We start from the raw sequence: 57,089 nt of genomic DNA on the forward strand, positions 1-57,089 counted from the left end.
GTGCTGCTGCGGATCAGGGGTGAGGGTGGTGACGAGCTTGATCACGCTCGCGCGGAGCTCCGCGGGGTTAACCACGCCGTCGATCACCCCGTGGGTGGCGAGGTTCTCCCCAGTCTGCACCCCAGGCGGCATAGGCTTGCCGGTGGTCAGCTCCACCACCCGCGGGCCTAAGAAACCGAGGAGTGCCCCTGGCTCGGCGAAGGTGAGATTGCCGGCCGAACCCCAGGAGGCCATCACGCCGCCGGTGGTGGGGTTGCGCAGATACACCAAGAAGGGCAGGTGCTTGTCCTTGTGGCGATACACAGCGGTGGTGATGGAGACCATCAAAGAGAACGCGGGGGTGCCTTCCTGCATGCGGGTGCCACCGGAGGAGGGGGAGATCAGCAGCGGCAGATTCTCCGCGGTGGCGCGGTGAATGCCGTCGATGATGCGGCGTGCGGTGGCGGCGCCGATCGAGCCGCCGAGGAAGCGGAACTCTCCGAGCACGCAGGCTACGCGGTGGCCGGCGACCCTGCCCTCCCCGATGATCACGGCCTCGTCCACCCCAGATTTCTCGCGGGCCCGCGCTAGCGAATCCTTATAGGCATCGTCGATATCGCCGTAGTTCGGCATGGTGCCCCAATTCTGGAAAGAATCGGGGTCGAGTACTTCATCAATCAGCTGCTGCGCGCTCGTATGTCCCATACTGGGTGAGCTTATCCGCACGCACCCCAAAGCGGGGCCCAATGACACAAAAAATCCTGCACCGCGCCGCCGAGTTACACCCACGTGCGGGTGTGGTGGTAGCAGGCCGTGCGGGACTGCGGTGGCAGTATCGAGGCTGTGCAAGCAGTATCAGCGGGGCGCTGAGAGGGCCGTAGCGGGAGGCCACAATGATCACACCTCAAGGCGTGCCCGTCGAACGCGAATAACGCCGACCGCCACCGCGACGAGGCGGGGAGGTCGGCGTCGATAAGCGTGTGCCGGCTAAGCCGAACGCACGTTTTTGACTGCGCTGAGCCACGAGATGGCGCTGCCAGAGTGCAGTACCGAGTTGCGGTAGATACGGGAGGTGAGCCAGCTGACGGCGAAGGTGGTGAGCACCAGCACCAGGGCACTGGCCGCCAGCTGCAGCGCGGAAAGGTTACCCGCGGCGTATTGCAGCGGGGCAACGCCCACCGAGAAGGGCGGAATCCATGTCGCGATCTCCATGAACGTGCTGTCCAGCTTGGAAAAGCCGAACATGGGGGTGTACGTCATAGCCAAGGCCAGCAGCAGCGCGGGCAGCTGGGCCGACTGGTAGTCCTCCATGCTCGATACCAGTGATCCTGCGGCGGCGTAGACCAGGCCGAAGAAGATGAAACCGAGGATGAAGAAGAGCACGAGAATGGGAATGATCGAGAGGTCGAAGTCGAGGTCATCCGTCAGCCCCGCGGCCCACACGGCGCCGATACCTGCGGAAAAGAGCACCGTGACCATGCCTAAGGCGACGAGCCCGATACCCAGCACCTTGCCCCAGAGGAAATCGAGGGGGCGCACCGTGGCCAAAATGATCTCGATGACGCGCGAGCTTTTCTCCTCCATCACGGCGGTGCCGATCATGGCGGCAAACATCAAAATAGCGAGGACGAGAAGAAAAACGCCTACGAGCGCGACCACGCGGTTACCCAAGGTGTTGGGATCGCCGAAGAATCCCGCGTCGCCGTCGCCGACCTGCACCGGGATGAGCTGGGTGGCTGCCATGGCTGCGGGGTCGACGCCTTGGGATTCTAAAAACACCTCGGCGCGAGTGGCGTTGAGCTGTTCCAGCAGCTCGGTGGGAAGCTCCCCGGTGTAGAGCAGCTCCGAGCCGGACTCCGCGGGTACCACCACGGCATCAAGACGCGGGGCATTGTCCTCTTCATCGGAGGCCCGCAGCGCCTCCTCGGCGCTGGCGCGGTCGGGGATACTGGGATCTTCGCCCAGCACGGCAACCACCGGAGAATCAGAGGCGGTGTCCTCATCGTCGGAATTGATATAGCCCACAACTCCGCCCACCACCGAAATGGCGAGCATCACGCCGAGCATGACCCAGAGGCTCTTCGATTTCAGCAGCTTTGCGGCCTCGCGCCTGATCACGAGGCCGATCGTGGAGAAAGAGGAATAGGAATTCATTGCGACACAACCTCCTGGAAGAGCGTAGTGAGAGAGGGCAGGCGACGGCCAAAGTGGTGCACGGGGCCGGCGGCCAGCGCCGCCCGGAGCAGCTCCTGATCATCGAAGCCGCCAGGGCCGTGAGTGGCCTCCTCGGAGATCGACAGAACAACCGTTTCCTGGTGACGTTCCACGAGCTCCACACCGGCGAGCGCCTCCCACCATGCGGTGGTGGCCGGGCTGGTGATCTCATAGAGCACCGGCCCAGACTGCCGCAGCTCATCGACGCTACCTTGAGCCATCATGCGGCCGCCGCTAATGATGCCCACGCGATCGCACAAACGCTGCACCAGATCCAGCTGGTGCGAAGAAAACACCACCGGAATGCCCTGCTGGGCGCGTTCCCGCAGCGAGTTGGACATCACCTCAACGGCCACGGGGTCGAGGCCGCTAAAAGGCTCGTCGAGGATCAGCACCTGCGGATCAAAGACCAGCGCCGCGGCGAGCTGTACCCGCTGCTGATTACCCAAAGACAGCTGCTCCAATTTGTCCTTCGCGCGGTCACTGAGACCCAGCCGCTCGAGCAGCTCGGCGGTATTGCGCTTGGCAGCGGCAGCATCGAGCCCGTGCAGTCGTGCGAAATAGTGCAGCTGCTCTGCCACCTTTTGCTTGGGGTAGAGCCCGCGTTCCTCGGGCATGTAGCCAAAGCTGCGGCGCAGGGCGTCGTCGACTGCCCGTGAGCCCAAGCGCACCTCGCCAGAATCGGCGGTGAGCACGCCAAGCGCGATGCGCATCGTGGTGGTTTTGCCAGCGCCGTTGGAGCCAACAAAGCCGTAGATCTCGCCTGGGGCGACGGAAAAACTCATGTCCTGCAGCGCGACGACATCGCCATAGCGCTTGGTCAATCCATCTATGTGGAGTGTGGTGTCGTGCATACTCTGGTGTTCTTTCCTCATAGTCGTGGTGTGAACTCACACACGGACATATTTTCCAACAATCACGTAGGCCTACCTTAATAGACGGGTTGGACGCCTGCCACGGTGGACACCTAGGTACTGGCTATAGCCCTGAGCGCGGGGCAGGGGCACAATAGGAACTATGTCTACTTGCGTTCCCGCCATCACCCTCAACGACGCCACCCCTATTCCGCAGCTCGGTCTGGGCTTGTGGAAGATCGACCCGGATGAATGCGACACAGTCATCCGCACTGCCATCGAGGCAGGGTATCGCCATTTTGATTGTGCAGCGATCTATAAGAATGAGGAGGCCGTCGGCGCCGCCCTGCGCGCAGCGATTGCCGCCGGCGATGTGGAACGCGATGAGCTCTTCGTGGTGTCGAAGGTGTGGAATAACCAACAGGGCTTTGAGGAAACAGGGGAGGCCTTCAATCAGAGTCTGCAGCGACTCGGCCTCGACTATCTCGATATGTACATGGTGCACTGGCCCTGCCCGGATACAGACACCTACCGCGCCAGCTTCGAGGCGATTGCCCAGCTCCAAGGGCTGGGAAGGGTACAGACCGTGGGCGTCTGTAACTTCTATGAGGAGACTCTCGACAGCATCATCGCCGATACCGGCATCACTCCCGCGATCAATCAGATCGAGCTCCACCCCGGGTTCTCGCAGCGCCAGCTCGTGGACTATCACCACCACCACGGCATCGTTACTGAGTGCTGGTCGCCGCTGGGCCAGGGCGAAATCCTCAGCCATCACATCTTGGGAGAGATCGCCGAGCACCATGGGGTCAGCCCTGCCCAGGTGGCGCTGCGCTGGAGCCTGCAGCAGGATCGCATCGTGATTCCACGCTCGCGCACGCCCGAGCGGATTCGGGAGAATATCGATGTCTTCTCCTTCACCCTCAGCGAGGAGGAACTGCGGCGGATCACCGCCATGGATCAGGGCGAGGGTACTGGCCGTGTGGGGCCCGATCCCCGCGAGTTTAGCTAAGCGCCACGGCCCTGCCTCCAGCCGGGCGCAGCGCCGCTTCGCTGCTGGCAGGAGGGGGGGGCGACAAGGGCGCAGCTGGGAAAGCGCTGTGAATCCCCGTCTTGGGTGCTCACGCGGCTCAGTTACGCCGGACACAGGGGGTAGACTACGGAGCTCATGGAGGTAGACACCACACGGGCAATCACTCCCGCCGCAGGCTTGACCTCGGCGCAGGTGGTCGAGCGGCGCGAGCGCGGCCAGGTGAACGTGACGCTGCGGCGCACCGGTCGGCGAACCCGCGACATTATTTATTCCAATGTGTTCACTCGGATCAACGCCATCCTCGGCGTGCTCTTCATTATCGTGGCGACGACGGGCTCTTTTATTAATGGCGCCTTCGGTCTGCTCATTATCGCCAACTCGAGCATTGGCATCATTCAGGAACTGCGGGCCAAGCGCACCCTGGACCGGCTGACGATTCTCGGCGAAGAGGATCCGAAGGTGATCCGCGATGGGGCCACGGCCGAGATTCCGCGCGATTCTATTGTGCTCGACGATCTCATCGATATTGGCGCCGGCGACCAGCTGGTGGTGGACGGCGTGGTGCGCAGTTCCGAAGGGCTCGAGATCAATGAATCGATGCTCACCGGCGAGTCCGAGCCGATAAAGAAATCCGTGGGAGATCCGCTCTACTCCGGCTCCTTTGTGGCCGCGGGCTTTGGCACCTTCCAGGCCACCGGCATCGGTGAGGATGCCTATGCCGCCAAGCTGATACGCGATGCCGGGCGTTTCACCCTCACCGACTCCGAGCTGCAAAACGGGATCAACAAGATCTTGCGGATCATCACTTGGCTGCTTATTCCCACGGGGCTACTCGCGATCTACACCCAGCTGGTGCGCACCGGCAATCCATTACGCGAGTCCCTGCTGGCGATGGTGGCGGCGTTGGTACCGATGGTGCCCGAGGGGCTCGTGCTGATGACCTCGATTGCCTTTGCCGTCGGCGTGGTGCGCTTAGGCAAGCGCCAAGCGCTGGTGAATGAGCTTCCCTCCATCGAAGGTTTGGCGCGGGTGGATGTGGTGTGCACTGATAAAACCGGAACGCTCACGGAAAACCGCATGGGCTATACCGGCCTTGATGTGGTGGCGGATGCTGGACGTCGCCGCCCCGAGGCCGAGTATGAGGCCACGCTGCTCGCAATGGCCAAGGCCGATAAACGCCCCAATGACACTATGCAGGCCATCGCCGAGGCGCTGCAGCACTCCCGTGCTGACGCGCCGGGAGAGCCCAGCCCGCTGCCGCAGGTGAGTGAGCATATCGCTTTCGATTCCACCAAGAAGTACTCAGGTGTGGAGCTGGCCTCCGGCGAGTGCTGGCTGCTGGGAGCGCCCGATGTGCTGGCTCCCGAGTCGCGCGCAGCCGATGAGCATATGCAGCTCGGCCAGCGCGTGCTCTTGCTCGGGAGGAAAACAGAGACGGAGTTTGAGCCGCATGCCTTGGTGATTCTGGAGCAGGTGATCCGACCCGAGGCTCGTGCCACCCTCGATTACTTCGCCAAGGAAAAGGTACAGCTGAAGATCATCTCCGGCGATAATGCGGTATCGGTGGGGGCGGTGGCCCGGTCCCTTGGTATCTCGACCGAGGCCATCGATGCCCGCGAGCTTCCCACCGATCCCGAGGAGTTTCGAGCGGCCGTGGAGCGTGGCCGCGTGTTCGGCCGCGTGACTCCAGAGATGAAAAAGCAGATGGTGCTCGCGCTCAAGGAATCCGGGCACACGGTAGCGATGACGGGCGATGGCGTAAACGATGTGCTGGCTTTGAAGGAAGCCTCCATTGGTATCGCCATGGGGTCTGGATCGCCGGCGGCCCGTTCGGTGGCCCAGCTGGTGTTGCTGGATAATCGCTTTTCCACGCTGCCGCATGTGGTGGCCGAGGGCCGCCGGGTGATTGGCAATATTGAGCGCGTGGCCAATCTCTTCCTCACAAAGACGGTCTACTCCGTGATCTTGGCACTGGTCACCGGCATATTTGGCGTTGTGTACCCCTTCCAGCCGATCCATGTGACAATGATCGGCTGGTTCACCATTGGCATTCCCGCCTTCATCCTGTCCTTGGCTCCCAACCACGAGCGCGCTCGGCCCGGCTTCGCGAGCCGTGTGCTGCGTTTGGCCATGCCCTCCGGGGTGGTCATCGGGCTCGGAGTCTCCCTGTGGTGGATGGTGATTTCTTCTTCGCCACACGGCTCGGGGGTGAATCAGCACGAGGCCACCGCGGCGCTGGCCGCCCTGCTCATCATGGCCTGGTGGGTGCTCGTGGTGGTCTCACGCCCGCTGAACTGGTGGAAGATGCTGCTCATCGGGGTCTCCGGCTTGGCCTATGTGGCGCTTTTTGCCGTGCCCTTCAGCGCCCATATTTTGCTTCTCGACGCCCATCTCTCGCCACTATTCCTGCAATCCGTGGCGGTCGGCGTTGCCGGGGCCGTGCTGGTGGAGCTGCTGTGGCGGGTGAATCAGGCGGCCTCGCGGCGTGAGGCACAGCGTGATCGCGAGCGTCACCGACCTCCGGAACTCCAGAAAACCGGCTTAAGCTGAAGAAACATCACATTTACCTGAGGCTGTCGCGGCGCGGCAGCCTCTCTGTGTGCGCGTGAAAAGCTAGCGAAGCTCACAATCTAAAGGTTCGCAAACTTAACAGAAGGATCCTGTCTGCCTTGTCGGGGGTGGTGGTAGGACCTTTCTTGGTGCAGGTGATCCGGTAGTGGGGGCAGTGATTCGGCGCTCTGTAGATAAAAAATGCTTCGTAGATCACACATTGCAATGTGAGCTAGGTAATTTGTTTGCTAGGGCGTTCCAATCTGAGAGGGCGCTGAAAGAATGCACTGAGCTTCATCACCGCTTGCGCTAGGCGCTAGATAGGAAAAAGCATGACTAATACCGCACCACCACCAGAGGCCCAACAGCCTCGGAGAAAGCACGAACCCACCGCTCAAGAGTTCCGCGAGATGCAGAAGAACCCGGAGTTTCAAGAGCTGCGCTCTACCTTCCGGTCCTTCACCTTTCCCATGTCTGTGGCCTTCCTCGTGTGGTACGTCGCCTTTGTGCTGCTGGCCACCTATGCTCCCAGCCTCTTGGCTGTGAAGGTCTATGGAGCGGTGAATCTCGGCATCGTTCTCGGCGCACTTCAGTTCTTCACCACGTTCTTGATCACGTGGATCTATGTGCGCTACGCGAATAAGAACATCGAGCCGAAGGCCGCTCATATCCGTCAACTCATGGAAGGCTAAGGAGGCGAAGATTCTATGAACATCACTTATTTAGCGAGCGAGTCACATCTCGCAGCAGAAGCAACTAGTACTGGTAACCCGATTCTGAACATCGGCATCTTCGCACTCTTCATCGTGGTCACCATGACCGTGGTGGTGAAGGCGGGTCGAACCACGAAGGAAGCCAGCGACTTCTACACCGGTGGCGCTAGCTTCTCCGGTACGCAAAATGGTCTCGCCATCGCCGGCGACTACCTTTCCGCCGCATCCTTCCTCGGTATCGTGGGCGCGATCGCGATCTCCGGCTACGACGGCTTCTTGTACTCCATCGGCTTCTTCGTGGCATGGCTGATCGCCCTGCTGCTGGTGGCCGAGCCATTGCGTAACACCGGTCGTTTCACCATGGCCGATGTACTCTCTTTCCGTCTGCGTCAGCGCCCCGTGCGCCTCGCCGCAGCCTTCGGCACCATGTTCGTGTCGCTGTTTTATCTCATCGCTCAAATGGCAGGCGCCGGCTCTCTGGTGTCTGTTCTCCTCGATATCCATGACCCCACGGCCCAGGCCGTTGTGGTTGCCGTGGTGGGCGTCATCATGATCGCCTACGTGCTTATCGGCGGTATGAAGGGCACCACCTACGTGCAGATGATTAAGGCCGTGCTGCTGGTGAGTGGCGTGGGCATCATGACGGTGCTCATCTTCTTCAACATCAAGGGCGGTCTGTCCGACCTCTTCGATTCCGCTGTTGCGGCCCACGCCGGCTCGGATCTTCTCGCCTCGAAGGGCTATGAAGCCAGCGCGATCTTGGATCCGGGTCTGAAGTATGGTGGCTCCATCACCACCAAGCTGGACTTCCTCTCCTTGGGTCTGGCTCTGGTGCTGGGTACCGCTGGTCTGCCGCACGTGCTCATGCGCTTCTACACCGTGCCGACCGCACGGGAAGCTCGTAAGTCCGTGACCTGGGCTATCGTACTCATCGGTTCCTTCTACCTGATGACTCTGGTGCTCGGCTACGCCGCTGCCGCACTGGTGGGGCCGGACCGGATCCTCAGTGCCCCAGGTGGCGCCAACGCCGCAGCACCGCTGCTGGCACTGGAGTTGGCCGGCCCGCTGTTCATGGCCGCCATCGCCGCTGTGGCCTTCGCTACCGTGCTGGCCGTGGTCGCTGGTCTGGCTATTACCGCCTCCGCCTCGGTGGCGCACGATATCTATCACTCGGTGATCCGCAATGGTGAATCCACCGAGGCCGAGCAGGTGCGCGTCTCTCGTATCACCGTGGTGGCCATCGGTGTCCTGTCCATCGTGTTGGGTATCCTCGCGATGAACCAGAACGTGGCCTTCCTGGTCTCCCTGGCCTTCGCGGTGGCCGCCTCGGCGAACCTGCCGACTATCCTGTACTCGCTGTACTGGAAGCGCTTCAACACCGTTGGTGCCTGCGCCTCCATCTACACCGGTCTGATTGCCACGCTGGTGCTGATCTTCTTCTCCCCGGCGGTCTCCGGTGCCCCGAGTGCCATGTTCCCCGATGCAGACTGGTCGTGGTTCCCGCTGACAAGCCCAGGTCTAGTCTCCATCCCGGCTGCCTTCCTTGCCGGCATCATCGGCACCTACTTGGGTAAGTCGGACAATATGGAAGACCTCCAAGCAGAGATGGAAGTTCGTTCCCTCACCGGTGTGGGCGTCGAAGCCCCAGTGGATCACTAAGATTCCTACCGCAGCCTCGGTGACACGAGGCCTGCCGGCACACCGCTGATTTGCAGCCCCGCGCTGAGCACAGTCCGTGCTCGCGACGGGGCTGTCGTCGTGTCAGCAGTATTTGTAGGTATGCGCTGGGGTTTCTTAGAATGGCCCCCATGTCGTCGACTTCCCACGGCTCACGCCCCACATCGTGGTCTCGAGCGCTGGTGCTTCCACCAGCGTTTTTTCTCGTCGGCGCCCTATTCATACTTCCCTCGGTGGGGGCGGCACGCAGTCCAGAGCCGCTGCGTTATGCCACCGAGGTCACCGCTCCAGCTGCGCCGTCTGCGCCTATCTATCGCTACCCCGTGGAGCCGGCGCCACTGCCGCTGGACAACGATGTGTTTGGCACCCATGCAGCCGGTTCACAGGTGAGCTTCGTGCGGCTTTCTGACGGCGAGCACCATGGCACCGCCAATGAGCGCTTCGCACGCCCCGCGCTCAGCTTGATTAAGCTCTACATTGCCGATTATGTGCTCAACCACGGTAGCGCCACGGAACAAAAGAAGGCGCTCACCATGGTGCGAGATTCCAGCGATAGCATTGCCGCCTCGCTCTATGAGTCCTATCCGGAGGCCATCGACGCCACTGCCGCCCGCTATGGCTTGCAGTCCACCCGCGCAAACTCTAGGTGGGGCTACAGCGTGACCTCTACCTATGACGTGTGTTTCTTCCTCGCCCAGAAACTCGAGGAGGATCCGAACTCGCCGCTCCTGCACGCCATGCGCACAGCGAAGCCGGTGGCGGCGGATGGCTATAAGCAGAACTTCGGCACCAGCACTCTCCCCAGAGCCGAGGGATCTAAGTGGGGATGGTCGAATAGCCGCACGCTCCACTCCTCCGTCACCTTCGGTTCGGACTACGTGGCTGCCGCGGCCATCGCCGGCTCCCCTGAGGATCTCACCGACCTCGTGGAGCAGCAGCTCGCAGGGCTGGTACCGGAAGAATCTTTGGATACCTAGCGGAGTGGGGGAGGGGCAGGGGCAGAGCGTCGATAGGCGAAAAAACCTGTCGGTTGTATATCCTGTGACATTCGCATGCGGATACCGCAGCCTATAGCCTTAGAGCTGTCGGCACGTCCGCGCATCACCGTTGAAAAAACAATTCTGGAGTAAAGCCCATGACCACAGTCATTGTGTCGACGATGTGGATCACGCTCGCCGCACTGGCGTCGCAGTTCCTCGCGTTTATGACGAAGAACCACATCCCCGCCGTGGTGTTCATGCTGGGACTCGGCGTGATCATCGGTCCAGAGGTGCTGGAGTTCGCCGTCGATGACGGTGGTGTGAGCATGCTGCGTGAGCTCGGTCTCGGGCTGCTTTTCCTGCTCGCCGGCTGGGAGATCGATCCGAAGACGATGAAGGGGCGCACCGGTCGGTGGGCGCTGCGGACGTGGCTGATCAGCATCACAGTGGCGTTCGTGGTGGTCTACTTTATTGCCCAACCCGAGAACCCGCTGTGGGCGGTCACGATCGCGATTGCGGTGTCCTCGACGGCACTCGGCACGCTGCTGCCCATTCTCAAGTCCGTGGGCATGGACACCTCCAAGGTTGGCAAGACGGTATTCGTGCACGGCGCGGTGGGTGAGATGGCCCCCATCTTCGCTATGTCGCTGTTGCTTTCGGCGCGCTCGATGGGCCTGACCCTGATCATTCTCCTCATCTTCATGACGATCGCGCTGATCACCGCCTTTATCCCACGCACCGTGAAGGCCCTTGTGCCGCGGGTGGGATCGCTGATCCACGAGAGCGCTGGTAATACCTCGCAGACGGTGATGCGTTCGGTGATGGCCTTGTTGACGGTGCTCATGGCGGCGGCTGCGGTATTCGAGCTCGACGTGGTGCTTGGCGCCTTCTCCGCGGGTATTATCTTGCGCTCGCTGGTACCGGAGAAATTCCACAAGACCGTGGAAGCCCGCCTCAACGTGATGGGCTATGGCTTCTTCATTCCCGTGTTCTTCATTACCTCCGGCATGGCCATCAATATCTCCGCTGTGGCTGGCCGGTGGTGGCTGATCTTCCTCTTCGTCGCCGTGATCCTCGTCGCCCGCGGTATCCCGGTGTTCCTCACCGAGATGTTCACCGATACCGACTCCGGGTTGAAGGAGCCCCGCGACAAGGTGGAACTGGGGCTCTACGCTGCCACTGGTCTGCCCATCATTGTTGCTGTCACCGAGGTGGCCGCGCATCGCGATCTCATTGGCGAAGAGCTCGCATCCATTCTGGTCTGTGCTGGCGCGATCACGGTGCTCGCCTTCCCGCTCGCCGCCTATCTGGTGCACCAGTACTGGCCGGAGATGGATTCTCCGAAGGAACCGAAGGATCAAAAGACCAAGCGGGCCGCCGCCGAGGACGAGCACCGCGAATATCTTGAGTCCAAGAAGCAGCAGGAGGAAAAGGCCCGCCAGGGTGCCCCCGCCGCCCGCAAACCGCAGTCCCGCACGGTCGCCGAGGAGGAAGTGACCATCGACACCGACTAGCCGCCGCCCGCTTATCGACGTATCACTGCTGCATAACCCCAAATTTCACCGCTAGCCCGCGGCTACGGTAGCCTAATCACGACACGCCCCACATGCTGTGGCCACCCAGCCATAGAATGTGCGCGTCGTGTAGCAGCCCTAGTAGCTCAGTGGATAGAGCACGGCTCTCCTAAAGCCGGTGTCGGAGGTTCGATTCCTCTCTGGGGCACACAAAGCGATTTTACGTGTCTGCAGACCCAAAAAATATCCCCGATTCAAGTATGGATCGGGGATATTTTGCCGATATGCGGAGGTATCGAGCCGATGAGATAGGCTTCGGGAGGGTGATTTTGGGAGGTTCTTGAAAGTGTGGCACGACTTCTAGCCGATGTAACCTCTCGGATCCATCGACTAATTCTTCGAAAGATCCGTTCTGCTCACTTTGTCGATCCGATCGAGACTGGTGAAACGTTCGCCCCGCTTAAAGAAATGGCCTAATCGCGTAACTTTGCCTAGCGTAAGCAGGCTACTCACGAACGTGTTACCCAGGAGCGCATTCACCGCAACGACACCGAGCGCAACTGCCAAGACAGTATTAGCGAATCCTCGTATCCAAACCAGAGGCGCCATTCTTGAGAAGCGTATTGCGGTCCTCAATCGTGTTACGGCCTCAGTTGTTGATGTTCGACCAGGCTTGGCTGCCCTAGGTGGGATTCTGCTATGTGAACTTTGCGGAAGCAAAGACAGAACTGCGTATGCTTCACGGCAGGCATACCTGTGTAGTATTCTCCGAAGATCCAGCTTCAACAACTTACGCACGGTACGCTGAAGTTCATTCGGCTTCACAGGGATACCGAGAACAATCCTTAACGTCTACTCAAAGCGCGCCGAGTGACTTCTCAGGCGGGGGTTCGCGCTATAAAGAATCTATAGTTCGTGCCACAACCCGAGCCGGAAGGAATCTGTCACGCACCTTTGAACTAGGAGCTACGTCACGCGTGGCCGTCCTCCTAGGAGGAGTAGATGGAGATTGGGCACTGGCCGGATGCAAAGCAACTACTACTCCTGAGCGACTACAAGCATCTCGTCGTAACGCTTGGGCTTGGGGTGGGGTGCGTGTGGGCCGGAAATGGATACGCTGCGTTAGGAGCAGGTTGACGGTCGCGTGGACGAGAATGTGATCCTGCGTGAGATAGACGGGCGTGATGCGCAGTTGGTCAGTCGTTGATGGAAGATACTGTGAGACGCTCGCGCCGGAGAAGGATGTGTGCTGTACCTGGTGTACAAGACACGGGCAAAGATCGCCGGTTCTGTTCTTTTTCGCGGCACGGATGAAGGGCTGCGTTCGTTTCTACCGAGAGTGAGGGATACCTATATCGAGGATCAGCTGAACAATTAGTGTGCCTGCAGGGTTGGTTCGCTAGGGCGCTGGAATCGTGCACGAGAGGCAGTGGGGTTCGCCGCTGAGGGGTTCGGTGAACCGGTGGTTTGTGTGAATAGCGAGGTTAGAAGTGGAGTGGTCCGACAACCCTGTCTAGGGGTGACTACTGCGTCTACTAGCACCACCGTTAGGTCGACTACCTCACAAATACCTTTGTCGTTCTGTGGTACTGGCTAGACTCAACATCACTGATACACAAGGAGGTGACACATGGACAGCCAAGACATACGCGAGACCCGATCGCTTAATCTCGTACTCAACGGCACCCTGCAAGACATGGACGCGAAAACCGTCCTCGAAGGGCTTGAACTACTCACGAAATTGGTGAAGAGTTTTAGCAACGAGCCTGTGAAGATGGGTCTACTCGACGAGGGGAGCTCTATCACTGGTGTGATTGTGTCACCAGAGCTCGAAGCAGAAGTCTTGGACGGGGTTGCTCGCCTTCGTGATGGAGGGTCCATCCCTGAGAACTGGACATTCAAGCAAGTTCGGTTTGTTCGAGACCTAACTCGACTTGAGTCAAAGGTAGGTGTAACAGGTGTAAAGCTGAGCACGTCCTACGGTTCAGGAGATGCATTCCTCGACGAACCCTTGCGAGAGGCCATCGACGCCATCTTGGAGAAAATTCCAATATCCCTCGGCTCAGTTACGGGTGAGCTGTATTCCTACTCTGCCAACGATAAACGGTTTCGCGCGAGGTTACACCCCTCGGCTGGTGGCCCGATGGTGAAAATTAGCTTCAACGAAGATCTAGATGAGGAAATTCGTAACGGATTGCGCCAGAAGGTGAGTATTTATGGACTCCTCAAACGACACCCTGAAACGCACGTAGTTGAAGAGGTCGATGCGCGAAGAGTAAAGATTCTCAAGACCCCTAGACTTGTGCGTTCGGGCCGCGGGATTTGGAAGGGGGCCAAGGAACAAGGTGTCACGGTAGATGAACTTATGAGTGCAATTCGAGGAGAGGACTGGGTAGGTAGAAACCATGGCTAAGACTCCCGAAGCTATTAAGGTTGCTGTCGACACGAGCCTTCTACTGAACCTTTTCTTGGAAGAGGAGCCATCGTACTCCGAACGCACAGAGCGGGTTTTTAGTGATTCAAACTATCAAGTCTACCTACCTACCTTGGTTGGTGTCGAGGCAGTCGCTGCGCCAAGAATGCGGAATAACCAACAAAAACCGCCTATCTCCAATCGATACATCGATGCTGCCAAAGAATTCCTTGAAACGGTTGATGTTATCTGGGTTGAGCTCGATGAGTTTGCCATGCAGCGAGCGCAGAAGCTTGGTCCAGAGAGAATGATAAGGGCTCAAGACGTTGCCATTCTCTCCTGTGCGATAGAAGCTGAATGCCAGTATCTTTTCACGAAAGACAAAAAACTCATCAAAGCGACCGCAGGGCTGGAAGATATTGAAGTGTGTCTACCGCCTGAACTGGGTTCGACTCAGACGGCTCTGACACTGTCGTAGATTTTCCCTGTTGGGTACCAAGCGGTCTCCCCGTCAATTCTATGGAAAGCACTCGACACTGTTAGTGGTATGTGTCCCTTTGTTAGTGACAGTGGGCAACTTTTATACAGCACAGTGCCTATTTCTTCCTCATCTGAAATGCGGTTTTGCTACGTTGAGCCTCGGGCGATGTGCCCTAGGGCCTCGTTTTGTCGTTTTCGAGGTTCTGGGAGGGCCTTAATTAGACTTCTCGCAGTTCACTAGGAAGTGGCGAAAAGTCCACTTGAGCTGGGCGGGAGACGGTAAGAGGGGGTAGATGGAGGCGGTTTTGTGAGCAAGAGGAACATTGAGAGAGACCAATAGGTTTCGCGAAAGTCTACCCAGAACAGTGCCGCGCCTGGCACATGAGGGCCCTCTTTTCAGGCCCACAACGCACTATCCCCGATTCGGAAGTGGAATCGGGGATAGTGCTGTATGTGGGGCTTCGTTGGCTAGTCGAACGTGCAGCGCAGGGCCCATCTCCTGGAGGGATCGGATCGCTGGGCCACCAGCACTGGCTCGGGGAGACACTCACGCTGACGTGTTCGCCATCCCTGCCGGCCAAGCTACTACCGGCCGAATCCTCGGGGGTCGTGCCGATGCCCACACGGTATGTCTGATCCTCCCGAGTCTTGCCGTCACTGTAGGGGTAGGTGCCGCGCAGTACCGTGGGCTCATCCAGTTCCACAAACCCCACGCGGCCGGTGACGCGGATGTTAAAGGGGTAGAGCTCCCCGTATTTCTCCAGGAACTCCTCGGCCGAGAGATCGCGGATCACGCCGCTCACAGTCTGGGGTTCGTTATCGTCTAACTCGGGGTATCTGGGCGCGCGCTCTTCGCCGGCGGGCACCGTCTTGTCGTAGAGATAGACGTGCGCATTGTTGCCGCCGGTGCAGTGAACAGTGTGCTCGCCACTGCACTTCATGGTGTAGGTGTCTCCGGTGACGAAGGAGTTGGCTTCTACGCTCACATCTGAGTTGCCCGTGCGCACCCATTGGGCAGCGAAGGCATCGCGCACGCTTTTAGCAAAGAGCTCAGAGGTGTGGGGGCCCGCCTCATAGCGCAGGTAGGCATCTTCGGTGCGCGGTGTCGGCTCCGTATCAGCGCTAGTCTCGTCCGCGATTTCGGTTTCGATTTCGGTCACCGTGGTGGTGCTCGTGGAGTCGCTGGGCGCGGCATCATCCGCGCCGCCGCACCCTGTGAGCACCAGGGCCGCAGTTCCGAGAATGACTGTGATGGCTGCCCCTCTATTGAGGCGGGACGGAGAACGCACGTGTGCTCCCTTCGTGGCGACTACCTCGGACCAGCTCCCGCTGGGATTCTCAGGCCTATTTTAATCGCTGCCAGGTGCTCATTTCGGGAGAATAGGGCGCTAGGTGGGCGATAGTTCTCCCCGCTTAGTGGCCGTGTTGCCACCTCGATATAGCGCGCTAGCCGCTATTGCCGCATGTTGGGCTGGACGCATTCTGGATTGCTAGGGCTGCCTGCGGTGTCCGTCTGCGGCGGGACAGCGCTGTTCCTGCGCACTTTTGGGGGTGAATATATCCTTGTCCTCGCATCCTGTACGGCCCACAGCGGGGGTGTATTGCACTAAAGACGCACATAAGTAGGAGGAAACGCCTACTGTTGTAGGTAATCAGATTCTCTTGACTGTATAGGTAGGTTCCCATGTCTGCACGACCGACGTTTACCGACGTTCAGCGCCGCGATATTCGTGTGCACACTGTCATTGATCACGATGTTCCGGTTCTCGCCGTAGATCAGATTCTTGAGGATGGCTCCTCTAAGCGTCTCTTGCTGCTGAACAAGTTTGACTCCAAGCAGCTCGCCGCTGCGTGTGAGTTGTACCTGCAGCAGATTTTCTCGGCCTCCTTCTCCGAACTGCACACCGGCTTGGACCCGCAGGAGATGGCCGATCTCTTCGGTTCTCACGACGAAGAAGACGACTAAAGAGCACTGCCACCATGAACGACACACACATTTGTGTGATCGGGATAGGGGCCGGTAGCCCTGGGCATATCACTCAAGACGCAATCGCGGCGCTGGCTAGCGCAGATTGCGTCTTGAGTCTTGATAAGGGGGAAGACAAGGCGGAGCTGCGTGCCGTCCGTGAGCGCATTATTGCGGCTCATGCGCCGCAGGTGAAGCTCGTCGCTATTCCCGATCCGCCCCGCGATCGCCATCCCGAGAACTATGCAGCAGAGGTGAAACGCTGGCACCAGGCGCGCGCGCAGCGTATCGACGCCGCCTTGGGCGAGCATCTCTCCAGCGGCGGCACAGCCGCCTTCCTCGTCTGGGGCGATCCCTCGCTCTATGATTCCACGCTGCGGATCTTGGACCGGCTGCACACACCCCATACCCGATCGATCTACCCAGGTATCACCGCTATTCAGGCTCTCACCGCGGCTCATGGGATGCTGCTGAACCGCATCGGTGAAGCCATCCACGTCACCACCGCGCGCAAGCTGCCAGAAACCAGCGAGGCGGACCGCGCGAACTGTGTGGTGATGCTCGATGGGGGAGCGGCCTGGATGGAGAACTACACGGAGAACACCGTGATCTATTGGGGCGCGTATCTCTCCACGGATTGGCAGGTGCTGCGCCGCGGCAAGGTCTGCGAGATCGGTGCCGAGATCGCGGAGCTGAAAAAGCAGCTCCGTGCCGAACACGGCTGGATTATGGATATCTACCTTCTGCGCGAGGAGCCTGCCTCCTAATACAGGGCAGAGAACACGCACAAAGGGGCTCCCACCAGATCACTGGTAGGAGCCCCTTTTTCGTGCTGAGCGGATAGTTAGCTAAGCTCCTCGAGCTTCGCACGAACCTCGGATGCAGCCGGGTTGGTGGCGGTAGAGCCATCAGAGTACTTCACGGTGGGAACCACGCGGTTGCCATCGTTGACCGACTCCACCCACGCGGCAGCCTCGGCATCCTGCTCCACATCGATCTCATCGAAAGGAGTCTCGGTACGGTTCAAAGCCTTCTTCAGACGCTGACAAAAGGGGCACCACGACGTGGTGTACAAAGTTACGTTAGCCATAGCCTCCACTGTGCCACACCCGTGGCTCTCAGCGCACCCAGAAAACTCAAGCGCGCGGCTCGCGCCGGCGATAGCTGCGGAAGCAGTAGCGGGCCCCCGTGCGGGAGGTGCGCCAGTCGCTTTCTGAGACAAGCTCGATGTCCGCGGGCAGCGCGGGCGCATACACAGCGGCGGCGCCGAGCTCGGAGGCGAGGGTGGCGTCGACAAGCGTCATCTCTATCCGCTCACAGCGATCAAGAAGAGCCTCGTAGATGCTGCCGCCGCCCATCACCCACAAGGTGTCGCACTCGGGCAGAGTGCGCAGATCGGGCAGCACCTCGGCCCCAGCGGACCACGGCCCGGGCGTGCGGGTGGATACCACGAGATTGCGGCGGCCGGGCAGGGGGCGCACCGCCGGCGGCAGGGACTCCCAGGTGGCGCGCCCCATGAGCACGGGGTGGCCGGAGGTGATCTCCTTGAAATGCGCGAGATCTTCGGGAATATGCCACGGCATGGTGTGGCCATCGCCGATCACGCCGTCGCGGGACTGCGCCCAGATAGCGCCGATCATCCACCTACTCCTTTCTCAGGCGGACTATACCGCCACCTGGCCACGAATAGCCGGGTGCGGGTCGTAGCCGGTGATCTCGATATCGGAGAAGTCATAATCAAACATCGACTCCGCCTTGCGCAGCGATAGCTGCGGGTAGGGGCGGGGTTCGCGCTCCAGCTGGGTGCGCACCTGTTCGAGGTGGTTGGTGTAGATGTGGCAGTCGCCGCCAGTCCACACGAACTCGCCCACCTCGAGTCCCGCTTGCTGGGCGAACATGTGGGTGAGCAGGGAATAGGAGGCGATATTAAAGGGCACGCCGAGGAACATGTCGGCGCTGCGCTGATAGAGCTGGCAGGACAGCCGGCCCTCGGCCACATAGAGTTGGAAGAGCAGGTGGCAGGGCGGCAGGGCCATGGAATCGAGCTCCGAGACATTCCACGCGCTAACGATGGTGCGTCGGGAGTCCGGGTTGGTGCGTAGCGTCTCGAGAGCGAGCGAGATCTGATCGATGTGCTGGCCATCGGGGGTGGGCCAGCTGCGCCACTGCACGCCGTAGATGGGGCCGAGATCGCCGTTCTCATCGGCCCACTCGTCCCAGATGCTCACCCCGTGCTCGTGCAAGAAGTTCACATTGGAATCGCCGCGCAAGAACCACAGTAGCTCCCCAATGATGGATTTCATATGCACTTTTTTCGTGGTGATCAGCGGAAAGGACTCCGCCAGATTAAACCGCATCTGCTGGGCAAAGAGGCTGATCGTGCCCGTGCCCGTGCGGTCATCCTTGCGGGTGCCCTGCTGGAGAATAGTGCGCAGAAGATCTTCATAAGGCGTCTCGATACTCACAGACGCTAAGCATACCTAGGGCGGTAGACACCACCGCCGACGGGGAGCTGGAGAAAAGAAACACCCCGCGCGGCCTAAGGATGCGGGCGGCGCGGGGTGGGGCGGTATTAGTAGGAGCCGTTCTCCTCGAGGTACTGCGCGGCGAGCTGCAGAATCTCATCCTTGACGTCCGGTCGGCAGATCACCATGTCCGGCATGTAGGTGTCGCGGTTGTTATAGGTGGGCTCGGAGCCATCGAGGCGCGAGCAGTGTAGCCCCGCAGCCTGGGCCACACCCACCGGCGCGGCGGAGTCCCACTCGTACTGGCCGCCGGCGTGAATATAGGCGTCGGCATCGCCGAGCAGCACAGACATCGCCTTCGCGCCGGCAGAACCCATCGGGGTGATGGTGCAGTCCATCTTCTCGGCCACAAAGGTGCCCACCTTCGGCGGGCGGTTCTTCGACAGCACGATGTTGTAGGGGCGCGGGCCCATCACGGCCTTGACATCGGAGGAGTCGAACACCACGCCCAGATCAGGAAGGCCGACGGCGGCGTGGATGGGGGTGCCGTTTTCCACGAGCGCGATGTGCACCGCCCAGTCTTGGCGGCCGGTGGCGAACTCCTTGGTGCCGTCGAGGGGATCGATGATCCACACACGGTCCTTGCCAAGACGGGCGGGGTTATCCGCAGCCTCTTCGGAGAGGAATCCATCCTCGGGGCGGTGCTGCTCAAGCACACGCGCGATCCAGTTCTGGGCAAGTTCATCGCCGGCGTCGCCGAGGTTGCGGCCTCGCAGCACGCCGACATTACGGACGCCCTTGAGGATCTCTCCGGTTCCTTGGGCGAGACGGTGGGTCAAAATGGCATCATCAATGTGCGCAGTCATGCCCTTTAGCTTAATGGTTTGGTTTGATGGTTACATGACCGCTCAGATCCTGCAGAAGTTCCACCCAGTGGTGGCGCGCTGGTTTACTGATGTCTTCGCCGCTCCCACCGCCGTGCAGGCCGCCGCGTGGGAGTCCATTTCCGCAGGACACCATGCGCTCGTGGTGGCGCCCACCGGTTCGGGTAAAACACTGTCCGCCTTCTTATGGGCACTGAACACGCTGGTGAGTCGGCAGGACAGCGTCGATAAGCGCAGCGAAGATGCGCTGCCTTTGCAGGGGGTGCCCGCGCCGGGCCGGGTGGAGGTCAGCGAGACGGGCGTGCGCGTGCTCTATATCTCCCCGCTGAAAGCGCTGGGAGTGGACGTGCAGAACAATCTGCGGGCGCCATTGACGGGGATTGAAATGACCGCCGAGCGCGACGGGGTGCGGCTGCACGGAGTGAGCGTGGGCGTGCGCTCGGGCGATACCCCGCAGGCCGAGCGGGCGCGGCAGGTGCGCATTGCCCCCGATGTGTTAATCACCACGCCCGAGAGCCTGTATCTGATGCTCACCTCGAAGGCGGCGTCGATTCTCAGCGATGTCGATACGGTGATCATCGACGAGATCCACGCCCTCGCCGGTACGAAACGCGGCAGCCACCTAGCGCTCTCCCTCGAACGGCTGGAGGCCCTGAGCGAGCGCACAGTGCAACGCATCGGTTTATCGGCCACGGTGCGCCCCATCGCGACCGTCGCCCAGTTCCTCGGCGGCGACCGCGACGTGGACATCGTGGCACCGCACAGCAGCAAGGAATGGGACCTGAGCGTGCGAGTGCCGGTCCCCGATATGTCGGATCTGCCTGTACCGGAGCGCGGCTCAAGCATCGGTGAGGCCACCATCGACGATCCCTTGGGGATTGCCTCGCCGCTTATCGACGATCACAGCCAGCGCAGCGACAACGATGAGGAGTCCGCGCCGAGCCTGCCCAGCTTCGACGATGCCGCCGATGCCGCAGTGGAATCGGCCTTGCCGCAGCAGGGAAGCATCTGGCCCTTCATCGAAGAGCAACTCTATGAGCAGGTGATGAACGCTCGTTCCACCTTGGTGTTCGTTAATTCTCGGCGCAGTGCGGAGCGGCTGACCTCCCGCATCAATGAGCTCTATGCCGCCCAGCACCAGCCCGAGGCGCTCAGTGCCGCTCGCCGCCGCGACCCCGCTCAGTTGATGAAGTCCACGGATATCGCCGGTGAGGCCGAGGCAATCATCGCCCGCGCCCACCATGGTTCGGTGAGTAAGGATGAACGCGCCCGCACCGAGGCAGCGCTCAAAAGCGGCGAGCTGCGCTGCGTTGTGGCCACCTCCTCACTGGAACTCGGAATCGATATGGGCGCGGTGGATCTCGTGATCCAGGTGCAATCCCCGCCCTCTGTGGCCTCGGGACTGCAGCGCGTGGGCCGGGCTGGGCACCGCGTCAACGCGGTATCCCGCGCCACCTTCTATCCCACGCATCGCAGTGATCTAGTGGACTCCGCCGTGGTGGTAGACAAGATGCGCGCCGGGTTTATCGAGGCGCTGAGCGTGCCGCAGAATCCCCTCGACGTGCTGGCACAGCAGACCATTGCGGTCACGGTGAATGACGATATTCACGTGGACGAGTGGTATGAGATGGTGCGCCGCGCCTATCCCTATCGCCATCTCGCCCGCACCGTCTTCGACTCCGTGGTGGATCTGGTCAGCGGGGTGTATCCCTCAACGAATTTTGCCGAGCTCAAACCGCGGGTGAATTTTGATCGCGTCAGCGGCATGCTCTCTGCCCGGCAGGGGGCGCAGCGGGTGGCGGTGACCAGCGGTGGCACCATTCCTGACCGCGGCATGTTTGGGGTGTTTTTGGCCGCTGGCGGCGAGCATGGGCCGCGGCGTGTGGGGGAGCTCGATGAAGAGATGGTCTACGAGTCCCGCGTGGGCGATGTATTCACCCTAGGGGCATCGAGCTGGCGCATCGAGGAGATCACCCGCGATCAGGTACTGGTGACCCCCGCCCCCGGCCACACCGGCCGGCTGCCCTTCTGGGGCGGCGATAGCCCCGGCCGGCCCGCGGAGCTGGGGGTGATGATCGGCGAGTTTCTGCGCCGTGTGGCCGATCACCCGCAGGTGCTGGAGAACTCAGATCTCGACCAGTGGGCCCGCGACAATGTACGCGCGTTTGTGCGCGAGCAGCAGCAGGCCACCGGCATGGTGCCCGATGAGCGCACACTGCTGGTGGAACGCTTCACAGACGAGCTCGGGGACTGGCGCGTTGTGCTGCACTCGCCCTATGGCCGCGGCGTCAATGCCGCGTGGGCGTTGGCCGTGGGGGCGCGCATCGCCGAGCACAGCGGCATCGACGCCCAGGCCGTGGCCGGCGATAACGGCATTGTGCTGCGTCTGCCCGCCATGGACAGCGATCCTGGGCCGGAGCTCTTTCGCTTCGATAAGGACGAGATCAGTGATCTGGTCACCGAACAGGTGGGCAACTCGGCGCTATTCGCCTCCCGCTTCCGCGAATGCGCGGCCCGGGCGTTGCTGCTGCCGCGCCGCAACCCCGGCAAGCGGGCCCCCTTGTGGCAGCAGCGTCAACGCGCTGCCCAGCTGCTCGACGTGGCCCGCAGATACCCCTCCTTTCCCATCATCTTGGAGACGGTGCGCGAATGCCTGCAGGATGTCTATGACCTCGACGCGCTCACCGCCCTGATGGGCGATATAGAGCAGCACCGAGTGCGCATAGCCGAGGTCACCGTGGAGCAGCCCAGCCCCTTCGCCTCCTCGCTCATGTTCAACTACACCGGCGCGTTCATGTACGAGGGCGATACTCCACTCGCCGAGAAACGCGCCGCCGCGTTATCCCTCGACCCCGACCTGCTGGCCACCCTCTTGGGCAAAGTGGAGCTGCGGGAGCTTTTGGATCAAGACATCATCTCCGAGGTCCACGCCCAGCTGCAGCACACCGCCGACGGCTGGCGGGCCCGCACCCCCGATGCGCTTATCGACGTGCTCCGCGAAACCGGCCCCATCCCGCTGGCGGAGCTGCATCGCCACGCCGGTTTCCCCGAGCCGTGGACCCAGCTCGCCCGTAGCCAGCAAGTGATGGAAGTACGCATCCAGGGGCAGGCCCATGCGGCGCTGGCGATCGACGCCGCGCTGTTGCGCGATGGCCTCGGTATCCCCGTCCCGCCCGGGGTCGGAGCGGACCCCGCCACCATCGACGACGCCCTCGATCAGCTGGTGCGCCGCTACGCCCGCAGCCGTGGCCCCTTCACCGCCCGAGAACTCGCCACCGCCTTAGGTATCGGGATCAGTGTGGCCGCCACTGCCGCCAGCCGCAATGGCGCGGTGGAAGGACGCTACCGCGCCGAGATCGAAGAGCGCGAATACGTCGATCGCGGGGTGTTGAAAAAGCTTCGCACCCGCACCCTGGCGAAGGTGCAGAGCCAGATCGAGCCGGTGAGCCAGCAGGCCTATGCCGCTTTCCTTCCCGAATGGCATAACCTCGCCGCATATGGCAGCTATCCGACGCTGCGCGGCGCCGATGGTGTGTTCGCTGTGTGCGAGCAACTGGCGGGGGTTTTTCTTCCCGCCAGCGCCTGGGAGTCCCTCGTCTTTCCACTGCGAGTGAGTAAGTACACCCCCACAGACCTCGATGAGCTCACCCAAAACGGCGAGGTCCTCGTGGTGTGCCGAGGCCTCGCCGGCGCCCGCGATCCATGGGTGAGCCTCATCCCAGCCGACTACGCACCACAACTACTAGAGGAGGTTGCCGAGCACACCCTCTCCACCACGGAGACAGCGCTGCTGCAGGCCCTCGACACCGGCGGTGCCTTCCTCTTCAGCGAACTCCAGAGCTACCTTGAGCGCTACACCGATGAACTCGGCGTGCCGCTGCCCCCAGCCGAGCAGAGCCCCGAGGTGGTGCGCGATAGCTTATGGTCGCTGATGGAGAAAACCCTCGTGAGCCCCGAGAGCTTCGCCCCGCTGCGGGCTCGGCTCGCCGGCACCTCCACGAAAGGCGCGACCGCACACCGCGCCACCCGCCGCCCCAATCGTTCGCGCCTGCGCATGGGGCGCACCAGCTTCGCCCAGAGCACCAACGCTCGGCGTGCCGGGAACACCAGCCAGCCGGTGGATGTGCCGGGTCGCTTCTCCCGTGCCGTCCGGCCCGCTGATCCGGTGGCGGAGGCCACTGCCCGCGCCGTGGCGCATGGCGAGGCGTGGCTGGATCGCTATGGGGTGGTCACCCGCGGGTCGATCCAGGCGGAGAACGTGCTCGGCGGTTTCGCGCTGGCCTATAAGGTGCTGCGCTCTTTTGCAGAAACCGGAAAGGCCACCCGCGGTTACATCATCGATGGTCTGGGTGGGGCGCAGTTTTCTACCTCTGCGGTGGTGGATCGAGTGCGCGCCACTCGGGAGGATGCGCTTTATCTTGTGGCCGGAGCTGATCCCGCCAATCCCTATGGGGCCGCCCTCGAGTGGCCAGGTAGTGGTTACTCTCGCGCGGCGGGGGCCATGGTGGTGCTGCGGGGCGGGGCCTTGCTGGGCTATCTCAGCCGCGGCGGCAAGACCCTCCGGATTCCCGAGGAGGTGGCGGATGTGGACTCCGCGCTGCGTGATATCGACGCCGCCGTGCAGCACGCCACCCACTTGACCTCGGTGACACCCGTGGTGGTGGAAAAGATCAATGGTGTCTCGGTATGGGAGTCGCCGCTTCTGCCGGCCGTGCGCTCACTGGGGCTGAGCATCACTCCCAAGGGGGTGCGCGTGGGCTCCAGTCGCAGCAGCGCCGAGGAGACGAAGCGGCGGGGCAGGGGGTTGGCCGATGCCGTGGAAGCGGTGGACAATACTGCTTTTCGAGGTTCCTCTGCAGGCCCTGGGGGCGAGCGCCGGGGCCCCTTCGGTGCCGGCGGTCGGCGGCGCTAGGGACACCGGTTTCACTGGTTGGGGTTGCTAGACTTCCACGCAGCGCACTGCGCATCCTGGTGCCTAGCGGGAGCGTTGCACCGAGCGACACGAGGAAGAGAGCACAGCATGCCTGAGGGCGATTCAGTATTTCAGCTCAGCCGCCGTTTGCAGTTCATGACTGGGCGGAAGGTCGTGGGCTCCTCGCTGCGGGTGCCGCGCTGGGCCACCACCGATTTCAGCGGCTCTACCGTGCAGCAGGTGTGGCCCTATGGCAAGTATCTCTTCATGGATTTTGGGCACCAGATCCTGCAGACCCACCTGAAAATGGAGGGCACGTGGCGAATAGCCCTCAGCGGGGATCGCTGGTCCAAGCCGGGCTGGAAAGCGCGGGTGGTGCTGCAGCTCGACGGCGCGCCCGAGTATCCCCGTCCCATCGAGGTGGTGGGCTTCGATCTGGGAATGGTGCACGTACTACGCAGCACCGATTACCCGCACGTCATTGCGCATCTGGGGCCCGATGTACTGGGAGAGAACTGGGATGAGGCTGAGGCCTGCGCGAGGATTCTGCGCCGCCCCGAGCGTCCCATCGGCGCGGCCCTGCTGGATCAACGCAATCTCGCAGGCGTGGGCAACGAGTACCGAGCCGAAATCTGCTTCCTCGCTGGCCTCCATCCCGCCACACCCGTGGCGGAGGTGGATGTGGCCACCGTGGTGCGCATAACCCGTCGCCTCATGTGGACCAATCGCCTCGCCACCAAGCGAGTGAGCACAGGGATCAACCGGATTGGCGAGACCACCTATGTGTTTGGCCGCTATTCCCGCCCCTGCCGCCGCTGTGGCAGCCGCATTGAAAAGGGCTTTCTTGGCGGGGTGGACCAGGGCGGCGATGAAGGAGAGCTGGAGCGAGTCATCTGGTGGTGCCCCCGCTGCCAGCCACTGCTGAAGGCAGATTAAGCGGCATCGCCGAGCTGTGATTCCACATAGGTGGGGCGGGTGGCGAAGAAGGCGCCGATAGCAACCAGCACCGTCGCGATCACGGTCATGCCCACGGGCACGATCCAGCTCGAGGTGGCGTCGTGAAGCGTGCCGAATAACAGCGGGCCCACGGCAGCAATGGTGTAGCCGCCGCCTTGGCCGAAACTCGACAGCGCGGTGGCGCCGGCAGTGGTGCGGGCGCGGAGGTTCACCAGTGTGAGTGCGGTGGGGAAGGAAAGCGGCCCGATCCCAGACAACGTGATCCACAGCCACGGCGCCGACATGGGGTTCAGCGCCATGCCCACATTGCCCACGATGAAGCAGAGCAGGAAAAGCGCCAGCACGGGGAAGGGATCGCGGAGGCGGGCGGCGATCCACGGCCCGGCGATAGAAAGCACGAGGCCCAAGCCGGACCAATAAGAAAGCATGAGCGCGGCGAAGTGCACGCTGGCGCCGCCGTCCAGATACATCTGGGGGATGAAGAGCATATAGGAGAAGGTGGAAAAGCTCGTCATGCCGAACATCACCACCAACCCGCGGCCCACGGCGGTGCGATGCACCGGCAGTGAGCTGCGGCGCGCGGCCGCCTGAGCAGCGGCGCGGCTACGGGCCAAGCCCCACAGCGGAGACCACGCGGTGGCGGCGATAAGCGCGGGGATGATCCACACGCCGAGCGCGAACTGCCAGCCCGCGACACCACCGCGGCCATCGAGGGATTCGGCCAGCGGCTCAGAGAGCAAGGGGGCGCTCATCATACCGATCTGCATGCACACCATGTACACGATCGATAGCTGCGGCACGCGCCGCGGGAAGAAGGCACGAAGCGCTACCGGGATCACCGCGTTGGTGAGGCCTATAGCGAAGAGCGCGACAAACGTTCCCGCAAGCAGCAGCAGGGTAGACGGGCCCAGCACGCGCAGTAGCTGGCCGCAGGCCGTGGCGAGCATCGCGATACACAAGGTTTGCGCGGAGGTAAACCTGCGCAACATACGCGGTGTGGACAACGCTGCCAAAGCGAAGGTGACGGTGGGGGCCATGCCGATAACACCGAGAATTACACCGCTGAGACCTAAACTGGCGTCGATACGCGGCAGCAGCGGCGGCAGGGCGGTGACGAGGGCGCGAAGGTTGAGAGAGCTCAACACAATAGCCGTTGCAGCGATGAACGCTATCCGGCGATTCGGCTGGGATGTCGTCGTGTCAGTCACGGCAGACACACTACGCCAGTGCGTCACCTCGCGGGAATCTAGGCCCAGAGCGTGTCCCACCTAGTGGTATCGCGTCCGCGTGCTGCGGGTACCGAAGACGCCGCTGCCCAGCGCGTCCGCGGCACGAGGGTGGAACGGGCTGGGCGAAGAAAAGCGACGGTACTAAGCGCTAGCGCTTGGAGCGGTAGAAGGCGATCAGAGCGTCGGTGGAGGCATCGCCCGAGTTGGGCTCTTGCTCACCGGACACGGCTGGGGCAAGGTCATTAGCCTGCTGCTTGCCTAGCTCCACGCCCCATTGATCAAAGGAGTTGATGTCCCAGATCACGCCTTGAGTGAACACGATGTGCTCGTAGAGGGCGATGAGGGCGCCGAGGGTGAAGGGTGTGAGTTCCTCCGCCAGAATGGTGGTGGTGGGGCGATTGCCCGGCATGAGCTTGTGGGTGATGAGCTCGGTGGGCACGCCCTCTTCGAGCAGCTCCTCGTAGGTTTTGCCGAAGGCAAGCACCTTGGTCTGGGCGAAGAAGTTGCCCATGAGCAGATCGTGCATGGAGCCCTCGCCACTGGCGGTGGGCAGATCCTCCTTGGGGCGGGCGAAACCAATGAAGTCCGCCGGCACCACGCGGGTGCCCTGGTGCATCAGCTGATAGAAGGCGTGCTGGCCATTGGTGCCGGGCTCGCCCCAGTAAATCTCGCCGGTGTTGGTGGTCACGGAGGTGCCATCGTGACGCACCGACTTGCCATTGGACTCCATGGTGAGCTGCTGTAGATAGGCGGGGAAGCGGGAGAGATCCTCGGAGTAGGGCAGAACCGCGTGGGTTTCCGCGCCGAAGAAATCGGTGTACCACACGCCGAGCAGACCCATCAGGGCCGGCACGTTCTTCTCCAGCGGGGTGGTGCGGAAGTGGGTGTCCATGGCGTGGAAGCCCTCGAGGAAACGCATGAAGTCCATGGGCCCGATCACGGCCATGAGCGACAGTCCGATGGCGGAATCCACCGAGTAACGGCCGCCCACCCAATCCCAGAAGCCGAACATGTTCTCCGTGTCGATACCGAACTCGGCGACCTTTTCGGCTTTGGTGGACACAGCGACGAAGTGCTTGGCCACAGCCGACTCCTCGCCATCGAACTTCTCCAGCAGCCAGCGCTTCGCGGCGTGGGCATTGGCCAGAGTCTCCTGGGTGGTGAAGGTTTTAGAGGCCACGATGAACAGGGTGGACTCCGGATCCACCTCCTCGAGCACGGCGCTCATGTCCGCTGGGTCCACGTTGGAGACAAAGTAGGCGTTGATACCGACGGTGGCGTAGGTGCGCAGTGCCTTAGTGGCCATTGCGGGGCCCAGATCCGAGCCGCCGATGCCGATATTGACCACAGTTTTAATAGTGTGGCCAGTGTGGCCGAGCCACGAGCCCGAGCGCAAAGCCTGTGCGAAGTCGCGCATCCGGCCCAGCACCTCGTGCACGTCTGCGGCCACGTCTTGGCCGTCGACCTCCAAAGAGTCTTCCACCGGCATGCGCAGCGCGGTGTGTAGCACGGCACGGTCCTCAGTGTTGTTGATATGAGAACCGGAGAACATCTCCTCGATCTTCTCCGGCAGTCCTGCCTCGTGGGCTAGCTGCACCAGCAGCTCACGGGCTTCATCATCAATCACGTTCTTGGACAGATCCACGTGCAGGTCAGCAGCAGAGAATGTGAGCTTAGATACGCGCTCGGCATCGCCGGCGAAGAGCTCGCGGAGGCTGGTCTCGCTCAGCTTATTGCGATGAGCAGAGAGCTTACTCCAGGTCTCAGTCTTAGTAATATCCATCGACACTTTTTCTCTAACGCTCCTTGATATATGGGATCTTTGCGAAGTGTGGGCGAGTCATACGAGCCGGCAGCGCAGATGTGCATGGTGCAGCTCATAGGTTCGCCACTCTAGTGGTAATGCTAGCGAGACTATGCCCGTTTTGCTGGGGTGAGAAGGACGCGTCAGTGCAAGCGCGCAGGTGGTGCTTCTCAGCTGTGGTGAAAGTCCCAACATAATCGGACATTGGGCTGGGGGAAACGTGGGAACCCAAAACCCCGATTAGGGTTGTGCGTACTTATCTGGGGCGATAATGACATCGCAGCCGCCGAATAACACGAACCCTTTGATTGTGACAGACGGGGCAGTGGAGGGGAGCTCGCTGGGGTCCACGCGGACGGCTCCCTTTACCTTGAGTGAGCTATCGCCAAAAAAGGTCAGGGGGTTCATAATTACGCGCATGCCCTCGGGGACGATGATGTCGCAGCCGCCGAACATCACATTCAGGGTGATGGTGGTGTGCATCGATTCCAGCTGGGCTGCGCGTAAATCGAGGCTGGCGCCACTAAACAACACTATGGCGTCATGGCGGGTGGCAAGAGTGCTACCACCGGAAAAGGAGTTGGCGCCAAAGACGCTTAAAGAATATGCCGAGCCCGTCCCACCGACGACGCGGCGAGTGATGCGGGCGATGGCCTGCTCCTGCTTGGGGCGTGGTGCCCATTGCTCCGCCTCGTATTGAGCAGAAGCCGAGCGTGGCGGCAGAGAGTAGGTGGGGGAGACAGCGAGATGCTCTTGGGTGCCGCCGAGATCCTCGAGGAGGGGGCTGAGCTCGTCCATGAAGCGACTGGTGGAAGCAGCCGAGGAACGCTCATCGAACTCGGAATAGTCCAGCCGCCCATCCGCATAGGCTTGGGCGAGGTAGTCAAGGACACGGGAACGATCGTAGTCGCTTGCACGCAGTCGCGGCGGCTGTTGATGATGCGAGGAGGACTCGGAAGTCATAGCTTCAGTGTAATCCAGTTTTTCCCGATAAAGGGCGAAGCAGGTGCACAATTCCAGCGAGGTGAGATATGCCGACGCACTACGCACAGCAGCGCCGGTGGCCGAGGTGATCCTCGGTGTCCACCGGCGCGGCAGAAAGGAATGCGCGGGCGCGCGGTCGCTACTGCATGCAGCTGCGAATCACAGCCACCGCCTCCTCTGCCGTGCTGGCCTTAAGCAGCTGGGCGCGGACATCATCGCGCATAGTGGCGCGGGCCAGCTTCGACAAGATCCGCAGATGCTGCTTGCCGGCATCCTCCGGAGCAGCAATGAAAAAGACCATACGAACGCGATCCTCGGCATCCTCATTCCACTGCATCCCCGGCTCGGGAATGCGGGCGAAAGCCAGGGTGGGACGCGCCACCCCAGAGCATCGAGCATGCGGGATAGCCACGTGATGTCCTACCGCAGTGGAGGCGTGGGCCTCGCGGGTACGAGCGGCATCGATGACCTGCTCAGGGTGAGTGATTCTGTCCTGCTCGCTCGCGGCGCGCACGAGAGTACGCAGTATCTCCTGCTGGCTGCTGTCAGGTGCGAGGGTGTCGAGGGCAACCAAGGATGCGGTGATGAGCTCGTCGGCCTCGGTGGTGGCGGGTGAAGCGCCGGCGCTGCCCTTGATGGCTGAGGCAGCAGTGGTGCCGGCTCCCGCAGTGCTGGCCTCGGCTGCGGCAGAAGCTGGAGTAGAAGCGGCAGTCTGCTCTGCAGGCGCGGCTGTCTCGGCTGCAGGGGAGGTATCGTGCTGTTGGCGTCGAGAAATGCCCACGAGCACGATGACTAGGCCGGTGGTGACGGCGATGCCGGCGGCCAAAGCAAGGAAGAAACCGAGGGGATTGTCCACCGCGCCAAGTATCGCCACAATTGGACCGCCGTGCATCACGTTGTCTTCCACATGCAGCAGGCCGGCGACGGCCCCCGCGACAGCGCCGCCAGCCACGTTGGCGGGAATGACCTGTAGCGGGCGCGCGGCGGCCACGGGAATGGCGCCCTCGGTGATACCGAAGAAACCCATGAACAGTGCGGCGATGCCGGAGTCGCGCTCGGCACTGTTGAACCAGCTGCGGCGCAGCAGGGTGGAAAGCCCGACCGCCAGTGGCGGCACCGCGATCGCCGCGGCCACCATGCCCATCGGGGCGGCGTTGCCACTGGCGATCATGCCGCCGCCGAACAGGAAGGCTGTTTTGTTGAAGGGGCCACCCATATCGAAGGCGATCATCGCTCCCAGAATGGCGCCAAGCACAATCACCGAGGCGCCATCGAGCGAGGCCAACCATGTAGACAGTGCTGCAAAGAGCGAGGAGATCGGCCCGCCAAGGATGTAGACAAAGAGCAGGCCCACGATGAGCGTGGTGGCGATGGGGATCACGATCACCGGCATGATCGCGGCACCATATCTACCCGCGGGTATTTTCTTAATCGCTAGGGCCACATATCCGGAGAGGAAGCCGGTGATGATGCCGCCGATGAAGCCGGCGCCGGCATCGGAGTTATAGAGCGATCCCGTCACCGCAATCATGCCGGTGATAAAACCTGGGGCGAGGCCTGGGCGGCCGGCGATACCGGAGGCGATATAGGCGGAGAGCACCGGCACCATTAAGCCAAAAGCGAGGGCGCCGATGGAGCTGAGCATGAACCAGAAGGAGTCCTCCGGAATGGCCAAGCCTTCGGGGGTGGGTTCGCCACCCAGCGATAGCGACACGGCGATGAGCAAACCGCCGGTGACCACGAAGGGCACCATGTGCGACACACCGTTCATCAGCGCCTGGTAGAGCTGGCGGCGCAGCGGCTCATCGGTGCTGGCGGTGTCGGTGCTATCTTCTTGGCGGCCGCCGGCTGTCCACACCGCGGCAGACTGGGCGCGCTCGAGCACTGTGGCTGGATCCTTAATAGCGGCGTCGACAGACGTGCTGAGTAGCCGTTTCCCGTCGAAGCGCTCCTTGTCGATCACCGTGTCTGCGGAGATCAGAATGGCATCGGCGGCGGCGATCTCCTCGGCGCTAAAGGCGCCCTCGATCCCGACTGAGCCGTGTGTCTCCACACGCAGCTCGATCCCCATCTCGTGCGCAGCGGCCTCGAGACTCTCGGCGGCCATATAGGTGTGGGCAATTCCGGTGGGGCAGGCTGTGATGGCCAACACTCGTGGTGCGCCCCTATCGCGTGCATCTCTCATGAGACGTAGAATAACACCGGTTGAACGCCCCTCTCGACAGGTGAATAGGGCCAACTACTTCGATGAGCAGTCGCGCTGGCCTCTAGCCCAGTGGGCTGCGCAGCGGGTACGTGCTCCCGCCGCCACAGCCCCGCCCGAGCTGTGCCGCGCAACCCCCACCCCTAACTCTCACCAGCGCGGGCATTGTGATAGTGGCGCCATTTCTGGTTCGGGGGCATAGTGGTGGCTATGAGTATTGATCTAGACGCAGTCATTGCTGATTGCCCCACGCAGCTTTTTATTAATGGTGAATTTGTTGATGCCCGCTCCGGAGAGACCTTCGAGGTAGAAAATCCTTCGGATGGCAGTGTGCTGGCTACGGTGGCCAAGGCCGGCGAGGCGGACGCCGTGGCAGCACTGGATGCGGCTGTTGCGGTGCAGAAAGAGTGGGCGGCCACCGCCCCGCGCGAACGCGCCGAGATTCTGCGCCGAGCATTCGAGTTGCTCACCGAGCACAGTGAGGAATTGGCCTACATCATGTCCGCCGAACTGGGCCGCGCCCTCCCGGATTCTCGTGGCGAGGTCACCTATGGCGCTGAGTTCTTCCGCTGGTTCGCTGAGGAAGCCGTGCGCATTAGCGGCGATTACCGCATCACTCCTGCTGGTGGCGGCCGCGTCATCACTATCCGGCAGCCGGTAGGCCCGGTGCTGGCCATCACCCCGTGGAACTTCCCGCTGTCGATGGGCACCCGCAAGATGGGTCCGGTGCTGGCCTCTGGGTGCACGATGGTGCTTAAGCCAGCCTCGAAGACCCCGCTGACCATGCTCTATCTGGCCCGTATTCTCAAGGAGGCGGGTCTGCCTGATGGTGTCATCAATATCATTCCCGGCTCTGGTTCGGCGGCGTCCTCGCTCCTAGAGGATCCTCGCCTGCGCAAGTTCACCTTTACCGGCTCCACTGAGGTGGGCCAGGCACTCCACGCGAAGGCCTCCGAGCACACCTTGGGTGCCAGCTTGGAGCTGGGCGGCAATGCCCCCTTCATCGTTTTCGAGGATGCTGATCTCGACAAGGCCGTGGAGGCCGTGAAGGTGGCGAAGATGCGCGGCGCCGGCCAGGTGTGCATCGCTGCGAACCGCTTCATCGTGCATGAAAAGCTTTATGACGCCTTCTGCGATCGCGTCACCGAGCTGATCGGCACCTACACCGTGGGGCGCGGCACCGATGAGGGCGTCACCGTGGGGCCGCTCTCCGGTGAGGACCAAGTAGAAACCGTTTCCGAACTGGTCAATGACGCCATCGCCCAGGGAGCACGGGTGCTCGCCGGAGGCAGCGTCTACGAGCTGGACGACCATCTCCCGGAGAAGGGCTCCTACTTCCCACCAACCGTGCTGGCCGATGTGCCGCGCTCGGCACGCATCGCCACCGAGGAAATCTTCGGGCCCGTGGTGGCGATCTACAAGGCTAGCTCCGATGCGGACGCCATCGACTTCGCCAATGACACCCTCTTCGGCCTCGCAGGCTATGTATTCACCGAGAACCTCGAGCGCGCCCTCGGCGCGGGCGAGGCGATGCAGGTGGGCATGCTGGCCATCAACAAGGGCGCGATCTCTGATCCTTCTGCGCCTTTCGGTGGGGTGAAGCAGTCCGGTGTGGGCCGCGAAGGCGGTTTCGAAGGTATTGATGAGTATCTCGAAACCAAGCTCATGGCACTGCCCGAAGCCAGCCTCTAACACCGCCATCGCGCACGGATAAAGGGCGGCGCACCCACATCATGGACTCATGGTGGGGTGCGCCGCCCTGCAGCTATCTGTGGTGTGAGTGCGGGAATCCCCATGCTCGCCGCCCCCTCGCGCCGGGGGAGGGGCTAGAGCTTGCCGCGGCCGAGGCGCAGCAGAATACCGGCGAGCTGCGGGCCCTCTTCGCCCAATTGCTCGCGGAACTGGTTAATGATGGACACCTCGCGGGTATGGACGAGACGAGTGCCGCCGGAGCCCATGCGGGTTTTCCCAATGGCCTGGGAAATGGCGGTGCGGCGCTGGATCGATTCGATAATAACCTTGTCGAGACGATCGATTTCCTTGCGATACTGCTGGATCTCGGCGTCAGAGAGCGGATCATCAGTGCCCGACGGCATGCGAATATCAAAACTTTCAGCATCACTCATAGCAGTATTGTGCCACACCCCCACCGCATAGCGCGGTATGCGCTGGGATAACGCATGCGACTGCTGTGCCTATCGAACGCCTGGGTGAGCGTCGCTGATCAGTGTCCGAGGGAACGAGTAGTTTAGAAGACACTATGTCGAATTCTCCCTTTAGTCCGCGTAGCACCCAGTCCTCCGCCGTGTCGCCCTCCGCCCGCGTGGCGGCTTTTCCAGGCGCTGCCGAAGCGGCAGCGCCACGTCCGCCGCAAGCCCGCACGGAGGCCATTGTCGAGGGGTTGAATCCGCAGCAGCGGGAGGCGGTGCTGCATAGCGGCTCGCCGCTGTTGATTGTGGCAGGTGCGGGCTCGGGCAAGACCGCGGTGCTGACCCGCCGCATCGCCTACCTGCTGGCGGAACGCGGCGTCGCTCCGTGGCAAGTGCTGGCTATTACCTTTACTAATAAGGCCGCTGCCGAGATGCGCGAGCGGGTGCTGGAGCTGGTGGGTCCGGCTGCGCAACAGATGTGGGTGTCTACCTTCCATTCCACATGTGTGCGGATGCTGCGGCAGAATGCACATCTGGTGCCGGGGCTGAATTCCAACTTCACCATCTATGATGCTGATGATTCCCGCCGCTTGATTGGGTTGGTAGCCAAGGACATGCAGCTCGACGCCAAGCGGTTCCCACCCCGCCAGGTGGCCAATGCCATCTCTCAGTGGAAAAACGAGCTGCTGCGCCCAGAGGAGGCAGCGGCCGCGGCGGAGCGGACGCATAACCCCTATGAGGAGACCCATGCCGCGGTGTATCGGGAATATAACCGCCGGCTGCGGCAGGCTAATGCCGTGGACTTCGATGATCTCATCTTCGAGATGGTGGCGATTCTGCGTCAGCACCCCGAGGTAGCCCAGCACTATCGTTCCCGTTTCCGCCACGTTCTCGTGGACGAGTACCAGGACACCAACCACGCCCAGTATGCGCTTGTTGCGGAACTCGTCGGCGCTGAGAGCGAGCACCCCTCCGAGTTGTGTGTGGTGGGCGATGCCGATCAGTCGATTTATGCCTTCCGCGGCGCCACCATCCGCAATATCGAGGAGTTTGAGCGCGACTTCCCGCATGCCCGCTCCGTGCTGCTGGAGCAGAACTATCGCTCCACACAGAATATTCTGAGCGCTGCGAACGCGGTGATCTCCCAAAACGAGGGGCGCCGAGAGAAGAAACTGTGGACTGCGGAGGGCAGCGGCCCGAAGATTATCGGCTATGTCGCCGATAATGAACACGATGAGGCCTCCTATATCGCCTCGGAAATCAACCGCCTGCTCGATGAAGGACATAGCGCCGATGAGGTCGCGGTGATGTATCGCACCAACAACGCCTCCCGTGCCCTCGAGGACGCGTTCATGCGCTGTGGCATCACCTACCGAGTGGTGGGTGGCACTCGGTTTTATGAGCGCAAAGAGATCCGCGATATCGTCGCCTACCTGCGCGTCTTGGACAATCCCGATGATGATGTCTCCATTCGACGCATCATCAACACCCCGCGCCGCGGTATCGGCGACAGGGCTCTTGCCTTTGTGGACCTGCACGCCTCGAATAACCAGATCCCCTTTTCCCAGGCGCTTATCGACGCCGGTAACGGCATGATTGACCTGCTCGGCGGACGTGGCCGCAATGCAATCGCGGGCTACAACGAGATGATGGCCGGGCTGCGCGCACGAATGGAGGAGATCGTCGCCGAGGAGGAAATCCCCGCTATTGGCGACATCATCGCCGAGGTCCTCGACGTCACCGGGTATAAGCATCAACTCGAGAAATCCAATGATCCCCAAGATGCGACCCGCTTGGATAACCTCAACGAGCTCGTGTCTGTCGCGCGCGAGTTCACCTCCGAAGTTATGAACCAGAAGGCCTATGCAGAGATGGACGGCGGTGCTCTCGAGGTAGAGGAGGGCGAGCCCGCGCCGGGTAGCCTCCAGGCTTTTCTCGAGAGGGTCTCCTTGGTAGCCGATGCCGATCAGCTGCCCGATGGCGACGAGGGTGTCGTGACCCTCATGACGCTGCACACCGCCAAGGGTTTGGAGTTCCCTATGGTCTTTCTCATCGGCTGGGAGGACGGGCAGTTCCCCCACATGCGCAGCCTCGGGGATCCTGCGGAGCTCGCTGAGGAACGGCGTCTGGCCTATGTGGGTATCACCCGCGCGCGGCAGCGACTCTTTCTCACCCGAGCCATGGTGCGCTCGGCATGGGGCAAACCGATGAATAACCCGCCCTCGCGCTTCCTCAACGAGATTCCCTCTGAGTTGATCGAGTGGGAGCGAGAAGAACCGCAGCCCAGCTCCGCATGGGGCAGCGGCTCGGGAATAGGTGGCGGGTCGTGGTCCGGCTCGGGCTATGGCTCCGGTTCCAGTTATGGCTCGGGCTATGGTTCGCCGCAGCAACCGAAGCCGCGCTCCGGCAATCCCGCGCCGAAGCGCCATCTGAATAAGAATCTCTCGCTGCAGGCGGGGGATAGGGTCAATCATGATAAATACGGCCTCGGAACCGTGGTGGCCGTGGAAGGGGTGGGGGTGCGTGCTACCGCCACCATCGACTTCGGTTCGAGCGGCACCGTTCGCCTGATGCTGCTCGGCGGTGTGCCCATGGAGAAGCTCTAAGAAGCACCCGCCCTAAGGGGGGGCGGGCGCTGCCTACCCCGCCCCGCCCGCAGGACGCGCAACATGAAACTAGCCCGCAGCGTGTTGACACACGCTGCGGGCTGATTTCTATGCTCTAAAGATATTTAGACGTGGATGCCCAGGTTGGCCAGCCACGGCACGGGATCGATGGGTCCGCCGCCACCGGGGTGGACCTCGAAGTGCAGGTGGGAGCCGGTGGAGAAACCACGGGAACCCATGCCGGCGATACGCTGCCCAGCGGTCACCTTCTGGCCCACGGCGACCTCGACGGTCTCCATGTGGCCGTAGACGGTGATGGTGCCATCATCGTGCAGCACCCGCACCCAGTTACCGAAACCGGAGGCCGGGCCGGCGTCGATCACGGTGCCATTTAGCACAGCAACGATGGAGGTACCCACGGCATTGGCAATGTCGATGCCATTGTGCATGGTGCCCCAGCGGGGGCCGAAGGGGGAGGTGAAAGTGCCCTCGGCGGGCTTGGCAGCCTTCGGGGCACGGGCCGCAGCATCCGCGGCGAGGCGATCCTTGGTGAACTTCAGGGCGGTCTGCACCTGGTTACTCAGGTCCTCTACAGGCTTGTACTCGGCGATAGCGAGGATCTGCGGCTGTGCATCGGGGATAGCGGTCGCTGGGTCAGCGGCCAGCTCGAAGGTGGCGGTCTCAGGCTGGGAATCAGCAGTAGTAGCGGCAACGGCGGCGCCGCCGGCTCCCGCGATGGAGACGGAACCAGTAGCAAAAGCCACTGCGGCGACGCGTCCCTTAGCGGTTGCGCTCATCGCAGTGGTGCGGTGCTTGGCGTGTGCCCGAGTCTGAGTCTGCATGAGCCTTCTTTCTGTGCCTAACTAGTGTTCCGAGGGGAACCGCGGATCTGGATTGTCGTGACGCTGCTGGATGCATACAGAAACTGTGGACATCCAGAAGGTACGGAATCGTTAGATCCTTAGAAGTGTACAAAAATGTAACCATCCCGTTATCAACAGGTAGTAACGCTAGCCTTTTATAACGAATTGGTCAAGCACAATCGACCATGTTGTGAAAAATGTTTCTATACGTGACAACGGGGGAGAACGTTACAGGCGTGGCTCTGCCCCTCCCACCCGTGAGGGGGTGAGGCTCGGTGCTAGTGTCGCTTGACCTATCTTTCGCTGATTCATGGCAAAGTGGTCGTGTGAGTAAAACGACGTCGCCACAAAGCCATTCCTCGAGGAAAACGCGACAATCGAGGCGTGTCAAGGTTAGCGCCAGCACCGCCGAGCGTCGCCAGCGCGCAGCTGATCAAGCGCCCACTCCTGTGACGTGGCGGTCACGTCTGCTCCGCTTCGGTGGGGCCTCGGCGATTGCCAACGTGATTGTGCTCGCACTCTGCGTCGTGGTGGCGTTCGCCTCGATTCTCTTTAGTAATGAGCCTCTGGGATACCTGCTGCACGCCACCGCCTATGTGTGGGCAGGGGCACATACGGCGGCGCTCCACGCCGAGACCGTCACATTTTCCGCGATGCCGCTTCTGGGGCCGGTGGTAGTGATCGCCGGAATGGCCGCCTTGATTCGGCACAACGTGAATAAAAAGGTGAGCGTGGTGGACATCGCCTATCTCACCGGCGCCACCGTGATCGTGCCGCTACTGCTGGCCGTGGCGATCTGGGCCGTGCTGCGTCCTGCCGAGTTCACCCTGCAGCTGCCCAACCTTCTGGCCCGCGTGCTCGCCATCCACCTGCTGGCCTTGATCTTTGGCATGGGACCGCGCCTGTGGCGGGCATTGTGCACGAAATACGGCGTCCCCAGCGAAGTGCTCAGTGGCTTCGACGCGGCAACGCGTTTCCATACCGCGATGGCCGCCATCGCTGTGCTCGTCGTTGGCGTGAGTATCGCGGCCCACCATGCCGCGCTCGGAGAGATTCGCAGCGCCTTCGAGGGCAGCTCCGGCTTCCTCGGGGTGGTGGGAGTCTCTGTGCTCTACGCAGTCAATGGCGTGGTCGCCGCCATGGCGGTGCTCAGCGGTAGCGAGGCCCGCTTCGGTGAGGGGTTTGTGAGCCTTTTCGACGCCGCCCTCGTGCCCATGCCCCCGCTGCCGCTGCTGACAGCGTGGCCGGCCTCGATCTGGGACTACGCTTGGCTGCTCTTGCTGGTGCCTATGCTCATTGCCCTCGAGATCGGCTGGCGCATCCCCGCCCGCGCCGAGCGCCCGTGGCTGTGTGTAGCGCTGTCTGCCCTCTGGACCGCCGCTATCGCCGCCGTGCTGGCGTGGCTGCTGAGTGGCCAGGTGGGCCTCTACGGCTCCATCGGGGTGCATGTGCCCCTCTTTGCCGGTGTGAGTGCGGCGTGGATGCTCGTACTCGGCATCGCCATGGTGGGCCTTGACCGCCTGCTGGCGTATCGCGCCGCCGCTGCGGTTCCGGAGGAATTCCGCGCGATTGACTCTGAGCTGGAGGAGGACAGCGAAGACGCCGAGGAGAGCGAGGAAGACTTCGTCGCCGGTTTCGACGATGTGGAACACAACGAAGACTACGAAGAGCAGCTGACGGCGATCCCCGCTATCGGCGAGCCTGCCGATACCCCTGTAGAGGAGACTGCGGAGCAAGACGAGACCGCAGGGACGCCAGAGAGCGCCGCCCCGGAGGAGGCCATCGAGGCCGAGGAACAACCACAGGAACCGGATGGGGCAGTGGCGGAGGATGACGCCGAGATGGCGTCGACAAGCGAAAGCACAGAAAGTGCGGATGAGAACAACCAAACGGGGGTAGAGGCGTCCGAAACTGAGCGATCTCAGGGGGAAGAAGGCGGTAGTGAACCGCGTTAGCGTTACTATGTGTTCGTGACTTCACCCCATAGCACTACCCCGAGCACTGATCTGCAGCCCATGCGCATCGTCATTCTGGCATCGGGCTCCGGCACCCTCGCCCAGGCCATTATGGACGCCCAGGATGAGGCGTATCGCGTGTGTGGACTGGTGGCGGATTGCGAATGCCAGGCCCTGGAGCGGGCCCGCACCGCTGGAGTGCAGGCAGAGCTCGTGCCCTTTCGTGGCGGTGCGGAGCGACACCACTGGAACCTTGATCTGGCGCAGGCCGTAGCGGCGCTGCAGCCAGATTTTGTTGTTTCAGCGGGCTTTATGCGTATCCTCAGCCCCCAGTTTCTCGAGCGTTTTCCGCGGCGGGTCATTAATACCCATCCCGCGCTGCTGCCCGCATTCCCGGGCGCGCACGCGGTGCGGGATGCGCTGAACTACGGGGTGAAAGTCACCGGATCGACGGTTCATTATGTCGACGAGGGCGTGGACACCGGCGAGATCATCGCGCAACGCCCCGTCACGGTGCACGCCGATGACACGGAAGCCGGCCTGCATGAGCGCATCAAAGTAGTAGAGCGGCAGGCCATCGTTGATGTGCTGCACACTCTGTCCCGCGGCTAGCCTGCGCCGCTACGGCAGGCGCTGCGCACCAGAGACCATTGTTGGCGAAAGACATACTGCGAAAGGTTAGGAACAAGCTCATATGAGCGAGGATCGCAAGACTATTAAGCGCGCATTGATCAGCGTGTATGACAAAACTGGGTTGGAGTCTCTCGCGCGTGATCTGCACGAGGCCGGCGTGGATATTGTCTCCACCGGCTCCACCGCTGCCCGCATTGAGGAGGCCGGGGTACCCGTGACCCCCGTGGAGGCCATTACCGGCTTCCCCGAGTGTCTTGAGGGGCGGGTTAAGACGCTGCACCCGAAGGTGCACGCAGGCATCCTCGCCGACACCCGCAAGGACGATCACCTCTCCCAGCTCGAGGAGCTGGGCGTGGAGGCCTTCCAGCTGGTGGTGGTGAATCTCTACCCCTTCCGCGAGACCGTAGCCTCCGGCGCAGACTTCGACGCCTGCGTGGAGCAGATCGACATCGGCGGTCCCTCCATGGTGCGTGCCGCCGCGAAGAACCACCCCTCGGTAGCCGTGGTCACGTCGCCTGCGCATTACGACGCCATCTCCCAGGCACTCTCCAACGGCGGCTTTAGCCGGGCCGAGCGCACCGAGCTCGCCGCCGAGGCGTTCCGGCACACCGCCGCCTATGACGTGGCCGTGGCCACCTGGATGGGCGAGCAGCTGCACCAGCAGGACGATGCCGACAACACCTTCCCCGCATGGCGCGGCGCCAGCTATACCCTGCAGGAAACCCTGCGCTACGGCGAGAACCCGCACCAGAGCGCAGCACTGTATCTCAACGACGCCGAGCGCGAGGGGCTGGCGCGCGCCACCCAGCTGCACGGCAAGCAGATGAGCTACAACAACTACACCGATGGCGACGCCGCTTGGCGCGCCGCCTGGGACCACGAGCGTCCCTGCGTGGCGATCATCAAGCACGCCAACCCCTGCGGCATCGCGGTATCGGAGGACTCCATTGCGGAGGCACACCGCCGCGCCCACGCCTGCGATCCGATGTCTGCCTTCGGCGGCATCATTGCCGCCAACCGTGCCGTGTCTAAGGAGATGGCAGAGACCGTCTCCGGGATCTTCACCGAGGCGATTATCGCTCCCAGCTATGAGGACGGTGCGGTAGAGATCCTGCAGCAGAAGAAGAATATTCGTATCCTGCTCTGCCCCGCCCCCGAGCAGCAGCAGTATGAGACCCGCGAGATCTCCGGTGGTGTGCTCGTGCAGCAGCGCGATCGCCTCCAGGCTGAGGGCGACACCGCGGCCGGCTGGACCCTCGCTGCCGGTGAGGCCGTGGACGAGGACACCCTAGCCGATCTCGAGTTCGCATGGCGCTCGGTGCGTGCCACCAAGTCCAATGCCATCTTGCTTGCCCACGAGGGCGCTACCGTGGGCGTGGGCATGGGGCAGGTCAATCGCGTGGACGCAGCCAAGCTCGCGGTCGAGCGCGCCAATACTCTGGCAGGGGAGCAGGAGCGTGCCCGCGGTGCCGTGGCCGCCTCCGATGCCTTCTTCCCCTTCGCCGATGGCTTCGAAGTGCTCTCTGCGGCTGGAGTTCGTGCCGTGGTGCAGCCCGGCGGCTCCATCCGCGATGATGAAGTGATCGAGGCCGCCACCAAGGCCGGCGTGACGATGTACTTCACCGGCGCCCGCCACTTCGCGCACTAAACCTGGCGCTGAGAGCGGCTATGGTCGCAGTCGCGGTGCGGCTGCGGGCTGCGGGCCCTGCGAGTAGGACTGTGACAGCTAGACTGATCTGGCATGAGCACTTTCCATCTCGCAGGGCCCGCTTTGCTCTTCGCCCCCGTTAATCGCCCAGAGATCATTCCCAAGGCCGCCGCGCGGGCGGACATGGTGATCCTCGATCTAGAAGATGGTGCTGGGACGGTGGATCGGGCGAGCGCCTACGCCACCATTCGCGAGTCCAATCTCGATCCGGCTCGTACCTTCGTGCGGGTGGTGGGCCCGCAGGATGAGCACCACGAGGATGATCTTCGCTGCGTCGCAGAGACGCCCTACCGTTCGGTAATCATCCCTAAGGTTACGGACCCGCTGCCGGATTCCCCGCTGCTCGACGGACTCGATATTGTGCCGATCATTGAGCTGCCGGAGGCGCTGCTACATACCACCGAGATCGCCCGCGACGAGCGCGTGGTGGGGCTGTATTGGGGCGCCGATGATTTCACCATCGGCCTCGGCGGGGCAAGCTCGCGCCAGCAAGACGATGAGCCCTATCCGGGCCGCTATCGGGCGCCACTGGACTATCTGCGCTCCCATACCCTTATTCACGCCGCTGCAGCGGGCAAGTTCGCCATCGATGCGGTGTATCAAGACTTCACGGATCTCGAGGGGCTCTACACTGAAGCACTCGACTCGGCGCGCATGGGTTTTGCCGCCTATCCCTGTATCCATCCCAGCCAGGTGGACACGGTACGCCGCGCCTTTCAACCGAGTGCGGCACAGCTGGACTGGGCCCGGCGCATCGCAGCGGAAAGCCGCCGGCACCCGGGCGCGTTCTCGCTCGATGGGGAAATGGTCGATACTCCGCTGATCACCCTGGCACATCGGCTCCTCGAGCGCAGCGGCGAGGCTACCACCGAGGGCGCGGACTAGCTGGTCTGCACCTTGGTAATGAGTTCAAGGGCCGTTTCTTCGCGACGCTCCGGCAGCTCGGCGTTGAGCACGGCCAGAGCGGCGTCGGCCAAAATCACCGTCGGCTCGGGCAGGCTATCGATCGCCAACGGGAAGGGGATAGTGCCATCATTGGGGCGCATATCTACCACCGATTGGGCGATATGCCGTGGCAGGAAGGTGCGAGGGTCGTCGGGGCCGACGATCTCCGCAGCGAGGTCTCGGAAAATTTGGGAGAGATCCCCGCGCTGGCGGTGGAACTCCGTGAACTCTTCAGAGGACGCCATCGGCAGCTGATAGAGCTTGCCCACATTCCACCTCGTGGACAGCAAATGCCGCGTCTCGGCGGCCACCTGGGCCCACAAGCGCATCTCGGGAGTGATATCCGAGGCGCCGAGTTCCGCGGCCACCACCATCGACGGTTCCACCGTGGACTTCAGCAGAGTGAGAAAGATATCCGACTTGGAAGGAAAGTGGTAGTACAGGCTCGCCTGGCGCATGCCCACCGCATCCGCGATCTCGTGGGTGGAGGTGGTGGAAAAACCCTTAGTGGTGAACAGCTCGGCGGCGGCGTCGAGGATTTCCTCTCGGGCATTGTTGCCGCGCCGACGATCGCTATTTTTGCGGGGACGTCCTACTGCTCCGGCCATTATTTTCCCTCCTCGACGCTGTGCGCCTGATTATAGCGAGTATCTACGGCCGCAAAGACATCCGATAGTAGTCGGGACGCTGCGCCAAAGGCGGAACGGTCCAGCTGCGGGAGCAGATCCCAGCGCATGACGTGCCCGCCAGCGCGGTCCGCCCAGCGGTGCAGCTGGAGGGTGATCGCCGCCGTCCATGCCTCCCGAGCATAGGCGGCTTCGTGATGGCTGAGCACGCCCGCTACCTCCGCGGCGGCGATGCGGCGATCCGTTTCCGTCACGGTACTGCCGGCGCGCATCGACGCCCACCGGGCCAACTTGGCTAGTGGTACCACCAGCTCAGCGTGCATATCCACGACGCGGTCACGTTTGGGTAGCCCATCGATGACTTCGATCGCCGGCGGGCGCACCTTCGCGGCGTGGCTGAGCAGCGGGGTGCTCAGCTCGGCATCGCTGGCTACCGCGGCGGCGAGTTCGGCGGCCACCCAGGTGCCGGCATCTGCGAAAAGCCCCATGGCTTCGCCATCGCCGCTCTCGACCGATGCGTGGATCCGGCGGATCCATTCCTTCTTATCCGCGGGGGTGAAGCTATCGGGGGTGGCGTGCACGGTAAGACCGGCCGATTCGCAGAAGTGGGCGAGGGCGGCGTCGTCACTGCTCTGCCCCTCGCGGAGCACGCTGAGCCACTGCACCCCCGAGGTGGGCAGGCCATGGCCGCGGCCAAAGGCGCCGGTGACCACGATGGTGGCGCCACCGCAGAGCTGCGACACGGCAGGGGAGTGCAGTACGGCCTGCACCACATCGGAGAACCACCGGGTGAGCGACCACGCATCTACCTTGTCCTCGTGGGAGATAGCGTTGCGCAGCAGAATATGGGATTCCTCGAGGATGTCGCGAGCCATGGCGAGGCTGTGACACTGGGGCGCTTGCTCGAGTAGTTGGCGGAGGGAGGGATGCAGTGAAGTGGGCACAGGTGGGCTTTCTTGTGCGAGGTGGACGGTTAGCAAAAGACTACCAAGCCTGGAGATAAGCAAAAGGCGCATAGCTCCCGAATGTGGGAGATATGCGCCTTGTACTGCTGAAAACTCTTGCCGTGTCACGAATGCCAGCGGCAACAGTGCGCTGTCATCGCGTAAGCGATTAGAGTGCGTCCCAGTCGGCTTAGCGGCTGGTGAACGGCAGGAGGGCCATCTCACGGGCGTTCTTCACAGCGGTAGCGACCTGGCGCTGCTGCTGCGGGGTGAGCCCGGTGACGCGGCGGGAACGGATCTTGCCGCGGTCAGAGATGAAGGTACGAAGAGTGTTGACTTCCTTGTAGTCAACCTTCTCGATACCCAGAGCCTTCAGAGGGTTCTTCTTGGGGCGGCGGGACTGTTCCATCCGCGCCTTCTTAAAATTACGCTTCATTGAAACTCCCTAATTACCAGCTGGACTTACGGACGCCCGGAAGCTCACCACGGTGAGCCATGCCGCGAACGCGGACACGGGACAGGCCGAACTTGCGGAGGTAGCCGCGGGGACGACCATCGTGGGCGTCGCGGTTACGCACGCGGACCGGGGAGGCGTCGCGGGGCTGACGGTTCAGCTCGTACTGCGCATCCAAACGGTCCTCGTCAGAGGTGTTCGGGTTCTTGATGATGGCCTTGAGCTCAGCGCGACGCTCCGCAAAGCGGGCGACGATTTCCTTGCGCTGCTCGTTCTTGGCGATCTTAGACTTCTTAGCCATAGATTATCGCTCCTCGCGGAATTCGACGTGCTTGCGGGCGATCGGATCATACTTCTTCAGCGTGATGCGATCGGGGTTATTGCGCTTGTTCTTCCGAGTCACATAGGTGTAGCCGGTGCCCTCGGTGGACTTCAGCTTGATGATCGGGCGAATGTCATTACGTGCCATAAGTTAGATCTTCTCCCCACGTGCGATGAGACGAGTAACAACGGCGTCGATACCATCGCGGTCGATGATCTTCAGGCCCTTGGTGGACACATTAAGGGTTACGGTACGACCCAAAGAAGGGGCGTAGAAACGACGACGCTGCACGTTGGGGCTCCAACGGCGGTTAGTGCGTCGGTGCGAGTGCGAGACGGACTTGCCGAAACTCGGCTTGCGTCCCGTTACCTGGCAAATAGCCGACATGGGTTTCCTTCTCCTAGCCGCCCACGTCTGACTCTTCTGGAGCCGCTGCTCGCACAAGGCCTTAAAAATAAAAAAGGCATCGGGGCGCGGCTCACAGCCACGTCGACGGGGCGTAAACGAATACTTCGACAACAGCAAGCGATAACAATACATGTTTTCGCGTGAAATCCCTAATCGCTTGCTCATTTGCTGTCGTATCGGCCACTGCTGGGGTGTGTGGGGTGGATGTGGCGCCCAGATGCGGTGTCACAACCCAGGAGGCTCTATATATCTAGAGCCCTGTGCGTGGCTTATCGACGCCACCCTTATCGCCGCCGCACCCTTGGGGCGCCAACGGGGCGTGGAGCTAGTGCGAGGTTGGGGGAGTTTTGCAGGAACAATGCCGGTGTGTAGGATGTTTCGAGTGCCATCGTGCACGCCTATGCGCGCTGCGCGCACTGCATGGGTGGTGGCGATGAGCGAACCGCGCTCAGCAGCACATAGTCATCTTGTCGGTGGCCGTGGCTGCTGCGCAGAACTGCACACCTAAAGAAACCCAACTCAGGCACGACGTGCGCCACGGCTGGCCGCTTATATCTTTTTGAGGACTATGCCGGCGTGATGCGCGCGACCGACCTGAAGTTCAACCCTGAGGGAATCGAAGTTTATGAAGAAGGACATCCACCCTGACTACCACTGGGTAGTTTTCCAGGATGCTGGTACGGGCCACAAGTTCCTGACCCGCTCCACCGCCGGTAGCTCTCGCACCGTCGAGTGGGAGGACGGCAACGAGTACCCGCTTATCGTCGTTGACGTCACCAGCGAGTCTCACCCGTTCTGGACCGGCGCTCAGCGTGTCATGGACACCGCTGGTCGAGTCGAGAAGTTCCAACGTCGTTACGGCAACCGAGTTCGCCGCAACAAGAAGGCCTAAAGGAGGGAATACATCATGGCAGTACCAAAGCGTCGTATGTCGCGTGCCAACACTCGTTCCCGTCGCTCTCAGTGGAAGGCCAACAACGTGGCACTCCAGGAAGTCAAGATCGACGGCCAGACCTACCGCATTCCGAAGCGTCTGGTGAAGGCCGCCAAGCTCGGCCTGGTGGACCTCGAGCAGTTCTAAGCGCGAATAACACCTTGTACCTATCTCCGCTGCGGCGCCTGGTGCCCAGCTGAGACAATCACGAACCCATCGCCTCCCACGGCGGTGGGTTCGTGTGTATCCGCCACCCCGCCCACGGCACTACGCCGCGGAGTAGGGGCGGGGTGGCGCCGTCTGTGGGACGGTGGCGAGGCAGGTCACAGCAAAGCTGTGGGTTCGCTGTCAGCGGCTAAAAAGCTTTCTGTAAAGAGTCTAAAATTGGCGTCATCGTAGGTATGTTTGGCGATACATAGGGCACAATAGAGTTCATGAAAATTCTGGTAGTTGATGACGAACAAGCGGTACGCGAGTCGCTGCGCCGCTCCCTGACGTTCAATGGCTATGAGGTAGTCATGGGCGAGGATGGCCAAGACGCTCTGGACCTCACCGAACAGGAGCAGCCTGATCTGCTGATCTTGGACGTGATGATGCCGCGCGTCGATGGTCTCGAGGTGTGTCGCACCTTGCGCAGCCGCGGCGATGATCGTCCCATTCTGGTGCTCACCGCACGCGATGGTGTCTCGGACCGAGTGGCCGGGCTGGATGCGGGTGCCGATGACTACCTGCCCAAGCCTTTTGCACTCGAGGAGCTGCTGGCCAGGGTGCGTTCCCTGCTGCGCCGCGCCGCCGCCGAGGCCATCGGCCCAGAAACCACCGCCGATTTGGTCTATTCCGACCTACGCCTGAACCCCGAAACCCGCGATGTGTTCCGCGGCCAGCGTCAGATCAGCCTCACTCGCACCGAGTTCGCGCTGCTCGAGCTGCTGCTCTCTAGGGCGACGCATGTGCTCAGCCGTTCCGCGATCTTCGAGGAAGTATGGGGCTATGATTTCCCCACCTCCGGCAACGCTCTCGAGGTGTATATCGGCTATCTGCGTCGCAAGACCGAGGCCGATGGCGAGCCGCGCCTGATTCACACGGTGAGGGGTGTCGGCTACGTGCTGCGTGAGACTGCACCGTGATTCTGCGGCAGTCCACATCAGTGCCCGAGGACGGTGATATCGCCGACTCGGGCACCGATGCTGAAATGGATAGGCGCCTCGGCGGGTGGAATCGCTCCCCGCTGCGGTGGCGTTTGTCTATGGTCGCGGCCTTTATGGTGGCCGTCGCCGTAGGAATCATGACCATCGCCGCCTACTGGACGGTATCGACCGCGATGACGAACTCGGTCGACCGTGAGCTCGAGAGTAAAGCGGGGACCCTGCTGTCGAAGAGTCTCGATCCGGTGTTTGTCTACAACCCCGAAGCCGAGATCCTGCGCTTTAAGAACTACAACCCCTCCATGCGTGTGGCGTATTTCCCGCCAGGCTCGCATTCGGGGGTGGGCGATCAGATTCAGCTTTTCGATGAAATCCGGGTGATTAATGGCGCCCAGCAGCTGAGCCGCCGCAACAATGGCGATGAGCGCGTGGTGGCGGTGCGCAATGACTATGGCGCCACGGTGATTCTGGCCCAAGACCTCGAAAACACCCACCGCATTATCACCAGTCTTGGGCTGATGCTGCTCACCATTGGTGGTGTGGGCGTGCTCATCGCCATTGCCACCGGCATGGTGATTGCTCGCACCGGCCTACGGCCTGTGGGCCGGCTACAGCAGGCCGTGGACTATGTGGCCCGCACAGATGATCTCCGCCCGATCCCCGTGGTCGGCGATGACGAGCTGGCGCAGCTCACCCGCTCCTTCAATGACATGCTGGCGGCCCTGCAGGCTTCCCGCATCCGCCAGGCGGAGTTGGTGGCCGATGCCGGACACGAGCTGAAAACCCCCTTGACCTCGCTGCGCACCAATATCGAGCTGTTGATGATGGTCACCCGCAGCAATGGGGCGGCGATCAGCGAGGAGGACCGCAACGATCTGGAGCGCGATGTGGTGGCCCAGATCGAGGAGATGTCCACCCTCATTGGTGATCTCGTGGATTTGGCCCGCGAGGATGGCCCCCAGCAGGTAGTGGAGCTGGTCGATCTCGCCGAGGTCATGGAGGAGTCGCTGTCCCGCGTGGAGCGGCGCCGCCCAGATGTGGTCTTTGAGATGCAGACCACCGACTGGTTCCTCTATGGTGATCCTTTCGCGCTGGGGCGCGCCACCTTGAACCTGATGGATAATGCGGCCAAGTGGTCGCCCTCCGATGGGGTGGTGCGCATTGCCATGACCCCAGTGCGGGAGGACTTAGTGGAGCTCACCTTCGCGGACTCTGGGCCAGGCATTCCGGTGGAAGATCGCGAGAAGGTATTCCAGCGTTTCTATCGCTCGGTGCAGTCGCGCTCCATGCCCGGCTCTGGGTTGGGGCTGGCTATCGTCAAGCAGGTAATCGAACGCCATGCCGGCACGATCGTCGCCGAGGAATCCGAGAGCGGCGGTGCGCTGATGCGCGTGCAGCTGCCGGGAGAGCCAAGCAATCCGGAAGCCGAGGAGGATGAGATGGAGCCGGCGGAGGGCGACGTCGATAAGCGCGAGAACCCCATAAAGGAATTTCCGAAGCAGGGCTCGCGCGAAGAAATCTTCGGCGCGCTGTGGGAACGCAACCGAGAAAATTAGACGGCGGGCTTCCAAGGAAACTGACAGACAACTGTCAGTAAGCGCGATATTCTTCGCCAGTCATTCCCCACAATCAAGGTGAATAATAAGGATTTATGAACGAAGATAACACCACGCCCCGTCCCTCCGAGTCTCCCTCGTGGGGCCAGCAGAACGGATCAGGCCCCGCCGACTCGGCGCAGACTCACGGCGCCGAGTCCGGCTGGCAGTCTCCGAGTACTAATCCCTATGGCCGCTGGCAGGAACAACCTACCCAGCAATTCGGGCCCGCCGATGGGCCGGCGCCGCAGCAGGCGCAGCCTGGGCAGCCGGAGCAGCACGCAGCCGGCACCCCGTGGGCTGGGCCGCGCGCCGAGCAGCCGCAGAACCCGCAGCCGCACGCCCCGCAACCCGGTGCCCAACAGCCCGGCCCGAACGCGGCGCCGGAGGGTGGATATAGCGATCCCGCCGCGCCGCAGCAGAAACCGAAGCGCCAAGTCGGCTTTGTCACGGCGATGGCCATGATGCTTGTGGGTGCGGTCGCCGCCGGCAGCATCACCGGCCTGGTGGTGGCTAATTCCGGTACGGGCAGCTCGCCGCGCTCGGATCGGGTCAACGCGCTCGCCGAACAGCCCGTGGAGCGCACGGGCACTGCCGCGGAGGGCAGCGTGGAAGACGTCGCCAGCCGGGTGCTGCCGGCCGTGGTATCGATTACCACCGAAACCGCGGAAGGCTCGGGCTCGGTGATCTCCGAAGACGGGCTCATCCTGACCAATAACCACGTGGTGGCCGGCAGCGAGAATTCCCCGATCGTCGTGACGATGCACGATGGCCAGCACTATCAGGCCGACTTCATCGCCGGCGATTCCGATACCGACGTGGCCGTGATTAAGCTGCGCGACGCCCGCGATCTCACCGTGATGACCTTCGGTAACTCCGATGATCTCAAGGTAGGCCAGCAGGTTGTGGCCGTCGGCTCGCCCCTCGGGCTCGAGGCCACGGTGACCAGCGGTATTGTCTCCGCCCTGAACCGCCCGATCCGGGCCGCAGGCAATCGCGCCGGTGAGTCCTCGCTTATCGACGCCATCCAAACGGACGCAGCGATCAACCCCGGCAACTCCGGTGGCCCGCTGGTGGACATGCAGGGCAACCTAGTGGGGATGAACTCGGTGATTGCCACCACCTCCACTGGGGGCGGCAGAAGCGCCGGTTCCATTGGCGTGGGCTTCGCTATTCCTTCCAACCAGACGCGCCGGCTGGCCAACCAGTTGGTGGAGACCGGCAAAGTGACGCAGCCGATTATCGGTGTGCGGGTATCGCGGAGTCCCTCGCCCTATGGCGCCGTGGTGGCCGACGTGGAGCCGAGTGGCCCCGCTGAGGCCGCTGGGGTGAAGGCCGGAGATATTATTTCGCGGGTCGATGATCGCTCCATCGACAGCGCGGATGCGCTGATCACAGCGGTGCGCTCCCAAGAATTCGGGGCGACGATCAAGCTGGAAATTGTCGATGACAATGGCGAGAATCCGCGAATGGTCGAGGTTACGCTGCCGAACGAGTAGATTGATATCCAGCACTCGTAGATTCCGCGATCAGAAAAGGTCGACATGGTTGACGAAAATTTCAACTCCGCAGCCGATCGAGCTGCGCAACGCCTCGCCGACATCGAGGAACCATCGGCAGAATTTCTGCAGGCCTCCGAACGGGAAGAAGTCGCGGGCCGGCACACCGTGCACCACGCCCTCGTGGTGTTGGTGACCGATCACGTCATTGCCAGCGGCAAAGACACCGACCGCCTCGTGACCGAGTTGCTCGAAGAGGGCAACTATGCGGTCGATGCGGTTGTGTCGGTGCGGTCGGATGAATCCGCGATCCGAACCGCAATTGAAACCGCTGTGGTCGGTGGCGCCGATCTGGTGATCACCATCGGCGGTACTGGGGTGGGGCCGCGCGATAAGGCCCCAGAAGCCACCGAGGCGGTGTTGGATCTAAAACTCAACGGGGTCACTCAGGCACTACGCTCCTCTGGGCTGGCCTGCGGAGCCGTGGATGCGTGCGTATCTCGCGGCGTGGCTGGGGTGTCTGGCTCCACTGTTGTGGTCAATATCGCCCCCTCTCGGGCGGCGATTCGCGACGGCATGGCCACGCTCTTGCCGCTGGTGGATCACGTGATCGAGCAGCTACAGAATTGGAGTTTGGAAGACTAGTGGCACAGCCCCCGTCGAGACAATCGCGGCCGCGCCGCCGCACCCGCCGCCTCTCCGATGCAGAGAATATTGACCGCAGCGTGGACTCGATCGAGTTCTATCGCCGCATTAGTGGAGCCGAGAGTGGTCGCGGAGATCGCGACCGCACCGTCGATGTCGACAGTGATGGCGTGGTGGACGAACGTGCTCCCCTGGAGGCAGATGGGCGGTTGAGCGCCGAATTTTGGACACAGAACCGCCCGCCGCATTATGGGGGCTAACGCGTAGCCGCAGTGAAGAACAATCGCCGCCACAGCCGGCACCATGAGGGTGCTTGGCTGTGGCGGCGTCGTGATAGAAGCAGGTGCGCAGAGGCGCAATACTCAAGCGTGTTAGTGCTTCTCCTTTGGGGAAGAGCTCTCCCTTTCGGCGCTACCGTCGAGAGCTGCGGTGGGGGACGAGGCTTGAGCTCTGAGCAAATCGCGGATCTCGCCGAGTAGCTCTGCTTCCACAGAACTGGGAGCTTCCTCATCCTCAGTTACTCCCTTACGGGCGGCTTGCAGAGCTCGGAATCTGTTCATCGGAGCAACGAACAGGAAGTAAACTACGGCTGCCATAATCAGGAAGTTCAGTGCTGCCGTGATGAGTTTGCCCACATTCACTACGGTACCGGGCTTATCGTGGTCGAGCTGGAAGGCAAACCCTTGGACATCGGTGGAACCGAATAACGCCAGCACCGGTTCGATGATGTTGTCAGAGAAGGCAGTAACTAAGGCCGTGAAAGCGGAGCCGATCACGACCGCCACAGCAAGATCGATCACATTACCCCGCAAGATGAAGTCGCGGAAACCCTTGAACATAGAAAGCGTCCTTAAAAAATAAAGAGATGGAGTGGGCGAAAAGCACAGGTGTCAGGAAGCGTCACTGCATGCAGCAAAGGCTATAGACACAAGAACCCTTGGCGAGCGCCAGTTCCTACCGGCGTGCAGTACGTGGTGGGCGCTAGGGGACCGCCTTAAAGTCAAGGTTGTACTTTAGCCCAGTTTCCCATCCATACGTTAAGTGGCCGGTTTTCCGCTACGGGTGGATATGAAGGCTCCGTGTGTTCCTCCTCTGCTAGGGAATCCCTGTGTTCTTTCGGGCGCGGGCTCCGGTGACCACGACAGTGAGGGGGCCGTGGAGTGCCGCAGCCGCCACCGCGTGCGCCTCTGGTTGGGAAAGCACCACTAGGATGGTGCCCGGCTGTGCGTCCGTATCCACTGGGGGTTGGGTCAGCGCCACCCGAGCGTGCTCTGCGATGGTCACCGTCTCCTCGCGATTATCGGCCCACGTGAGAATACTGATGCTATCGCCGTGCTGGAGCAAGCCGGCCACGGCGGGATCGGCCACGGTGATCGGAACCATCGTGGCATCGGGGATAGTCGGTGAGCCCGTGGCGAGCTGTGCTGTGAGCTCGGGGCCGAGCACCCGCGCCGGGTGCAGGATCTCCCCCGTGCGGAGTGCCGAGGCCGCCACAAGGCCGCTGACATCCTCCACCGCGGCATAGGCGCCCTCCGGGCGCAGCCGATCGGGCACAGAGATCACTATGAGATCGGCAGAGGCGATCTCCTCACCGGCGGCCACATCGCGGCTGAGTACCACCGCGGCGGGGTCGCTGCTGCGCAGAGGCGCCAGCGCAGATACGGCAGCCACCACGAGGCAAAGACCGGCGATACACCAGCGCAGCAGGCGGCCGCGATGATAGCTCGGGGTGTGGAGGGCTTGAGTAAAAGAACGTAATCGAGAATCAAGAGAGGAGCTCATATCTCCAATAGACGCAGCAGCGCTAGCACTAGGTTCCCCATTCTCGCCGCAGGTGAGCTAGCAGCGCGCTATTCCACGCTGCGGATCGCCGAGGGCGTGATGATGATGTCCACGGGCGCGTCATGGTCCTCGGTAGGCAGCTGCGGCAGCAGATTATCGTCGAAAAGCAGCACAGCGGCGAGGGGGTGAAGCGCCGCGCGGGTGGCCAGCGCGCGATCGTAGTAGCCGCCCCCTTTGCCTAAACGACACCCCTGCGGGGTAGCCGCCAGAGCGGGCACGAGCATGACGTCGAGCTCGCTCAATATACTGCTCGGATGGCGCGGGCCGGTGGGCTCCGGGATGGAATAGGGGCCGGTGCGGGTGTGCTCGAAACCACGAAACTCCGCCCAGCTCAGTTGTCCTTGCGGCTCGGAAATGGGCAGATAGAGCTGCTCGAGGCACGAGGCGAGAACTGGGACGAGCGCGTCGCCGCCTGGCTCGGTGGCCAGCGGCACATAGGCGGCAGCGCGTCGGGCACCAATGGACATCATGAGATTGGACACATGGGTGCACAGGGCTTCATTGGCTGCCTCGCGTGCGACAGTGCTCAGCGCGCGGCGTCGAGCGATCATCTCGCGGCGGATACGGGATTTCTCTGGGGCATGCTCGGTGGGGGAGGACTCTGCGCTCATAGCCCCAGCATAGGCACGCGGAGAGTCAAAGCATGGAAGTGAGGACAGAGGTAGGTAGTCTTAAAAGTTATGACCGTGCCAATCGAGAATCACGAACACTCTGTTAAGACTGTGGTTGTGCCGGCTGCGGGTTTAGGCACCCGCTTCCTGCCCGCAACCAAACGCGTCCCTAAGGAACTCCTGCCGGTAGTGGACACCCCCGGTATCGAGTTAATCGCTGAAGAGGCCTCCCAGCTGGGCGCTTCTCGATTGGCTATTATCACCGCGCCACAAAAATCCGATGTGCTCGCCCATTTCGAGCCCTATCCCGAATTGGTGAGCACGCTGCGCGAACGCGGCAAAATGGATCAACTGCGCAAGGTGGAGCGTGCGGAAACCCTGATCGACGCCGTGCCTGTGGAACAGGATCAACCCCTGGGATTGGGGCATGCAGTGGGCTTGGCGGAGTCCGTCCTCGATGATGACGAAGACGTGGTGGCCGTAATGCTGCCCGACGACATCGTGATGCCCATGGGCGTGATGGCGGACATGGCGAAGGTCCGCGCGGACAAGGGCGGTTCGGTTCTGTGCGCGTTCGAGGTGCCGCACGATGAAGTGTCGAACTATGGTGTCTTCGACGTCGAGGAGTGCGGCGAAGGCAGTGTGCGCAAGGTAGTGGGCATGGTGGAAAAGCCCGATGCTGATGAAGCACCGTCGAACTTCGTGGCCACGGGCCGCTATTTGCTGGATCGTTCGATTTTTGATGCGTTGCGCCGCATTCCCCCAGGAAAGGGCGGGGAGTTGCAGCTCACCGATGCCATCGAGCTGCTTATTGAGCAAGGCCACCCCGTGCACATCGTGATTCACGAAGGCAAGCGCCATGATCTGGGTAACCCAGGCGGATTTATCCGAGCCTGCGTGGATTTTGGTCTCGACCACCCCGAGTACGGTCCTGGTCTCAAGCGCGCCATTAAAGAGATGCTTGCGGAGCGGGAATCTAAGAAACGACGCGGCTAGAATAATTCTTTACACAGCACGGGGCCGATAAGCCCTGCCGCGCTGGCCGTACACGCGATACCGAAGGAGTTAGTGAGCTTGTGAGATCGGTTGAGAAACAGCTCGAGCTAATAACCACGCTTGCGGCCACCCCGGAACCGGTGCGGATCGCTATCGCGGAAGCCCTCGGCATGATGTGCGCCGAAGAAATCAAGGCCACCAAGCCGCTTCCGGGCTTCCCGCAGGCCGCTATTGATGGCTATGCGGTGCGGGCCGTGGACGTTGGCGGCGAGCGCGGGCTATCCCGACGCCCCTCACGCGGCGGCGAGGACGTGCCGGAGCTCGCGCCTGAGCCCGTGGCGGAAACATCCATGCCCGTGGTTGGCGAGGTTCCCGCCGGCTCCCAGCGTCCGCTGCGCCTCCAGCCCAAACAAGCAGTGCGCGTGCACACGGGCGCACCCCTGCCTACGCTTGCCGACGCCGTGCTCCCGTTGGAGTGGTCCGATCGTGGATCGAAGCGCGTGGTGGCCACCCGCCCGGTGCGCTCGGGCGAATTTGTGCGCGGCGTGGGCCAAGACATCCAGCCCGGAGACGTGGCCGTCGCCCCCGGGGTGACTCTCGCCCCCGCTCAGATCGGTTTGTTGGCGGCGGTGGGACGCTCCAAGGTGCTGGTCTACCCGCGGCCGCGGGTATCGGTGATCTCCGTTGGCGCGGAGCTCGTTGATATCGACCGTGAACCGGGGCTAGGACAGGTCTATGACATCAACTCCTATGCCCTCGCCGCCGCAGTAAAGGAAGCGGGAGCCGAGGTGCATCGCGTGGGTATCGCCGCGGGTGAACCACGCCGCTTACGGGAGATTATTGAAGGCCAAACGCTGCGCTCGGAGTTGATTGTGATCTCTGGCGCTGTCGGCGGAGCCAGTTCTCGCACTATCCAGGATGTACTGCGAGAGCTCGGCGATATCGACACCACTCGAGTGGCCATGCACCCAGGTTCCGTGCAGGGTTTTGGTGTTCTCGGCGAGGAGCGCACGCCGGTATTTTTAACTCCCTCGAACCCAGTGAGCTCGCTGGTGATTTTCGAGACCTTCATCCGCCCGTGGATTCGCCGCAGCCTCGGGAAAACCAGTACGCAGCGTCGTTTTGTGCGGGCGCGAGCCCTCAACCACGTGGATTCCCGTCCAGGCCGTCGCGGCTTCGTGCGGGCGCGGCTGATGCGCGATGCTCAGACTCAGGACTATCTCGTGGAAGGCCTCGCCGGCGCTGGGGGTGCCCCAGCGCACCTGCTGGCAGGGTTGAGTGAAGCGAACGCCATTATTCGTATTCCGGAAGACGTCACCGAGATCCGCCCCGGAGATATTGTGGACGTGATCTTCCTCGCCCAAGGCCGCTAGGACATAAGCATCATTACTCCACGGCAGCTCAGTTTTCGATCTCAAAGAGCACACGATCTCTATGTTCGGTTTGTTCACGCGCGTTCGACATAGCGTGCGGGCGCACGTGGCGCCCAGTGGCTGTGAGCCGCGGGCGACAATCGCCGTTCGCCTACCTGGAGGCGAGCAGGTGCGTCTTCGTCCCGTGGCCTACAGCGATGGTCCACACTGGCGTGCTTTGCGCATCAAAGACCGCGAGTTTCTTGAGCCGGTTGAGCCAACGGTCGAGGGCACATGGGAGCAGGCGCACTCCGCTCGCGCGTGGAAGGACACCTTCCGCATATTGGAAGAGGCCGGCATGAACGGTGAAATCGTGCCCATGGTGATCGAACTCGATGGACGCTTCGTGGGGCAGATGACTCTCGGCAATATTCAACGGGGCGCGCTGAGCGAGTGCTGGATTGGCTATTGGGTAGATAGCGACTACACCGGACGAGGAATCGCCACCGTGGCCTGTGCACTCGGAGTGGACTACGCCTTCGGCCACCTGCAGTTGAATAGGGTGACCGCCACCTACCTTCCCCACAATCCCGCCTCTGCTGCCGTGCTCGAGCATTGTGGTTTTAGCGAGGAAGGATATCTGCGCGAGGCATTGCATATCAACGGTCGTTGGCAGGACCATTGGCTCGTGGCAATCCTGCGCAAGGACTATGCGGTGCCGGCGATAGAGCGTCTACGACGCCTCCACCGGGTGCTCTAAACAGTGCAGGCACGGAATAAATAATGAGCTGACTCGGCGTGGCTGTCTCAGCCGCAATAGCATTCACAACTAGTGTTAAGTACCGACAAGAGTGGGATCCCCTCTCCGCGCGCCGGTGATGTCTGTGTGCGCTCTGTGTGCACTCGAATCGTTGTGTGGTGCACCGATGATTCCCACGCTTATTCTCAGCTAGGAAGGTCCTCAAACAGTGTCAGGTACAGTCGCGATCGCCGTCATGGTGGTGGTGTGGCTTTTCGTTCTTGCACCTCTTGCACTCCGAGGTCA

Annotated in this window: 52 protein-coding genes and 1 tRNA gene (1 of these 53 running past the window's edge); 30 read left to right on the forward strand and 23 right to left on the reverse strand. The window is 62.0% G+C overall.

The window, feature by feature from the left end:
* The 3 genes from GBB18_RS00005 to GBB18_RS00015 form a co-directional block, all read right to left on the reverse strand.
* A partial coding sequence (locus GBB18_RS00005; RefSeq protein WP_304503156.1) for an acetyl-CoA carboxylase carboxyltransferase subunit beta occupies positions 1-684 on the reverse strand: 684 nt, incomplete at its 3' end.
* A gap of 282 nt (positions 685-966) precedes the next feature.
* Positions 967-2,133, reverse strand: a complete 1,167-nt coding sequence (locus GBB18_RS00010; protein ID WP_151640328.1) for an ABC transporter permease — start codon at positions 2,131-2,133, stop codon at positions 967-969.
* A complete protein-coding gene (locus GBB18_RS00015) occupies positions 2,130-3,047 on the reverse strand; it encodes an ABC transporter ATP-binding protein (protein ID WP_151640329.1) in 918 nt (305 codons plus the stop codon). The genes GBB18_RS00010 and GBB18_RS00015 overlap by 4 nt, the downstream gene beginning before the upstream one ends.
* A 163-nt stretch (positions 3,048-3,210) precedes the next feature.
* Here GBB18_RS00015 and GBB18_RS00020 point away from each other — a divergent pair, with 163 nt between their 5' ends.
* The 9 genes from GBB18_RS00020 (at position 3,211) to GBB18_RS00060 (ending at position 14,405) form a co-directional block, all read left to right on the forward strand.
* Entirely contained in the window at positions 3,211-4,059 is an 849-nt protein-coding gene (locus GBB18_RS00020; protein ID WP_151640330.1) for an aldo/keto reductase, read from the forward strand.
* Positions 4,060-4,215: 156 nt separating this feature from the next.
* Positions 4,216-6,630 carry an HAD-IC family P-type ATPase gene (locus GBB18_RS00025; protein ID WP_151640331.1) on the forward strand — a complete coding sequence of 805 codons (2,415 nt, stop codon included), beginning with the start codon at positions 4,216-4,218 and terminating at the stop codon, positions 6,628-6,630.
* 332 nt (positions 6,631-6,962) lie between these two features.
* Entirely contained in the window at positions 6,963-7,322 is a 360-nt protein-coding gene (locus GBB18_RS00030; RefSeq protein ID WP_151548976.1) for a DUF485 domain-containing protein, read from the forward strand.
* 15 nt (positions 7,323-7,337) lie between these two features.
* On the forward strand, positions 7,338-9,002 hold the full coding sequence (locus tag GBB18_RS00035; RefSeq protein ID WP_151548975.1) for a cation acetate symporter: 1,665 nt from the start codon (positions 7,338-7,340) through the stop codon (positions 9,000-9,002).
* A gap of 149 nt (positions 9,003-9,151) precedes the next feature.
* Positions 9,152-9,997 (forward strand): hypothetical protein, encoded by an 846-nt coding sequence (locus GBB18_RS00040; RefSeq protein ID WP_151640332.1) that lies wholly within the window; start codon positions 9,152-9,154, stop codon positions 9,995-9,997.
* 158 nt (positions 9,998-10,155) lie between these two features.
* The gene (locus GBB18_RS00045; protein WP_151640333.1) at positions 10,156-11,514 is read left to right on the forward strand and encodes a cation:proton antiporter; all 1,359 of its coding nucleotides are present in this window, start codon (positions 10,156-10,158) and stop codon (positions 11,512-11,514) included.
* A 135-nt stretch (positions 11,515-11,649) separates the two neighbouring features.
* Positions 11,650-11,722, forward strand: a tRNA-Arg gene (locus tag GBB18_RS00050).
* Between the two features lie 1,422 nt (positions 11,723-13,144).
* Positions 13,145-13,927 carry a hypothetical protein gene (locus GBB18_RS00055; RefSeq protein WP_151640334.1) on the forward strand — a complete coding sequence of 261 codons (783 nt, stop codon included), beginning with the start codon at positions 13,145-13,147 and terminating at the stop codon, positions 13,925-13,927.
* Entirely contained in the window at positions 13,920-14,405 is a 486-nt protein-coding gene (locus tag GBB18_RS00060) for a type II toxin-antitoxin system VapC family toxin (protein WP_151640335.1), read from the forward strand. Before GBB18_RS00055 ends, GBB18_RS00060 begins: the two co-directional genes overlap by 8 nt.
* Before the next feature lie 355 nt (positions 14,406-14,760).
* On the opposite strand, the gene GBB18_RS00065 is transcribed toward GBB18_RS00060, so the two are convergent.
* Positions 14,761-15,696: a hypothetical protein gene (locus GBB18_RS00065; protein ID WP_151640336.1), complete on the reverse strand. Its 936-nt coding sequence runs from the start codon at positions 15,694-15,696 to the stop codon at positions 14,761-14,763.
* Between the two features lie 395 nt (positions 15,697-16,091).
* On the opposite strand from GBB18_RS00065, the gene GBB18_RS00070 reads away from it, so the two are divergent.
* Both GBB18_RS00070 and cobF read left to right on the forward strand, forming a co-directional pair.
* Complete coding sequence (locus GBB18_RS00070; RefSeq protein ID WP_151640337.1) at positions 16,092-16,373, forward strand: hypothetical protein; 282 nt, start codon at positions 16,092-16,094, stop codon at positions 16,371-16,373.
* A gap of 14 nt (positions 16,374-16,387) precedes the next feature.
* On the forward strand, positions 16,388-17,140 hold the full coding sequence (gene cobF, locus GBB18_RS00075) for a precorrin-6A synthase (deacetylating) (RefSeq protein ID WP_151640338.1): 753 nt from the start codon (positions 16,388-16,390) through the stop codon (positions 17,138-17,140).
* A gap of 77 nt (positions 17,141-17,217) precedes the next feature.
* Here the strand turns inward: cobF and GBB18_RS00080 are convergent, their stop codons facing one another.
* The 4 genes from GBB18_RS00080 to GBB18_RS00095 form a co-directional block, all read right to left on the reverse strand.
* Positions 17,218-17,463 (reverse strand): mycoredoxin, encoded by a 246-nt coding sequence (locus tag GBB18_RS00080; protein WP_151548970.1) that lies wholly within the window; start codon positions 17,461-17,463, stop codon positions 17,218-17,220.
* Between the two features lie 46 nt (positions 17,464-17,509).
* Positions 17,510-18,013, reverse strand: coding sequence for a dihydrofolate reductase (locus tag GBB18_RS00085; protein WP_151640339.1), 504 nt, complete (start codon positions 18,011-18,013; stop codon positions 17,510-17,512).
* A 24-nt stretch (positions 18,014-18,037) separates the two neighbouring features.
* Positions 18,038-18,838 carry a thymidylate synthase gene (locus GBB18_RS00090; RefSeq protein ID WP_151640340.1) on the reverse strand — a complete coding sequence of 267 codons (801 nt, stop codon included), beginning with the start codon at positions 18,836-18,838 and terminating at the stop codon, positions 18,038-18,040.
* A 107-nt stretch (positions 18,839-18,945) separates the two neighbouring features.
* Entirely contained in the window at positions 18,946-19,704 is a 759-nt protein-coding gene (locus GBB18_RS00095) for a 3'(2'),5'-bisphosphate nucleotidase CysQ (RefSeq protein WP_151640341.1), read from the reverse strand.
* Positions 19,705-19,738: 34 nt separating this feature from the next.
* Here GBB18_RS00095 and GBB18_RS00100 point away from each other — a divergent pair, with 34 nt between their 5' ends.
* Both GBB18_RS00100 and GBB18_RS00105 read left to right on the forward strand, forming a co-directional pair.
* On the forward strand, positions 19,739-24,634 hold the full coding sequence (locus GBB18_RS00100; protein ID WP_151640342.1) for a DEAD/DEAH box helicase: 4,896 nt from the start codon (positions 19,739-19,741) through the stop codon (positions 24,632-24,634).
* Positions 24,635-24,742: 108 nt separating this feature from the next.
* On the forward strand, positions 24,743-25,570 hold the full coding sequence (locus GBB18_RS00105) for a DNA-formamidopyrimidine glycosylase family protein (RefSeq protein ID WP_151640343.1): 828 nt from the start codon (positions 24,743-24,745) through the stop codon (positions 25,568-25,570).
* Here the strand turns inward: GBB18_RS00105 and GBB18_RS00110 are convergent.
* From GBB18_RS00110 to GBB18_RS00125, 4 genes are all read right to left on the reverse strand, one after another.
* Entirely contained in the window at positions 25,567-26,799 is a 1,233-nt protein-coding gene (locus GBB18_RS00110; protein ID WP_225990195.1) for an MFS transporter, read from the reverse strand. The genes GBB18_RS00105 and GBB18_RS00110 overlap by 4 nt on opposite strands.
* A 169-nt stretch (positions 26,800-26,968) precedes the next feature.
* Complete coding sequence (gene pgi, locus GBB18_RS00115) at positions 26,969-28,609, reverse strand: glucose-6-phosphate isomerase (RefSeq protein WP_151640344.1); 1,641 nt, start codon at positions 28,607-28,609, stop codon at positions 26,969-26,971.
* A 255-nt stretch (positions 28,610-28,864) separates the two neighbouring features.
* Positions 28,865-29,587: a DUF1707 domain-containing protein gene (locus GBB18_RS00120; RefSeq protein WP_151640345.1), complete on the reverse strand. Its 723-nt coding sequence runs from the start codon at positions 29,585-29,587 to the stop codon at positions 28,865-28,867.
* A gap of 160 nt (positions 29,588-29,747) precedes the next feature.
* Positions 29,748-31,793 carry a fructose-specific PTS transporter subunit EIIC gene (locus GBB18_RS00125; RefSeq protein ID WP_151640346.1) on the reverse strand — a complete coding sequence of 682 codons (2,046 nt, stop codon included), beginning with the start codon at positions 31,791-31,793 and terminating at the stop codon, positions 29,748-29,750.
* A gap of 228 nt (positions 31,794-32,021) precedes the next feature.
* Between GBB18_RS00125 and GBB18_RS00130 the strand changes: the two genes are divergently transcribed.
* Positions 32,022-33,503, forward strand: coding sequence for an NAD-dependent succinate-semialdehyde dehydrogenase (locus GBB18_RS00130; RefSeq protein WP_151640347.1), 1,482 nt, complete (start codon positions 32,022-32,024; stop codon positions 33,501-33,503).
* Between the two features lie 134 nt (positions 33,504-33,637).
* Here the strand turns inward: GBB18_RS00130 and GBB18_RS00135 are convergent, their stop codons facing one another.
* Positions 33,638-33,937, reverse strand: a complete 300-nt coding sequence (locus GBB18_RS00135; RefSeq protein ID WP_151640348.1) for a chorismate mutase — start codon at positions 33,935-33,937, stop codon at positions 33,638-33,640.
* Positions 33,938-34,071: 134 nt separating this feature from the next.
* Here GBB18_RS00135 and GBB18_RS00140 point away from each other — a divergent pair, with 134 nt between their 5' ends.
* Entirely contained in the window at positions 34,072-36,567 is a 2,496-nt protein-coding gene (locus tag GBB18_RS00140; RefSeq protein ID WP_151640349.1) for a UvrD-helicase domain-containing protein, read from the forward strand.
* Positions 36,568-36,692: 125 nt separating this feature from the next.
* Here GBB18_RS00140 and GBB18_RS00145 read toward each other — a convergent pair whose 3' ends face one another.
* Entirely contained in the window at positions 36,693-37,409 is a 717-nt protein-coding gene (locus GBB18_RS00145; RefSeq protein WP_151640350.1) for a M23 family metallopeptidase, read from the reverse strand.
* Between the two features lie 470 nt (positions 37,410-37,879).
* On the opposite strand from GBB18_RS00145, the gene GBB18_RS00150 reads away from it, so the two are divergent.
* From GBB18_RS00150 to GBB18_RS00165, 4 genes are all read left to right on the forward strand, one after another.
* The gene (locus GBB18_RS00150) at positions 37,880-39,385 is read left to right on the forward strand and encodes a DUF6350 family protein (protein WP_151640351.1); all 1,506 of its coding nucleotides are present in this window, start codon (positions 37,880-37,882) and stop codon (positions 39,383-39,385) included.
* Positions 39,386-39,445: 60 nt separating this feature from the next.
* Positions 39,446-39,997: a phosphoribosylglycinamide formyltransferase gene (purN, locus tag GBB18_RS00155; RefSeq protein ID WP_151640640.1), complete on the forward strand. Its 552-nt coding sequence runs from the start codon at positions 39,446-39,448 to the stop codon at positions 39,995-39,997.
* Between the two features lie 82 nt (positions 39,998-40,079).
* The gene (purH, locus tag GBB18_RS00160) at positions 40,080-41,666 is read left to right on the forward strand and encodes a bifunctional phosphoribosylaminoimidazolecarboxamide formyltransferase/IMP cyclohydrolase (RefSeq protein ID WP_151548956.1); all 1,587 of its coding nucleotides are present in this window, start codon (positions 40,080-40,082) and stop codon (positions 41,664-41,666) included.
* Positions 41,667-41,759: 93 nt separating this feature from the next.
* Complete coding sequence (locus tag GBB18_RS00165) at positions 41,760-42,611, forward strand: CoA ester lyase (protein ID WP_151640352.1); 852 nt, start codon at positions 41,760-41,762, stop codon at positions 42,609-42,611.
* Here the strand turns inward: GBB18_RS00165 and GBB18_RS00170 are convergent.
* The 6 genes from GBB18_RS00170 to rpmB all read right to left on the reverse strand — a co-directional run bounded on the left by GBB18_RS00170 (position 42,608) and on the right by rpmB (position 45,404).
* Positions 42,608-43,279, reverse strand: a complete 672-nt coding sequence (locus GBB18_RS00170; protein ID WP_151548954.1) for a TetR/AcrR family transcriptional regulator — start codon at positions 43,277-43,279, stop codon at positions 42,608-42,610. The genes GBB18_RS00165 and GBB18_RS00170 overlap by 4 nt on opposite strands.
* Positions 43,279-44,241 (reverse strand): putative nucleotidyltransferase substrate binding domain-containing protein, encoded by a 963-nt coding sequence (locus GBB18_RS00175; RefSeq protein WP_192795848.1) that lies wholly within the window; start codon positions 44,239-44,241, stop codon positions 43,279-43,281. The genes GBB18_RS00170 and GBB18_RS00175 overlap by 1 nt, the downstream gene beginning before the upstream one ends.
* 190 nt (positions 44,242-44,431) lie before the next feature.
* On the reverse strand, positions 44,432-44,677 hold the full coding sequence (rpsR, locus tag GBB18_RS00180) for a 30S ribosomal protein S18 (RefSeq protein ID WP_026161376.1): 246 nt from the start codon (positions 44,675-44,677) through the stop codon (positions 44,432-44,434).
* A 13-nt stretch (positions 44,678-44,690) separates the two neighbouring features.
* On the reverse strand, positions 44,691-44,996 hold the full coding sequence (gene rpsN, locus GBB18_RS00185) for a 30S ribosomal protein S14 (RefSeq protein ID WP_151530042.1): 306 nt from the start codon (positions 44,994-44,996) through the stop codon (positions 44,691-44,693).
* A gap of 3 nt (positions 44,997-44,999) precedes the next feature.
* Positions 45,000-45,164, reverse strand: coding sequence for a 50S ribosomal protein L33 (rpmG, locus tag GBB18_RS00190; protein WP_151530043.1), 165 nt, complete (start codon positions 45,162-45,164; stop codon positions 45,000-45,002).
* Positions 45,165-45,167: 3 nt separating this feature from the next.
* Positions 45,168-45,404 (reverse strand): 50S ribosomal protein L28, encoded by a 237-nt coding sequence (gene rpmB / locus GBB18_RS00195; RefSeq protein ID WP_151530044.1) that lies wholly within the window; start codon positions 45,402-45,404, stop codon positions 45,168-45,170.
* Positions 45,405-46,050: 646 nt separating this feature from the next.
* Between rpmB and GBB18_RS00200 the strand changes: the two genes are divergently transcribed.
* The 7 genes from GBB18_RS00200 to GBB18_RS00230 all read left to right on the forward strand — a co-directional run bounded on the left by GBB18_RS00200 (position 46,051) and on the right by GBB18_RS00230 (position 51,503).
* Positions 46,051-46,317 carry a type B 50S ribosomal protein L31 gene (locus GBB18_RS00200; RefSeq protein WP_018019288.1) on the forward strand — a complete coding sequence of 89 codons (267 nt, stop codon included), beginning with the start codon at positions 46,051-46,053 and terminating at the stop codon, positions 46,315-46,317.
* A gap of 15 nt (positions 46,318-46,332) precedes the next feature.
* The gene (gene rpmF / locus GBB18_RS00205) at positions 46,333-46,506 is read left to right on the forward strand and encodes a 50S ribosomal protein L32 (protein ID WP_151530045.1); all 174 of its coding nucleotides are present in this window, start codon (positions 46,333-46,335) and stop codon (positions 46,504-46,506) included.
* A gap of 287 nt (positions 46,507-46,793) precedes the next feature.
* A complete protein-coding gene (locus GBB18_RS00210) occupies positions 46,794-47,486 on the forward strand; it encodes a response regulator transcription factor (RefSeq protein ID WP_151548952.1) in 693 nt (230 codons plus the stop codon).
* Positions 47,483-49,060, forward strand: a complete 1,578-nt coding sequence (locus tag GBB18_RS00215) for a HAMP domain-containing sensor histidine kinase (protein ID WP_225979106.1) — start codon at positions 47,483-47,485, stop codon at positions 49,058-49,060. The genes GBB18_RS00210 and GBB18_RS00215 overlap by 4 nt, the downstream gene beginning before the upstream one ends.
* 95 nt (positions 49,061-49,155) lie before the next feature.
* Positions 49,156-50,598: a trypsin-like peptidase domain-containing protein gene (locus tag GBB18_RS00220; protein ID WP_151640353.1), complete on the forward strand. Its 1,443-nt coding sequence runs from the start codon at positions 49,156-49,158 to the stop codon at positions 50,596-50,598.
* A 45-nt stretch (positions 50,599-50,643) separates the two neighbouring features.
* On the forward strand, positions 50,644-51,243 hold the full coding sequence (locus GBB18_RS00225) for a molybdenum cofactor biosynthesis protein B (protein WP_151640354.1): 600 nt from the start codon (positions 50,644-50,646) through the stop codon (positions 51,241-51,243).
* Positions 51,243-51,503, forward strand: a complete 261-nt coding sequence (locus GBB18_RS00230; protein ID WP_151640355.1) for a hypothetical protein — start codon at positions 51,243-51,245, stop codon at positions 51,501-51,503. Before GBB18_RS00225 ends, GBB18_RS00230 begins: the two co-directional genes overlap by 1 nt.
* A 111-nt stretch (positions 51,504-51,614) precedes the next feature.
* On the opposite strand, the gene mscL is transcribed toward GBB18_RS00230, so the two are convergent.
* The 3 genes from mscL to GBB18_RS00245 form a co-directional block, all read right to left on the reverse strand.
* Positions 51,615-52,082 carry a large conductance mechanosensitive channel protein MscL gene (mscL, locus tag GBB18_RS00235; protein WP_151640356.1) on the reverse strand — a complete coding sequence of 156 codons (468 nt, stop codon included), beginning with the start codon at positions 52,080-52,082 and terminating at the stop codon, positions 51,615-51,617.
* Between the two features lie 256 nt (positions 52,083-52,338).
* On the reverse strand, positions 52,339-53,025 hold the full coding sequence (locus tag GBB18_RS00240) for an SAF domain-containing protein (RefSeq protein WP_151640357.1): 687 nt from the start codon (positions 53,023-53,025) through the stop codon (positions 52,339-52,341).
* A 68-nt stretch (positions 53,026-53,093) separates the two neighbouring features.
* A complete protein-coding gene (locus GBB18_RS00245; protein ID WP_151548946.1) occupies positions 53,094-53,696 on the reverse strand; it encodes a 5-formyltetrahydrofolate cyclo-ligase in 603 nt (200 codons plus the stop codon).
* A gap of 69 nt (positions 53,697-53,765) precedes the next feature.
* Between GBB18_RS00245 and GBB18_RS00250 the strand changes: the two genes are divergently transcribed.
* The 4 genes from GBB18_RS00250 to glpR all read left to right on the forward strand — a co-directional run.
* Positions 53,766-54,692: a UTP--glucose-1-phosphate uridylyltransferase gene (locus GBB18_RS00250; RefSeq protein WP_151548945.1), complete on the forward strand. Its 927-nt coding sequence runs from the start codon at positions 53,766-53,768 to the stop codon at positions 54,690-54,692.
* A gap of 80 nt (positions 54,693-54,772) precedes the next feature.
* A complete protein-coding gene (gene glp, locus GBB18_RS00255) occupies positions 54,773-56,065 on the forward strand; it encodes a gephyrin-like molybdotransferase Glp (RefSeq protein WP_151548944.1) in 1,293 nt (430 codons plus the stop codon).
* A gap of 169 nt (positions 56,066-56,234) precedes the next feature.
* Complete coding sequence (locus GBB18_RS00260) at positions 56,235-56,804, forward strand: GNAT family N-acetyltransferase (protein WP_225990196.1); 570 nt, start codon at positions 56,235-56,237, stop codon at positions 56,802-56,804.
* A gap of 208 nt (positions 56,805-57,012) precedes the next feature.
* A protein-coding gene (glpR, locus tag GBB18_RS00265; RefSeq protein ID WP_151640358.1) for a gephyrin-like molybdotransferase receptor GlpR crosses the window boundary here: on the forward strand, positions 57,013-57,089 show its 5' portion. The gene runs 1,105 nt beyond the window's last position; the window shows 77 of its 1,182 coding nt (coding positions 1-77); the start codon lies at positions 57,013-57,015; the stop codon falls past the right edge of the window.

It is taken from the genome of Corynebacterium sp. 11A, assembly GCF_008930935.1.
GTDB classification, from domain to species: Bacteria; Actinomycetota; Actinomycetes; order Mycobacteriales; family Mycobacteriaceae; genus Corynebacterium; species Corynebacterium megadyptis.

Excerpts from the sequence above, each read along its gene's own strand:
- GBB18_RS00060 (WP_151640335.1), top strand. The coding sequence starts at position 13,920 with ATGGCTAAGACTCCCGAAGCTATTAAGGTTGCTGTCGACACGAGCCTT.
- GBB18_RS00045 (WP_151640333.1), top strand. The coding sequence starts at position 10,156 with ATGACCACAGTCATTGTGTCGACGATGTGGATCACGCTCGCCGCACTG.
- GBB18_RS00055 (WP_151640334.1), top strand. The coding sequence starts at position 13,145 with ATGGACAGCCAAGACATACGCGAGACCCGATCGCTTAATCTCGTACTC.
- GBB18_RS00135 (WP_151640348.1), bottom strand. The coding sequence starts at position 33,937 with ATGAGTGATGCTGAAAGTTTTGATATTCGCATGCCGTCGGGCACTGAT.
- GBB18_RS00240 (WP_151640357.1), bottom strand. The coding sequence starts at position 53,025 with ATGAGCTCCTCTCTTGATTCTCGATTACGTTCTTTTACTCAAGCCCTC.
- GBB18_RS00080 (WP_151548970.1), bottom strand. The coding sequence starts at position 17,463 with ATGGCTAACGTAACTTTGTACACCACGTCGTGGTGCCCCTTTTGTCAG.
- cobF (WP_151640338.1), top strand. The coding sequence starts at position 16,388 with ATGAACGACACACACATTTGTGTGATCGGGATAGGGGCCGGTAGCCCT.
- GBB18_RS00225 (WP_151640354.1), top strand. The coding sequence starts at position 50,644 with ATGGTTGACGAAAATTTCAACTCCGCAGCCGATCGAGCTGCGCAACGC.
- GBB18_RS00035 (WP_151548975.1), top strand. The coding sequence starts at position 7,338 with ATGAACATCACTTATTTAGCGAGCGAGTCACATCTCGCAGCAGAAGCA.
- GBB18_RS00105 (WP_151640343.1), top strand. The coding sequence starts at position 24,743 with ATGCCTGAGGGCGATTCAGTATTTCAGCTCAGCCGCCGTTTGCAGTTC.
- rpsN (WP_151530042.1), bottom strand. The coding sequence starts at position 44,996 with ATGGCTAAGAAGTCTAAGATCGCCAAGAACGAGCAGCGCAAGGAAATC.
- GBB18_RS00220 (WP_151640353.1), top strand. The coding sequence starts at position 49,156 with ATGAACGAAGATAACACCACGCCCCGTCCCTCCGAGTCTCCCTCGTGG.
- GBB18_RS00015 (WP_151640329.1), bottom strand. The coding sequence starts at position 3,047 with ATGCACGACACCACACTCCACATAGATGGATTGACCAAGCGCTATGGC.
- mscL (WP_151640356.1), bottom strand. The coding sequence starts at position 52,082 with ATGTTCAAGGGTTTCCGCGACTTCATCTTGCGGGGTAATGTGATCGAT.
- GBB18_RS00210 (WP_151548952.1), top strand. The coding sequence starts at position 46,794 with ATGAAAATTCTGGTAGTTGATGACGAACAAGCGGTACGCGAGTCGCTG.
- GBB18_RS00170 (WP_151548954.1), bottom strand. The coding sequence starts at position 43,279 with ATGGCCGGAGCAGTAGGACGTCCCCGCAAAAATAGCGATCGTCGGCGC.
- GBB18_RS00020 (WP_151640330.1), top strand. The coding sequence starts at position 3,211 with ATGTCTACTTGCGTTCCCGCCATCACCCTCAACGACGCCACCCCTATT.
- purH (WP_151548956.1), top strand. The coding sequence starts at position 40,080 with ATGAGCGAGGATCGCAAGACTATTAAGCGCGCATTGATCAGCGTGTAT.
- rpmG (WP_151530043.1), bottom strand. The coding sequence starts at position 45,164 with ATGGCACGTAATGACATTCGCCCGATCATCAAGCTGAAGTCCACCGAG.
- GBB18_RS00070 (WP_151640337.1), top strand. The coding sequence starts at position 16,092 with ATGTCTGCACGACCGACGTTTACCGACGTTCAGCGCCGCGATATTCGT.
- GBB18_RS00245 (WP_151548946.1), bottom strand. The coding sequence starts at position 53,696 with ATGAGCGCAGAGTCCTCCCCCACCGAGCATGCCCCAGAGAAATCCCGT.
- GBB18_RS00025 (WP_151640331.1), top strand. The coding sequence starts at position 4,216 with ATGGAGGTAGACACCACACGGGCAATCACTCCCGCCGCAGGCTTGACC.
- rpmB (WP_151530044.1), bottom strand. The coding sequence starts at position 45,404 with ATGTCGGCTATTTGCCAGGTAACGGGACGCAAGCCGAGTTTCGGCAAG.
- GBB18_RS00010 (WP_151640328.1), bottom strand. The coding sequence starts at position 2,133 with ATGAATTCCTATTCCTCTTTCTCCACGATCGGCCTCGTGATCAGGCGC.
- GBB18_RS00130 (WP_151640347.1), top strand. The coding sequence starts at position 32,022 with ATGAGTATTGATCTAGACGCAGTCATTGCTGATTGCCCCACGCAGCTT.
- GBB18_RS00120 (WP_151640345.1), bottom strand. The coding sequence starts at position 29,587 with ATGACTTCCGAGTCCTCCTCGCATCATCAACAGCCGCCGCGACTGCGT.
- rpsR (WP_026161376.1), bottom strand. The coding sequence starts at position 44,677 with ATGAAGCGTAATTTTAAGAAGGCGCGGATGGAACAGTCCCGCCGCCCC.
- rpmF (WP_151530045.1), top strand. The coding sequence starts at position 46,333 with ATGGCAGTACCAAAGCGTCGTATGTCGCGTGCCAACACTCGTTCCCGT.
- GBB18_RS00030 (WP_151548976.1), top strand. The coding sequence starts at position 6,963 with ATGACTAATACCGCACCACCACCAGAGGCCCAACAGCCTCGGAGAAAG.
- GBB18_RS00125 (WP_151640346.1), bottom strand. The coding sequence starts at position 31,793 with ATGAGAGATGCACGCGATAGGGGCGCACCACGAGTGTTGGCCATCACA.
- GBB18_RS00165 (WP_151640352.1), top strand. The coding sequence starts at position 41,760 with ATGAGCACTTTCCATCTCGCAGGGCCCGCTTTGCTCTTCGCCCCCGTT.
- GBB18_RS00040 (WP_151640332.1), top strand. The coding sequence starts at position 9,152 with ATGTCGTCGACTTCCCACGGCTCACGCCCCACATCGTGGTCTCGAGCG.
- GBB18_RS00095 (WP_151640341.1), bottom strand. The coding sequence starts at position 19,704 with ATGACTGCGCACATTGATGATGCCATTTTGACCCACCGTCTCGCCCAA.
- purN (WP_151640640.1), top strand. The coding sequence starts at position 39,446 with ATGCGCATCGTCATTCTGGCATCGGGCTCCGGCACCCTCGCCCAGGCC.
- GBB18_RS00250 (WP_151548945.1), top strand. The coding sequence starts at position 53,766 with ATGACCGTGCCAATCGAGAATCACGAACACTCTGTTAAGACTGTGGTT.
- GBB18_RS00200 (WP_018019288.1), top strand. The coding sequence starts at position 46,051 with ATGAAGAAGGACATCCACCCTGACTACCACTGGGTAGTTTTCCAGGAT.
- GBB18_RS00085 (WP_151640339.1), bottom strand. The coding sequence starts at position 18,013 with ATGATCGGCGCTATCTGGGCGCAGTCCCGCGACGGCGTGATCGGCGAT.
- GBB18_RS00100 (WP_151640342.1), top strand. The coding sequence starts at position 19,739 with ATGACCGCTCAGATCCTGCAGAAGTTCCACCCAGTGGTGGCGCGCTGG.
- GBB18_RS00140 (WP_151640349.1), top strand. The coding sequence starts at position 34,072 with ATGTCGAATTCTCCCTTTAGTCCGCGTAGCACCCAGTCCTCCGCCGTG.
- GBB18_RS00145 (WP_151640350.1), bottom strand. The coding sequence starts at position 37,409 with ATGCAGACTCAGACTCGGGCACACGCCAAGCACCGCACCACTGCGATG.